The following is a 57,671-nucleotide window of genomic DNA, read 5'->3' as shown; positions in this document are numbered from 1 at the left end:
CGTCGACGAACGCCTCAACACACTGACCATGCGCGACACCGAAGACGCGGTGCGCATGGCCGAAAAATTGTTGCAATCCCAGGACCAGTCCAACCCTGAAGTGGTGCTGGAAGTGGAGGTGATGGAAGTCGCCACCCAGAGGATTCTCGACCTTGGCCTGCAATGGCCGAACACCTTCGGCGTGGTCAACAGTGATGGCTCGGCCGTGACCCTGCTTGACCAACTCAAAGGCATAAACTCCAGCCGGATCTCCATCTCGCCGTCGCCGCAGGCCAAGATCAACGCCCAGGACAACGACATCAACACCCTCGCCAGCCCGGTGATTCGCGTCAGCAACCGCGAACAGGCGCGCATCCACATTGGTCAGCGCGTGCCGATCATCAGCGCCACCTCGGTGCCTTCGACTCAAGGGCCGGTGATCACCGAAAGCGTCACCTACCTCGATGTCGGTCTTAAACTTGAAGTACAGCCGACCGTGCACCTGAACAACGAAGTGGCGATCAAAATCGCCCTGGAAGTGAGTAACGCCACGCCACTGGAGCCGACCCGCCAGGGCACGATTCCGGTTCAGGTCGACACCCGCAACGCCCAGACCACCCTGCGTCTGCATGACGGCGAAACCCAGATCCTCGCCGGCCTGATGCGCGACGACCATGGCGCCACCGGCAACAAAATCCCCGGCCTTGGCGACATTCCAGGTCTTGGCCGCTTGTTCGGCAGCAACAAGGACACGGTCGGCAAGTCGGAGCTGGTGCTGTCGATCACGCCGCGGATCGTGCGCAACCTGCCGTACCAGAGCCCGTCGGACATGGAGTTCACCACCGGTACCGAAACCAGCATGCACATCCAGGCACCAGACCGTGGGATGGACTCGACGAATCCCACAGAGACCCTCGGTACTCCGGTTGCATCCACCCGCGTTGTCGTCGAGAAGCCTTGATCATGAACGCCTCGCAACGCGGTTTTACCCTGATCGAAGTCGTGGTGACGCTGGCCTTGATCGGCCTGCTGGCTGGCATGGCTGCGCCGCTGACCGAGACCGTGGTGCGCCGGGGCAAGGAGCAGGAACTGCGCACGGCGCTGTATCAGATTCGCGATGCCATCGACGCCTACAAACGTGCGTTCGACGCTGGCTACATCGAGAAATCCCTGAACAGCAGCGGCTACCCGCCGAACCTGCAAGTGCTGGTGGACGGTGTGCGCGATGTGCGCAGCGCCAAGGGTGCCAAGTTCTTCTTTTTACGGCGCGTGCCCCATGACCCGCTGGCGCCGGTCAAGCGTAACGACGAAGGTGGCTGGGGCATGCGCTCCTACGACAGTACGGCTCAAAACCCGCGCGAAGGCGAAGACGTTTTTGACGTTTACTCCAAGGCGCGCGGCAAGGGTCTCAACGGCATCGCCTACCGGGAGTGGTGAGATTATGCGTCGGGAAAAGGGTTTTACCCTGCTGGAACTGATGGTGGTGATGGCAATCATCGCCACCCTGATGACCATCGCCTTGCCTCGCTATTTCAACAGCCTCGAGGCCTCGAAAGAGACCACGCTGCGCCAGAGCCTGTCGGCCATGCGCGAAGCACTGGATCACTACTACGGTGACACGGGGCGTTATCCCGACTCCATCGAACAGTTGGTCGAGCAGCGTTACCTGCGCAACCCGCCGATGGACCCGATCGCTGAACGCAAAGACCTCTGGGTGCTGGTGGCGCCGCCTGACGGCGTCCCGGGCGGAGTCGCCGATATCAAAAGCGGGGCCACAGGGAGGGCGCGTGATGGCAGCCTTTATTCCGAGTGGTAAGCCCTCGAACGAGGCCGGCTTCACTTACCTGGGCGTGCTGTTTCTGATCATGTTGATGGGCATGGGCCTGGCCAGCGCTGGCCAGTTGTGGTCCACCGCGTCGCGCCGTGATCGTGAGCGGCAGTTGCTCTGGGTCGGCACTCAATACGCCCAGGCCTTGCGCAGTTATTACCGCAGTTCGCCTGGCCTGGCCCAGTACCCCAAAGAGCTGGCGGACCTGATGCAGGACGAGCGTTTTCCGTCGCCCAAACACCACTTGCGCAACCTCTACCCGGACCCGATTGGTGGCGGCGAATGGACGTTGATGCGCGGGTTCGACGGACGCATCACCGGCCTCAACAGCCCCTCCACGGACACGCCGCTCAAGCAGGCGGATTTTCCCACTCAATGGTCGGACTTCACCGGCATGGCGAGCTACAAGGACTGGCAGTTCGTGGCCGAGAAGGCCTTCCTCGATGGCGCGTCCGCGCCCAAAGGCCAATCCCAAACGCCTCAGGCGTTGGGGCGCTGATGCCATGAACAGACACTGGCTAGCGGCCCTGGTCCTGATGCTGATGACGTCCTTCGTGTCGGCTGGCGAAGAAGACGAAATGATGGGTTTTATCGTCGACGACACGATCTCGCACATCGGCCACGACTTTTACTACTCGTTCAGTGAACGCCTGCGTGCCACCAGTCCGATGGACTTCAACCTGGTGGTGCGTGAACGACCTTCGGCACGCTGGGGCAGCCTGGTGACCGTGGAATATCAGCAACGATTGGTTTATCGGCGCTTCCTGCCGCCGAACACCGTGGAGTTGAAGGACGAGGCCTATGAGGCTGCCGATCTGGTCCGCGTGCAGATCGTCCAGCGCAGGCTGGAAACCTTGTTGCAGGACACCACCGACCTTGAGAGGGACGAACTATGAACACTGGAACTTTCTCGAAACGCGCGGGCATGTGGTTATTAGGGTTGAGTAGCTGCGGGCTGGTCCAGGCCACGGAGCTGGTTTACACGCCGGTCAACCCGTCGTTTGGCGGCAACCCGTTGAACGGGACCTGGTTGCTCAATAACGCCCAGGCGCAGAACGATTACGACGACCCTGACTTGAAGAACCGTACCAGCGCGGCCGGCACGTCGGCCCTGGAGCGCTTCACCAGTCAGCTGCAATCACGGCTGCTAGGGCAGTTGATGGACAACATCTCCGCGGGCAATGCCGGGAGCCTGACCACCGACGCTTTTGTTGTGAACGTTATCGACGACTCCGGTGCACTGACTATTGAAGTGAACGACCGAGCGACCGGTGAAGTTTCCGAAATCCAGGTGAATGGCCTGGCCCCTTGACGGGGACTTGGATCGATGGGGAGTCAAGGACATGAAAAAAATAATAGCGCTGGGGCTGATGTTGGCGGCATTACAAGGGTGCAGTTTGCGCGAGCCGATGGGGGCCGAGCAGGACACCGAATCACCGACCCTGACACCGCGGGCGTCGACTTATTACGACTTGCTGAACATGCCACGACCCAAGGGCCGGTTGATGGCGGTGGTGTATGGCTTCCGGGATCAGACCGGGCAGTACAAACCGACCCCGGCCAGTTCGTTTTCCACCAGCGTGACCCAGGGCGCGGCGAGCATGTTGATGGATGCATTGCAGGCCAGTGGCTGGTTTGTGGTGCTGGAGCGTGAAGGGCTGCAGAACCTGCTGACCGAGCGCAAGATCATTCGCGCCTCGCAGAAAAAGCCCAATACGCCGGTGAATATCCAGGGCGAGTTGCCACCGTTGCAGGCGGCCAATTTGATGCTTGAGGGCGGGATTATTGCCTATGACACCAACGTGCGTAGCGGCGGGGAAGGGGCGCGGTATCTGGGGATTGATATTTCCAGGGAGTATCGGGTGGATCAGGTGTCGGTGAATCTTCGTGCTGTCGATGTGCGCAGTGGGCAGGTGTTGGCCAATGTGATGACCAGCAAGACGATTTACTCTGTCGGGCGCAGTGCGGGGGTGTTCAAGTTTATCGAGTTCAAGAAGTTGCTCGAAGCCGAGGTTGGCTACACCACGAACGAGCCGGCGCAGTTGTGTGTGTTGTCGGCGATCGAGTCGGCCGTTGGGCATTTGCTGGCGCAGGGGATTGAGCGGCGGTTGTGGCAGGTGGCGGGGGATAATTCTTCGCCTGACAATAATGCGACGCTTGACCGCTATTTGACCCAGAACAAGGTTGTTCCTGAAGGTGAGGAAGAGTGAGCCGAGGCGGCCTTCGGGCCGACCTGTTCTTGCGGATATACCTGGAACCATGTGGGAGCGGGCTCGCTCGCGAAGGCGGCAGCAATTGGGTAGCGACGATCGGTGACAGACCGAGCCCTAACAGGGGGAAGAAAGCCTGTTGGATGCCGATGTTCATGCCCAGTCGCTTTGGGTGGGAAGCCTTGGCGGTGGCGGCGATAGAGGTCCGTGTGAAAGCCCCCTCGGCGACGCCCATGACCGCGCGAATCAGCAACAGCGCACCGACACCGGTCGCCAGGCCGGACAAGCCAGCCAACAACGAAAACATGATCACAGAAGGAATGATCACCTTGCGCCGCCCGATCCGGTCGGACAGCTGCCCTATGAAAATCGAGGAAATCCCCCAGGCGAGCGCCAGCACCGCAGAGATGTTGCCGAGGTCCTGATAGTTGAGGTTGAGATCACGCATCATCACCGGGAACAGCGGCAGAATGATGAAGCGATCCAGGCCGACCAGACCGAAGCCCAGCGCGAGCAGCGCGACGGCTTTCCATTCGTAAGCCGAGTCCCATTTCTTGTTATTCATGGCAGTTCTCCGCCCTTGCGGGCATGGGTGGACAGGGCGCCGACGAGCGTCGACGCACAATGGAAGGGTCAGAATAAACCAGGGCCTCTACCAGCCCGGTAATTTGCGTACGGTCGCGGCCGTTGCCGTAGATGCGGTCGTGGTCAAGGGGCTCGAACCAGTCGTAGCGAAGTTCGGGACGCAGGCTGACGTTTTTACTGACGTCCCAGCGAAAACCGACGGTCAGCGCGTTGAAATCACCCCGCGCGGTGCTGGTGCCCGTGGGGCGAGATCCGTGCGGTGGGTGCTTGTACGTCGTCGATGTTATGGTTTTCCTCGTCGCCCTCCATGAACTCATAGTCGACCCAGGTACCCATATCGGCGGTGCGCCAGCGCAGTGCCCCCATAACTGATTTGCCACTGTTGTTGTTGTTGTTGTTGTTGTTGTTGTTGTTGTTGTTGTTGTTGTTGTTGTTGTCGCGCAAATTGTTCCAGCCTTGCACCACACCCAGCTCGGCCCCGAGCAGACTGCTTTCGCCATTGAACAGACGAGTGCTGGCAAGGACGCCGGATACGGTGCTGGGCTCCGTGACCAGGCGTAGGTCTTGCTGGCGAACGGGTTGCGTGCCTCACGGATATTCGGCGGAATCTCGTAGCCGATGGCCGGACCGAAGATCCCTGCCATTACACTGATGCCAGGACCGTAGGGCATGTACATAGAGGCGAACAGGTTCGGCGTGGCGACGAATTTCTGCTTGTGGCGTTTGGCAGAGTCGGGGTCATCGTCACCGGGTGAGTTGGCATCCCAGTGCATATCCCAACCGAAGGTACGGGCGAACTGCCCATTGCGCCCATAAAGGGTTTCCATGCTGAAACCGAAGGAAAACTGCTCCGGGCTGGGTCCCGGCAGTGGTGTGACGCGGGGAATGACGTTGGCAACCAATGGTTTGTCGACAAAGCCTGTACATGCAAGGACGCGAGGGCGAGCAAACCCGCACCGAGCATTTTTTTGCCGATGGTCAAAATAACCTGCCTCTTTTTATTGTTTTTATTGCCGGTGTCGCGAAATCGTCACGCGTGTTTTTTCACGAGCGAGCGATGCCCGTGGCGGGCCGTTGCCGGCCCGCGTGAAAGCGCATGCGTTCAGATGGTGTAAAGGATTAGCGCCGGTCGAGAAGGCTCTTCAGCAGGCTTCATATGGGATTCAGCCAAGGCCTTCTTGCCTCGCTGGTAGCCGATGAAGCGCCTGGAAAACTCAAGGGCACTGCGTTAGGCATTTTCAATCTGGTCAGTGGTGTATGCATGCTGATCGCCAGCGTTCTTGCGGGCTGGCGATGGCAAAGATTGGAAGAGTTTCGATCTGTTCGAGCAGCTCACCGGTTGAACAGAGCGTGTCAGTGATGGGTAGGCTCATCATGGCGAGCTAGCAGGACTTTGCCATCCCAATTCTCATCTGCCGTCTCTGGGATTCGAGGCAGGAGTCGCCCATCCTCAAAAGCAGTAGTTAGCGTGCCCCGTGGTGCGTTCACATCCGGCTGTGTCGACGTCAACGTGACGAGGGATAGGGGATGATAGAAACGCTCCTCCACAACCGAGCCCATCCACAGCGGTGAAGTACGCCCGTTCGTGAGCTCGAAATCGACGACCCACACTCGAAGCACGAGGCGCGAACTGGTAAGTGCGCCACCACTATTCGGTCGAACGAGCGTCAGACTGGGGAGGCGACCACTGGCGAAATGTGGAATTACCGGAAGACCTGCAGGGTCTGTCTGGACGGAAAGCCAGTTCAGGGCACTAAACGGTGTCCAGTCCGCTGAGTCGCGCCACCCGTTGTTCTGCAGGACATCTTGCAACTCCTTCAGACCACCGGCCCACTGGAACGTCAGCGGCTCATTCGTCTCGCCCGTCAGATTGATACGCCGCGCCGGCAGTTGCTGCCAACCCGATGTCCACCAATCGGTGGCGGCCATGGTTGGGGTTTGTACGATGACAGCATAGCGCTCGGTGTCGGTCGCATGGCTACGATAGATATTGAGTCCTCCGGCGAGAATCAGTGCTGAACATCCGGCGGCGAGCAGGCCCATTGGCTCAATGCGTCCGGCTTGGCGCCCCAGGTAGGACAGTCCAAGCAGCGCCAGCCACGCCGACCCGAATGCCAGCCCCCCGAGCACATCGGAAAACCAATGCGCACCGAGGTAGAGGCGCGAGAATGCAATCAGAAATATCAGGGTTGCTGCGCCGAGAGCGACCACGAGGCGCCATGCCGGGCGGATCTCACGCGCGATGAGGAAGGCGAGGAAGCCGTAGAGCACGACATTGACTGTGCTATGGCCGCTGGGGAAGGAAAACGCGCTCCACCCGGAGTAGAGAAGCTCACCGGGTCGAGCTCGATGCAACGCCACTTTGATGACCGTGTTGAGCGCCGAAGCGCCGGCAATCGCCACCAGCCAATAGAAAGCTGTACGCCAGGCGCGCTTCCACATGAGCCACAGCAAGACAACAATCGTTACCGCCACCACGACCTTGGTGTCGCCAAGCTCTGTGATGGCGATCATCACCGCATTGCCTGGCGTTGTGCGAAGATCTTGGAGGGCGCGGTATATCGCGCTGTCTGCGAGCAGCAACGGGTCACCGCTGACGACGTCTTCAAGAACACCGAAGAAAAGCCAGGCTGCACCGACGAGAAGCACGGCCGACAGTGTGAGAGGCCACGCTTCGGGCCGTGAAGGATCGAGCAACCGGGTGAGACTGCGGCTCAGCCAAGTGTCGTGGGTGCCGGCCCAGCTCCGCAGCCGCTCCACTGCGACGATGAGGTAGGGGATGCCTCGACGCAACGTCCAGCGCACGAGATGCAGGCCCGCCCAGCCCGTCGCGACTAGTACGACCAGCAGGATCGCGAGCGGCTTTGCAGCCGCACCGAGAAAGCTGAACGTTGCGCCGACGAGCACACCGGGCAGGATATGCGACGGCGCCCAAGCGAGCGCCGAGACAACATTGACGGCATAGAACCGACTGACCGCCATTCCCATCATGCCGGCGAGGAGCGGAATGAAGGCGCGGACGCCCGGTACGAAGCGCGCGAGAAACACGCTCTTGGCGCCGTGACGCTCGAAAAAGGCCTCGCTGCTCTGAATCAGTTCAGGGTGGCGGTTCAATGGCCAGAAACCAAGAATCTCGCGGTGGTATCGGTGTCCGAGCCAGAACGAAAGACCATCACCCGCGATGGCACCTAACGTGGCGGCGACCAGCAACGGCCAGAGCAATAACACGCCACTCGGCACCAAGGCACTGAGCGCGAGGATCACGGCAGTGCCTGGAACGACGGCACCGATGATCGGGATTGACTCGGAAAGTGCCAGAAGAAACACCGCCAGATAGGCAACATGCGGATGCGCCGTGAGGAACTCGATGACCGATGAGACCAGGGACGTCATCATGCATGGGCTGCCTATGTAGTACCGGTGATTAAGCAATCAAGATGCGCCTCTTCTCGTGAGGTCGCACAACCGTTATGACGCAGTTGCCACGTCAGCGGGAAACTCCTCGGTGCGCTTTTCAAAACGTCCAAAATGCAACGCCAGGGTCGGCAACACCAATAAATTGAGTGCTGTCGAGGTCACTAACCCACCCAGGATAACGATAGCCATAGGCCCTTCGATTTCATTGCCAGCAGCGCCACTGGCGAGTGCCAAAGGCAGCAGCCCCAAAGCGGTCACCACGGCGGTCATCAGGATCGGTACCAGTCGTTCGGCGGCGCCCCTTCGAGCCGCTTCCGGGCCCCATGTCAAACCTTCTTCATTCACCAGGTGTGAGTAATGCGAGACGAGCATGATGGAGTTGCGCAGCGTGATCCCAAACAGCGTGACAAACCCGACAAGCGATCCCAATGACAAGTTTCCACCGCACACCAACACGGTCACTACACCGCCTACTAAGGCGAAAGGCAGGTTCACGAGGACTAAGACCAACGCACGCATACTTTTGAGAGCGAGGAACAAAAGCAGCACGATCCCAATGATGGCTGCCGCTGTGTAAACCAGTAAGTCCTGTTGTGATTGCGCACGTGCTTGTTCCTCACCAGCAAACAAAACATAGGTTCCCTTGGGGAGAGTGACCTCCTTGTTGATTAGCCGTTGAGCCTCCTGAACGAAGTCGCTCACCGCACGGCCATGTACGGCGGTCGAGACGGTTTGCAGGCGTTGACCACCGCTGTGCATGATTTGGTAACGACTGGTGGTTTGAGTGATCAAGGCCAGTTGATCAAGCGGCACCGTTGTTCCGGTTTTGTTGCGTAGCAGCAGTGACCCGACTGTCGCGATGCTGTGGTGGGCCGTCGGAGTTAACGAAACGGTGACGTCATAAGTCTGGTTCCCCTGATAGATTTGGCTAGCGGTCACTCCGTCATATGCCACTTGAATCGCCTCCATCACATCGACCGGCTCAAACCCCCAATGGGTCAACTGCTCAGGCCGCAGCCTGATGGTCAACTGCGGTACATGCTGGGCGGACTCAACTCTCAGGCCGATGGTGCCTGGGATTCGACCTATTACCTGGGCGATTTCCTGGGCTTTGCTGTCCAGCACATCCAGATCAGGGCCAAAGACATTGATAACGACCGGCGCGGTGACACCGGAGATGCTTTCGTCCACCCGTTCAGTCAGGAATGTATTCACCGACGTCGTCAGCCCTGGGAAGCTGGCCAATACGTGTTGGATACGTGCCACGGCCTGGGTTTCCTCGGCGGCGGACAAACTATTCAAATCCACCTCGAACTCACTGACATGGACGCCGGTCGGGTCGACCACTTCACTGGCTCGCCCTGCGCGTTGCGCTACCAGTCGCACGCCGGAGACTGTGCTCAGTTCCTGCGCCACACGGTCGCCCACACGCATGGATTCGGTCAAAGAGGAGCCAGGGGCCAACGCCATATGGATGAGGTAATGTCCCTCCTTCAATTCCGGTATGAAGTTACCGCCAAAAAACGGCAGCGCGGTGATCGCCACCGTGCAGAGAATGACGATCATCCAGACAATTGTCCGAGAGTGCGACTCGATGCTGGCGAGTAATTTCAGATAACGAGCCTTCAGACGCTGCACCAACTTTGGCTCGTCCGATTGGAGTGGCTTGGCGGTCAACAACATAAACGCCAGCGCTGGCGTGACCGTCAGGGCCACTACAAGGGATGCCAAGATCGCCAGGATATAGGCGAGCCCCAAGGGCGCGAACAGTTTCCCGGCGATCCCTGACAGTGCCAGTACGGGTAGGAAAATCAGCGCAACAACCAGGGTGGCATACACCACGGCACTGCGGACTTCGAATGAGGCGCGCAATACAACCAAGGCCGCTGATACGGGATGCTCCAGCGCTTGATTTTGGCGCAGTCGACGGAAGATGTTCTCCACGTCGACCACGGCATCGTCCACCACCTCTCCCAAGGCAATGGCCAGGCCGCCCAAGGTCATGGTGTTGAGGCTCACACCAAAGTGATGGAGCACGATCACCGCCGTTAACAAGGACAGCGGAATTGCCGTAGCCGAGATGATCGCAGTGCGGATATTGAGCAAGAACAGAAACAGCACCAGGACAACCAGCACGCCTCCCAATAGCAGTGCCGTCTGCAAGTGACCAATCGCGGTTTCGATAAATCTGGCTGGGCGGAAGATGTCTGGATGCAGGCTCACCTGTTCCGCTTCGAGCGCAGGTTTCAAACTGTCCAAGGCGCTTTCCACTTCACTGGAAACGCTCATCATGTCGGCGCCGTATTGGCTTTCCACCATCAGCGACACCGCTGGCTTACCCTCGATTGCCGCCGCACCCACTGCGGGAGCAGGCCCATAGGCCACCGTGGCGACATCGCCCAGGCGTACGGCGATACCCTTCTGATAGTTGAGCACCGTTTGCGCCAACTGCGCTGGTGTAACGGTTTGACCCTCGGTATTCAAGACGATGCGCTGGTTATCGGTTTCCAGAAAACCCGCGCCTCTAACCCCCGTTGCGCGCTGGGCAGCGCTCAACACGTCTTGAAGAGAGAAACCGTATTGCACCAGCTTTTTGGGATCTGCCTGAATCTGAAACTGCTTTAGATCGCCACCAAATACGATCACGTCCGCCACACCGGGCACGCGCAACAATTGCGGTTTGATCGTCCACTCTGCCAGTGTGCGCATCTCCATCAGCGAGCGGGTGTCGGAGGTGATACCCGCGACCAGGGTGACGCTGGTCGAAGATGTTAGCGGCAGTAGCGCGGGTGTTTTGACCCCGTGCGGGAGAATACCGGTGAGGGTACTGAGTCGCTCCGCAGCCAGTTGTCTGCCTCGGTAAATGTCAGCTCCATCCTTGAAGGTCAGCGTCACCATGGATAGCCCAGGCAACGATTTGGAGCGCATGCTTGCAAGCCCGAGGGTGCCACCCATTGCATTTTCGACCGGCTGGGTGACCAGCATTTCAACCTGTTCGGACGATAACCCTGGGGCTTCGGTTTGAATCACGGCCAGAGGTGGCGCGAACTCGGGGAAGACATCTTGCCGGGCCTGAGTCAGGGTGTAGATGCCATAACCTGCCAGCAGACAAGCGAGGGCGATAACGACCCCACGGAAGCGGACAGCGAAGCGGATAATTGAATTCAACATGATGTATTCGCTGCCGTCTGGTTAGTCGTCACATTCGGGGTCTTTGCAGGCCGATGCTGTGATGGGTGGACGCTGTTCTTCGGATAACAGCAGTTGCGCACCGTGCACCACGACACGATCACCGGACTCAAACCCGGTGCTGACCAGGTATCCATTGTTATAAGGACTTTGGTCTGCGACAGGACGGCGAGTGAACCGGTCTTTGGCAATTTGCACATACGCCCACGGCTGCCCACCAAACCATAGGATGGCTGCTTCAGGTATGACGAAACCGGTGCTATCTGGTGTGGGCAACGGTAAGTAGGCAACTACTTTGCTACCAACTGGCAGAGTCGCCGCTGCTCGGTAGAGGTAGGCACGGCCTTCAGTCGAAGGGTCGACTTGAGGCGAGACTGAAATAAGCTGAGCCGTTTCCCGATGATGCTCGCTGGACTCAACTGAGATCAGTTCAGGCGCGACTAAATCAACCCCGAGGGGAAGAACGATGCGCAAAAGCATTTCCTCGCGGCTCAACAACTTTTGCAGTAGAGGGGCGTCCTGCGCCCCAATCATGCTTGCCAAGGGAGCACCAAATTGTTGGCGCGCGTTGTTGTGTATCGACCGTATGCTGGCACCAGCAGCCTGTAACTTGGCCTTGTCTATATTCCAAGTGACTTGCGAGGCTTGCAGCACCTTCAAGGACACGCTCTGGTTAGCTTTGTACAGCGCGACGTTGCGCTCATATTCCTGGCCAGAAGCCGAAGCGGCAGACTGTGCTGTTGCTGAGTCTGCTTGAGCCATTGAGTAACGAGTGCTTAGATCATTAAGCCCTTGCACATCAAGTACACTGCCGTAAGCAAGATGTTCCACTTGATGCTTGGACGCAGAGATCGGCTCACTCTGGATGCCACTGATTGTCTGGGTCGTTTCATCCAGCGTGACGATGGTTAAACCTCCTTCAGTAGTGACCCGTGTAGGGGGCGCTACCGCAGTTACAGGTGCAACCTGCATGGCTTGATAGGAGAAAAACCCTATGGCGCCTAATCCGACAGCGGCTACCACAGCCAGGGCGATCCGTGAGGTTTTGTTACGAAAGGGTGTGTTCATTTTCGAATGACCGCCTCGGTTGACTGGGCGTGCAATGGGATTCCATCGAGTGGTTGCTCGATGGCATTTTCAAGTTGACTGATGGCTTGCTGGACTTGAACCACTGCATCCACATGGATCATTGCATCGACATTCACGGCACGGCGCGACCGTGATAGCGCCAGTCGGTCTATCGCGCCTAAATCAAAGGAACGTTGGTCGGCTTGAAAGGCGGCTGTTCGGGTCGCCCCCAGGGTATCGGTGAGCGCGAGGTTTTGCGTGGCCAGGCGATAGTGCAGTAGAGCGCTGTCGGTCTGATTGATCGCTTGGTCTTGAAGGGCTTCGACGTGGATGGCGGCTTCCTTGCGGCGCGCTTCGGCCTCCGCGATAGGCCCTTCATTACGGTTGAATAGGGGGAGCGTGATGCCTGCCGGTGTAACGCTGTACTTGTTCACCCCTTGGTCGAACGAGTACCCGAGCCCGAGTGACAGGTTCGGATATTGCCGTGCAACTTCCAGTTGGAGAGCGGCTTGGCTCGCTTCGTACTCGGCCAGGGCGCCCAGGATGTCAGTGCGATTCAGAATGGTTTGACGGCGGGCGGTGTTATCAGGGATCTGCGGAGTCAGGCTCTCGAATTCACTCAGGTCTAGCTTGATGGGCTCAAGAGCCCTGAGAGGAATCCCAATGGTCTGAGCGATCAGTGCTTTGGCGTCCAGCATCAGCTTTTCGTTACTAGCCAAGTCGCTACGATCACGCTCCAGAATGATCTGCTCCTGGCTCAACTCGAACGTCGAGGCCGACCCCAACGTAAGCTGCTTCTCCAGCATGGTCACTATGTTCTGCTGGATGTCGACCTGACGCTCGATAATCGCGTGGTGCTGGCTGGCAGCGTAAAGGTCAAGCAACGCGCTGCGAAGACGACTTCTGATCTGCCAGGCGGTTTGACCGATATTCAGACGGGCAGCGTCTGAGAGTTGTTGCGCTTGCGCCACTCGATACCCACGTTTACCAGCAGTTTCAATCGGGATGTCGAGGGCCAGTCCGTACGTCCACGGTTTTATCGGCTGATCGGCGTACTGCAGTGGCAACGACAAGGACGGATTGGGTCGTTGATTCGCCGTTTCTGTCGCCGCCTCACCGCTCGCAAACCTGGCGCGCACTGCGTCCAGCTCAGGACTGTAGTAGTAAGCCGCCAGCGTTAAGGTGTCCAGATTCCAGGGAGAGGTAGTGTTGGGGCGGTGTGCAGTGATAAAGCGATGAAGCGTTGGATTAGTCAGAGAGCGCTCTTCATAGGCAGCCATCATTTTCTGAGGCGCCAGTGGTTGCGGTTGATAACTTGCACAGCCGGTGAGCAGCACTACCACAGTGATAAAACAATGTTTATGCATTAGCATTTTCTTCGAAGCCAAAGTGGCGGAGCGAGCAGGATTTCGCGAATCAAGCATTGCCTCTCCCCCTACTGGTGAGCGTCGCGTCGATTGGCTGTTGGCATAACTCGTTGATATAGGCGCTCAAGAAGGTCGAGCAGACGCTCATCAAGATGTCTCCAACTCAGTAATTGCGGTAGCCACCACGCGCTTATCAACGAGACCAGCAGCGACCCGGCAATATCGAATGGAAAATGCACGCCTAAATAGACACGTGCCCAGCCGACCAATGTGCCCAGCAGCAGAATCAGCACGCCAAGCTTGCGCAGCGATGCCAGTATCAGAGCCACTGCTAAAGTGAACATCACAGTGGCGTGATCGCTGGGGAACGAGGACTCAGGAGCGTGCACTAGGAAGTTTTGTCCTAGCCCCAGCATGAAGGGACGCGGATGGAACCAAAGGCTACTGATCAGCAGATTGCATCCAAGCGCGAACACGATGCTCAGCGTGGCGGTAACTGCAGCGGTTCGGTGGTGGCGTGTGCCTCTGAGCCACAATCCGATCAGCAATAGCGGTACACCTGTGATGAGCCACTGCGCCAGAAAAGTCGCCAGTAGTCGCATTTCCGCCGAGGAGTGCACGCTGGCGTTGATAGCCAAGAACAGAGTGCGATTGAGCTCTTCCATGGGGAGACCCGTTCAGGAGACTAGGAAGCACCACATTGTGATCATGATGCGAGTGATACGCACCATAGTGGTTGCTTCCTTAAGTCCAGCTTAAGGGTGACGCTGGCAGTCTTATCGCCCTTGGAGGCCCAGTGGTCGCGGGGTTGAGTTAAGAGGTCTGATAAATCATCTATGAAATGGGCGCGATATGCGCGGAGTCAAGACTTCGGCACACTGTGTGGTACTCCAGTGAAGCGCTGACTGATGTGAGGAAAAGGGATCAGGCGATGCGAATATTACTTGCAGAAGATGACTCTATGATCGGCAGCGGCTTGCAAACAGGCCTGCGCCAGGAAGGGTACACGGTGGATTGGGTCACGGACGGCAAGGCCGCTGTCCTCGCATTGGAAACTACCCCGTATGCGTTGCTGCTACTCGACCTGGGACTTCCGCGTCAGGATGGCATGGATGTGCTCAAGGTTCTGCGTCAACACGACGAGACTTTACCGGTGATTATAATTACCGCCCGCGACTCGCTACCAGATCGGGTAGCCGGTCTTGATCACGGCGCTGATGATTACCTGGTAAAACCGTTTGCCATCGAGGAATTGGTTGCACGCATCCGTGCCGTCAGTCGCCGTCAGTCCGGGCGTGTGCAGACGGAACTCCGAGGTGGCCCGTTGCGCCTTGATCCGGTACGACACCTGCTATGGTTGCGTAACGAGCCAGTCAGCCTGTCCGCCAAAGAATATGCGCTGTTGCACGAGCTGATGAAGGAACCGGAAGCGGTGATCTCGCGCGAGCAACTAGAGGATCGCCTGTACGGTTGGGGAGATGAAGTGGGCAGCAATGCGGTGGAAGTTCACATTCATAATCTTCGTAAAAAGCTCGGGGCCGAGGTCATTCGCACTGTTCGAGGTGTCGGTTATCACATTGGAGAGGATGCATGAGTTCACTCCGCCGGCGTCTGCTGTTATGGCTGCTGCCAGCCACTTTTTTGGCTGGGCTGCTGGCAAGTGTTGGCACCTATTGGGGGGCCGTCCTTGAACTGGATGATTTGCTCAATGAGCAAATGCGTTACATCGCAGAACATATCAGTGTGGATCCTGGTGAGCACATTGCACTGACGGATACGAGGGATAAACCCAGTCCACTACGTGATGATAATGCTGACGAAGTGCTGCTTCAGGTTTGGAATGCAGGAGTTTTGAGCATTACGACCGACTCGGCACTGATGCTCCCTCCACCGATGCAAACTGGACTGAGTGATGTTCAGGTCGGGGATCAAACGTGGCACACATTCGTCAACCAGCGAGGCGACAAGGTTTTCCGCGTAGCCCAGGCGCAAAATAAACGCTGGGAAGAGCTGGCCGGTTTAGCGGTGCACTTACTGTGGCCAGTAGTGTCACTGATTCCCTTTCTGGCCCTGTTTTTGTGGTTTGGTATCAGCTACGGACTGAAACCACTGAAAACAGTGGCGACAGAACTTTCGGAGCGCAACGTGAATAGTCTGCAGCCTATCGCTTCGAAAGAATTACCTAGTGAAGTCAAACCTCTGGTCGATGCCCTTAACGACTTGCTGGAACGGCTGGCGAATGCCTTCACCATGCAAAAACACTTCATCGCTGATGCCGCGCACGAGCTACGAACACCAGTGGCGGCACTGAGCATTCAAGTAGAGCTGGCACAGCGGGCCACTCAAGATGCAGACCGGGCGGTATCGCTGTCAGAGGTACAGGTGGGTGTCACGCGTCTGACTCGTCTGACACAACAGTTGTTGACCTTGGCTCGTTTGGAGCCTGATGCGCAATCACCAGTCATGCAGAGCGTCGATTTATCCGCTCTATGTAAGTCGGTGATCAGTGATCAGGTTCGTAGGGCTGAAGCCTCTGGTATCGACCTCGGTCTGACTGAACATGCTGCATCGAGCATTTCGGGGGATCCCGAAACGCTACGTATCCTGCTCAATAACCTGGTAGACAACGCTATTCGTTACGCAGGTGCTCAGGCAAAGATTGATGTGACAGTACGCGAGACCGCCCAAGGGATCGTGCTTGAGGTTTGCGACAACGGCCCGGGAATAAATGCGGGGGAGCGTGAGCGGGTACTTGAGCGATTCTATCGAGGTAATAATCAACGCGGCTCTGGCAGTGGACTCGGGCTTTCAATTGTTAAAACGATTGCAGAGCAGCACAGAGCACAGGTCGTACTTGATGCTGCACCCAATGGCTTCGGACTGCGGGTACAGATCATTTTTCCGTCTGAATCGGGAAAATGTGCAGAGTAAAAAAGCACTCTCTAAAAGGCTCAGTGCGATGAGATAAGGAGTGCTGGAACTTTCAATTGATCCAACCTGATTGATGGCTGGCTAGCCATCGAAGCTGTAAGCCTTGATGTTTTGCATAACGAAAGACTTCATCCCAGTAACATTACACATTCGAAAAATTTCCTTGGTGGGAGTCATTCGATCAGGGACTCAAGAGGATGCGCTGCGCGTAATTGCCCAGTTGGTGAGGCTGTGAAATCCTCAGAAATCATAGCAAGGATCGCGGAGGCACTTTTTACACCTCTGGGCCGGAAGTGGGCGTTCAAAATAGTCCTTCGCGCAGACTCATCGCCGGTCAGGTCGGCTTCCAAAGACGATTGATGCGCTGCGTATCTCCGCTGTTTTCATAAAATAATGATGTCTTCATGGGAAGAGTTCGACTTGCTGGAAGTTTGTCCGCTGAAAAACATCATCGATTCGACCAGTGGATGCTCGTAGGTTGAGGACAGCACCGCACTGAGTCGATCACCCGACAGGTTCCAGGCGCGTTTTTTCTCTTCGGCATAGTCGTGATGCAGGTACTGGCGCTTCACCCGAGAGCCAGCCAGCACATGGTTTTGGCAGCAATCGATAACGTCCAGGCTAACCCCCAAGGCTTGCATCATGGTTGCGTCCGTGCGGCGCAGATCATGCGGCGTCCAGACACCATTTTGGCCGTCAGCAAGAACCAGGGTATCGTCATGACGCCGTCTTGAGGGAACCTTACGGTTTTTTGAACCGAGCTTGGCGGTCACCCACCTGTTTGCTCACCACCTTCACGTCAACATGCTGATCATCCTGCTTGTTGGGGAAGCACCACTGTGAATGTCCCGAATGCCCTCGTGTTTTTGGCCGGCGGGGAGGGCATTGTAATCGGCCGTCATTTGCTGGAAGCGGTTGTGCAGTTCCAACAACTCCGCGGGCGAAGGGATGCACTCAAGGCCTGCATCATTGTCGCGCAAGGTATTCTGTTTGGTGCGAAAAAATAACTTAAAAACAGTCGGTTAGAGAGGTTTTTGTTTTTTGTGTTCCGCGTACGACTACGGAAAGCCAGGGGCCAAGGTATGGGCTGGAGTATGGGCTGAGACTCATCTAGATTGAGTCATCATCCTTTAAATAGGAGGTGACGGATGGCATCACTGACGACAAAAACCGTAGAGAAAATAATCAGGATCGGATTGGCTGGAATGACCAATGATGGCGACGGCCTCTACTTGAAAGTCGGCCGTTCCAGTGGCGCAAGTTGGATCTTTCGCTACCTCCTGCGTAGGAAGCTCGCCTATGACCTTGAACGCATAAGTCGCCAAAGTGTTCTCCCACTGCTGAGCATGCTTAGCATTTTTCCAGCCCGCCCTGTGGGCCGCGATATAGTCGAGAGCAACGTCTTTGAAAGGGGTTGCCTTGGCTCTTGCGGTGGCCTGAGCTAAACGCTGGGCTTCTTTTTCCAGCCGTCGTCGCTCCAATTCCTCATCCCGATTGGTGAGCGGATCTACGCCTGACTTGCTCAGCTTTCTGGCCTCTGCTGCTTTCTCACGAGCTTTCGCGAGACTTACTTCGGCACTCCCGCCCAGCATTTGGACAGTCAAACCTGAAACCGCCAGCCGGTTGCGAAACCGAATCGAATTGGTCCTTGATGCAGCCAAGGCCAAAGGGCTGCGCGATGGTGAAAACCCCGCTCGATGGCGGGGGCACTTGGACAAGCTTTTGCCCCCTCGTCTAAAGGTGCGCGCGGTAAAACATCATTCGGCCATCCCATGGATCACACTCCTTGCGTTTGTGGCAACGCTTGAAAAAGCAGAGGATCTGAGCGCTAAGGCGCTGCGCTTCACCATCTTAACGGCCTGCCGAACCAGTGAAGTGCTTGACTCTACCTGGGCGGAGATTGATCTCGTGGCAGGGATATGGACCATTCCGGCGTCGCGAATGAAAGCAGGGAAAGAGCACCGGGTTCCTTTGTCGCAAGCGGCATTGGATCTACTGGTCGCTCTTCCACGCGTAAAGGGGAACAATCATCTGTTCCCTGGTGCTCGAAAAGGAAAACCGCTGAGCAACATGGCGATGTTGATGGTGTTGGGTCGAATGAAGCGCAACGATCTCACGACTCATGGATTTCGTTCGACTTTTAGGGATTGGGTGCGAGTGAGGTCACTCACTATCCTCGAGAGGTCTGCGAGCAGGCACTTGCACATGCGGTAGAGAGTGCGGTTGAGGCGGCTTATCGCAGTGGCGACCTTTTCGGCAAGCGACAAATGCTAATGGATCACTGGTCACGATATGTGTGTGGCATTCAGGAAGCACAAGACAGTGGGACGGCTACCAATTGAGGCACGGCTTCTTTCCCTGCTGATGTCGGTCGGTTGTTACTAGCGGAAGTGCTATGGGGCGAGTGTTCGAATCATTCCGTCCCAACTATATAATTCAAGGGGTTGCGAGACTTTATCTCGCGCCTCCACATTATTTTTGGTCGTTTTACCCCCCGTCAGTCAAGGGGTTCTGTAGCGAGAACGTTCTTTTTCGTTCGCTTACCTTGAAAGACAAGCGAAGCCAAGAAAGGGGACAGGCTTCTGTGCGCCTTCAATCGATTCTGAGCCTGATTATCACACTGGATCACTGACAGGCTGGCATCGGTTCCAGTTGCACCGAAGCCCTAACTTTAACCGTCACAGCGCAATGCTTGGGCCGCGTTGACGGTGTACATCAGCGGCTCGTTCGCCTGATCGTGTTGAACGCAGAGCAGGCACGCAGTCAGGCTCGCAAACGCCAGCCACTTTTTTGGCAACGATATCAATAATCTCAAAATTCCAGAGTGGTGGAGGGGATGGGTTTGGGCGAGGAGGGCAAAGCCACTGGCACCATATCGATCACGCAGGTGTGGTACGCACCGAGGCTTTCGCGATGGCCGATGCTGACCAGCGTAATGTCGGTTGCCGCCAGCGCTTCGTACAACCTTCGCTCGGCACTGTCGTCAAGGCCCGAAGTGGCTTCGTCGAGGAACAGCAATGGTGGCCGAATCAGCAAGGCGCGGGCCATGGCCAGACGCTGTTGCTCGCCGGGGCTCAAACACCGGCTCCAATCATCGGTGCTGTGCAACGGCAAGTGCTGCAACTCTGTCAGTTTGAGCACGGCTTTCAGGCGTGCTTCATCGATTTCGAGAGCACCGGTCTCGCCGGTTTGATGCAACAGTTCATGCAACGAACCATTGGGCAGATAAGGCCTCTGCGGCAGGATAAGTAGACCCTCGCGGTCCAGTTCGACGCTGCCCTGGTGCCGTGGCCACAACCCCGCAAGCGAGCGGAACAGGGTGGTTTTGCCCACGCCGGAAGGCCCACGCAGCAACAGTCGTTCGCCGGGAGCCAAGGTCAGCGTCAGCGGTTTGAACAGCGGTAAACCGTGCTCGTTCAGCGGTGCAAAGTCATGCAACCGCAGGCCGGGAGTACGACGGGTGACGGGGTCGACCGGGGCGGGCAATGCCTCGAGTTCACGCCAGAAACTGCACAAGCGAGTCTTGGTCGCACGCCATTCGGCGATTTGCGGGTAGCTGTGAATCAGAAACGACAGTGAGGACTGTATTTCGCCGAACGCCGAAGCGATCTGGGTCAGTTGCCCCAGTTGAATTTCTCGCGAGAAGAAGCGCGGTGACACCAGCAGCAGCGGCAAGGTAAAGGCGAATCGCTCATACGCCGCATTAATCCCCAGCAGGTGTTTTTTCGAGCGGACCAGTCTCGAGTAGTTGCTCAGCAGCAGACCCAACTGTCCCAACAATTGCTTGCTTTCCCAACCCTGGCCACGGGAAAGGGCGACATTTTCTGCGTCTTCGCGCAAACGCGTCAGACCGAAACGAAAATCCGCCTCACGGCGTTGTTGCATAAAATTCAGCCCGATCAGCGGTTTGCCGATCCAGTGCGCAATACCACTGCCGATCACCGCGTAAATCAACGCCAGCCACAACATGTAGCCAGGGATGGCGACGGCATGCCCGGCGACTTCGAACTCCAGCGTGCCGGAAATGCGCCACATGATCATGCTGAACAGCACCACCAGAATGATCGCCTGAAGCAAGTTCAGGCCCAGGTCCAGGGTCTGCTCGACGAAGATCTTGCAGTCTTCGGCGATACGCTGGTCGGGGTTGTCATAGGTCACGCTGTGAAAGCGGCTGCGGTAGTAGCGTTGGCTGTCGAGCCACTTGCCGAGAAAGGCCTGGGTGAGTTTTTCTCGCCAACTGATCAGCAAGCGCTGTTGCACTTGGAACTTGGCCATGGTGCAGGCGATGAAGGCGACGTCGAGTACCAGCAACTCCACGACGTGATAACCGAACGCGGCGGCGTCCAGACTTTGCAACGAGTTGTAAAAGCCCAGGCTCCACTCGTTCCAGCGCACCTGGATCGCAATGATCCCGGCCACCGCCAGCATGGCCAGGGCGAGAGTCAGCCACGCTCGACGACGGCCTTGAGCCGACCAGTAAGGTGCGGCCAGCAACTTCATATCTTGGATGAACATCGGAGCGTCCTGCCTGGCAAACTCGGGGGTTGACCCGCCGCGTTGAGTCTTCGGAATTCAAAAAACGTGGTAGGTTAACAGTTCTCAAACTCAGTTACGAAGCCTCATGACGTCTCTTCAAACCACCACCCGAATGCTCGACGAAACCCTGCTCGATCAGTTGTTTCGTTTCGATGGTGCCTTTCTACGCAGCACCTGCCGGCTGAGCAGCCACGTCGAAGGCCGTGGGTTGATTGAGTTTCGCGACCCGCAAACCTGCACTGACCTGTTGAGCCTTTACGCTCACTACTATCCCGCTGCGCCTCGGGCTGCACTGGTGTCGCAATGGTCGATGGACTTGATCTGCGTGACGCTGGCCTTACCGCTGGCTGCCGCTGCGCAGCATCTGCGTTGTATCGTGCATGATCCCCATGTGGCGCTGGAAAACGGAATGCCCGTGGCTCATGTGTTTGCTACCGGTGAGGTGCAGCCATTGAACAATCCGCTGGCCTTCGCGCAACACCTGTTGACCGAAGACATGGCGCCTCTGGTGCAGGCACTGGCCAGCGCCGGGCGGGTGGCCCAGCGCTTGCTATGGAACAACGTGGCGGCCGCCATCGATGTCGCGCTCGATTACTTCCAGATGCCGCACGCACCACAATGGCGTGACCATCTGTTCCGGGAGCGGCACTGGGCCGATGGCACTCGCAATCCGCTGTACGGCTTCCTGCAACTGGCCCCCGGTCCGAGCGGCGTGCCATTACTGATGCGCAAGGTGTGCTGCCTGCACCATCAATTAGGTGATGCGCGCCCGTACTGCGACAACTGTCCGCTAGTGCCGGGCGCTGACATCACAGCGCCTCATCAGGCATAAGCCGCGTGCGCTTCCACCTGGGTGAGACGGCCGTTCTCTACTTTCAGCACCCGGTCGGCCTGCTGGAAGTAAGCGTCATCGTGGGTGATCACGATCACGGTTTTGCCCCGGGCTTTTAGTTCCGGCAACAGCTCCATGTAGAACACCCGCTTGAAGGTCGGATCCTGGTCGGCGGCCCATTCATCGAACAAATAAAACGGCTTGTCATCCAGATACGCCGACACCAGCGCCAGCCGCTTGCGTTGACCTGTGGACAGTTCCACGGTGGAAAAACGGTCGTCGACAATGCTGACTTTGTGTCCTAACCCCAATGCTTTCACATAACGCGTCGCTTCGGCGGTGCGATATTCGGCGTCCGGTCCGTCGTCGCCCAACAAATGTTCGAACAGGTGGAAGTCAGCGAACACCGCTGCAAAGTGCTGACGGTATTGCTCGCGGTTGTCGTCGTCCACTTCCACACCGTTGAGCACCACGCAACCGGTTTCCGGTGCGTACAGCCCGAGCATCAGCATGGACAGTGTGGTCTTGCCACTGCCATTGCCACCCACCACAAACACCAGTTCACCCTGTTCCAACGTCAGGTCCACCGGGCCGAGCATGAAGGGATGATCCTCGTGCTCGCCGGGATAGCGGTGGCACACGCCGTTGAGCAACAGGCGCATCGGGCCTTCACTGGCGAACACATTGCCGAGCGGCCCAGCTATCTGGGCTTCGGTGCTCAGCTCCGCGTCCAGTTGGCGAATGCGGTTCAGGGCGATGCTGGCTTGACGCAGCGAGGGCAGGGCGATCATCAGGTCGGAGATCGGCCGTACCAGGTACAGCAAGGTCACGGTGAAACTGGTCAGCACCGTAATCGGTTGCGGTAGCCAGAACGGCACGATGAACAGCAGCACGCCGAGGTTGAGGTAAAACAACAGCGTGCCGAGGTTGGCCACCACCGAATACCCGGCCATACCGCGCAGGAAACGCACGCGAAACTCGTCGGCACCCGGACGAATGACTCGTTCGACAAACGCTTCGCCGCGGGCGTTGTTCAACTGCAGTTCCTTGCTGCCTTCGATCAGACTGCGAAAGTGCTGATACAGCACGTCCTTTTGCTGGCGCACTCGTTCCAGATGGCTCAGCGGCCCACGTTCGGCGAGGTGAAACGCCACCAGGCCGACTAGTAAAAACAACGCCAGAATCGCCAGCAACGACCACGACAGCCAGGCCAGATAAGCGAAGCACGCCAAAGTCACCACGGCGTTGACGAACAGCAGCGGCACCCATTCGAACGCCGCGGTAAACGTGTGCACGTCTTCGGTCAGGATCACCAGCAAACGGTGTTTGCCCATGCCTTGCAAGCGTTTGAGCGGGGTGGCGAGCAGCTTGCGCGACAAGTCGATACGCATCTGGAAAATCGCGCTTTGGGTCAAGTGCAGCAGCGACAGTTCCGAACAGAGTTTGCTCAGCAGCATGCCGATACACAGTCCGAAAAACCCCAGGGCCAGTTCCGGCAGTTGCTGTGGGTTGGCCAACCCACGGTTGATCAGAATCACCAGCCCCGCACTGGCCAGACCGCCCAGTGCGCCGGTGATCGAGGCCAGAGCCAGCAGGCGTGCCGATTGGCGGTAGAGATAGAGAATCAGGTTCATGCGACGGTTTCCGTCGAGGCCATGGCCAGCGACTTGTTGAGTTGTTCATGGAAGGCGGACTGCCCTAGGATCGTGTCGTGATCGGCGGCGACCTGATAATGACAGGTCCGCTGACTGATCGCGTCCCATTGCGCCGGCAGCGTCGGGTACTCGACAAGCGTCTGCTCGGCCCACCAGAGTTGCAGGGTGGCCTGCACGACGGGCACCGAATAGCCGCTGACCCAACGACGGGCGTCGGCCATCACATTCAAGGTCTGCTCGACATAAGCCAGCGGTGCATTGAGCCCTAGCCCGTTGGCGCTCGCCCATTCCAGCAGGGCGAAACGCAATTGCTCCACGCGACCCAGTTCGGCAGTCTCCGTGCGCAGCTCCGCCAGACATTGCGCGGTGAGTCGTTGGCGACTGTCGCTGCTCAATTCTTGCTGAACGATGGTCTGCAGCGCATCCCACGCCAGCGTTTCATCCTCAGCGTGGAACGTGCTGTCGAACAACCCCAGCCATTCGACTGTTTGCCCTTGCGCCTCCAGCTGCCGGGTCAGCTCCAGCGCGAGCAAGCCGCCCATCGACCAACCGGCCAAGCGATACGGACCCTGAGCCTGAATCTGGCGGATCTGCGGCAAGTATTCGCGGGCCAATGCAACGAGGTCCTGACTGCGCAGCGCCTCGGGCAGTGGGACGCCGTACACCGGCAGCTCCTTCGGCAACCCGGCGACCATCGGCATGTAATGGTGAACCCCACCTGCAGGCTGGTGCAGGCAGAACAACGGTGGATACCCGTTTTCTCCGGCCTGCAAGGCAATGACCGCCGCATGATCGAGGGGACGGGTAATCTGCTCGGCAAGGCCGATCAGCGTAGGGTGCTGGAAAATCACGCTGACCGGCACTTCAATGCCGAGCGAGGCACGCAACCTGGCGGTCATACGCACCACCAGCAGCGAATGGCCGCCCAGGGCGAAAAAGTCGTCGTGACGTCCGATCACTTCGGTCTCCAGCAACTCTTGCCATACCGCCGCGAGCACCTGCTCGATATGCCCTTCGGGCGATGCGTAAACCGCGAGACTGCGATTTGGCGCGCGGGCCAGCAAGGCCCGATGGTCGACCTTGCCGTTGGCAGTGCGCGGCAGTTGCGCCAGCCACTGGATGTCGGCGGGAATCATGTGCGCCGGTAACAGCGCCTCGAGGGAGTCGCGCACGGCACTGGCCTGAAGTTGAGTAGCCGATTCGATGAACGCACGCAAACTCGGTTCGGTCTGGGTGGTGTCCAACAAGACCACCGAACGTTTGGCGCCGCTGACGTTGCACAGCACGGTTTCAATTTCGCCCAACTCGATACGGTAACCCCGCAGTTTGATCTGTGAGTCGGTGCGCCCGAGGAACAGTAATTGTCCGTCGAGGTCCTGGCAGGCGAAATCGCCGGTGCGATACAGACGTTGGCCTTCGAGTGATGGATGACTGACCTGGATGAATTTCTCGGCGGTCATCTGCGGCAGGCCCAAATAACCTTCGGACAGGCCCGGCCCGGCAATGTGGATTTCACCTTTGAATCCTCGGGCCACGGGGGCGCCGTTGCTGTCGAGCAAGTACACCTGAGTGTGGGCAATTGCGCGGCCGATGGGTACGGACCCCTGGTGCTGATTGGACCGGCAGAGGGCGACGGTGCTCCAGACCGAAGCCTCAGTCGGACCGTATTCGTTGTACAACTGCGCGTCGGGTTGACGGCGATAGTGGTTGTCGATCAGCGCTGGCGGGCAGCTTTCACCCGCGACAATCGCGGTATTCAACGGACTCGGGACATCGCCCAACTCGTCCAGGATCAAGGCGTACAACGAAGGCAGGGCCAGCAGGTGCGACACACCGTGACTACTGATCAATCGGGCCAGTTGCAACGGATCTTTCTGTTCGGTTTCGCTGGCCAGGTGCAGGCAACCGCCCTGGGCCAGGCTCCAGAACAGCCCGGCGATGGAACTGTCGAAGGCGAACGACGACAGCAGCAGAAAGCGTTGCACCGGCTGCGGATACCCCGCCAGCCGCGCCGCCAGCGAATGCAGGGCGTTGGCATGGCTGATGACCACGCCTTTGGGCTGACCGGTACTGCCCGAGGTGTAAATCAGGTAGGCCGGCTGGTCTCGCGAGACGGTCGGCTCCTCCCGTAACGGCACCACCGGCATTGCTTGATCAATCGCCATCGCGCTCGGTTGCCAGTCCGCCGGCAGGTCTTGCACGCGAGCGTGATGGGTCAGCACCCGCCGTGCCTGGCTGTCGCGCAGAATATGTTCGATGCGCTCGGTGGGATAGGCCGGATCGATCGGGACGTAGCAGGCGCCGGCGCGCAATATGGCGACCAGCGCCACCACTGCATCGATGTCGCGCGGCAGGAAGTGCGCGATCCGCGCACCGGGTTCAAGGCCCAGGGCAAGCAACTGCTGAGTGAGGGCCGTGATCCGTTGATCCAGCTCGGTATGGCTCAAGGTGCCGCTCGGACCGGTGACCGCCGGGCGCTGGGAGCTGCTAGTCGAGCCCTGTGCAAAACAGGCGGCCAGATTAGGCAGGGCGAAAGTGGCGGCATAGAGCTGTTCTTGCGCCAGGCTCAACGTCGGCGAAGTGGCCAATGCCCCCGTCACTCTTAGTTGCTCGGCGGTGCTGCAGGTTACCAGTAGGCTCAGGCTGGCGGCCGGTTCACGCAAACTGTGTTCGATCACGCACAGCAACTGCTCGGCGAGGAGTTCGACATGTGCAGAGGTGTAGAGCGCAGCGTCAAAATGCAGCGACAAGCCACTGACCGAGCGCGGCTGATACTGCAACAGTAACGCACAGCCGGCGCTGACACTGTCAGCCTGTTCGATCTGCCAAACGGCATCGTTCAGCGCACTGTGCGGTACGACCGCGAGTTCGCGATAACCCACGCCGGACAATGATGGCACATTGCTCAAGTGGCTCGGGTAGCTGTCCCGGGCATCGTTGAGCAGGCCAACGCGCTCGGTCAGTTGCTGGCATAACGCGGCAAACGACAGCTCAGGCGCGGTGTCGAGCGTCAATGGTAACGGCTCGGAGAACAGGCCGAGGGCATCACCCAACACGTCCGGACGCGTCTGGTTTTCGTAGGCCAGCGTTAGGCGTTCGGCTTCGCAGTAGCGTTGCCACAAGGTGACCCAGGCGGCGAGCACGATCGTGCCGGTGCTGACGCCGAGTCTGGCCGCTTGCTGATCGAGGCGTTGCAGGGTGGAGTCGTCGAACGACAGTTGCATCCGCGCCATTTCGACAATTCCGGTGGCCGGATTCTGGCGCTGCCATGGTAAAGGCACGTCGGTAACCATCGCATTGAACTGCTCATCCCAGAACTGTCGGCCCTGGTCGTCCACCGACTCCAGGCGCCACGCCGAATAGTCGGCGTATTGCAGCGGCGGTTCTTGAGGCGCTGCTTGCAAATAGCCCAGCGCCCATTCTTCGCCGAGGTAGCCCAGGCTGGTGCTGTCCAGATGCAAGGCCGGCAGGTGCAACGTTGCCGACCGGGCGTCCACTTGCAGTTCTATGCCCGACGTCTGCCAATCAGCGGTTGAATCGTCGATCACCTGCATCGGCAACGACAGCCCCGGCAGTTGTTGATAACGGGTACGCAGGATCTCGTGGCGTTGCATCAAGGCCAGCAAACTGCTTTTCAGCCGTGCGCTGTCCAGCGGTTGTTCGCTGCGAATGCGCAGCGTGGCCCGCTGGGCGGTCGCCAGACGGTTTTGTTGCAGGCGCCACAGGTGCGACTGTTGTGGCGACAGCTCGAAGCCTTCGACTGGCGTGTCTTCGTGAGTCTGAGTCATGCTGAGACCTGTACAAAAAAGTGGGACATGAGCGTCGATTGGCCGATGACCATCATTGTTCGGCATCCTTCACAACACTGCGGCGACGAGCCTGGCCTAGAGTGCTTTGACGCGCGCTGCCGGCTTCACGCAGCGCAGCTTGAGCCAGCTCGCGGCGGGTCTGTTGAAGTTGATTGAGTGGCAGCAGCAACTGGGCGACGCTGGTGTCAGCGTTCAACACGAGTTGCTCCAGCAGGCAAACAAACAGGTTGTCGAAGAGTTCGATGTAGGCACTGGCGTAACGCCCGGTGTCGTAGTCGTACACCACCAGCAGACCTTCGCCGTCATCCACGACGTTGATCAGCAGGTCCACGTCCGACGCTTGCGGCTCAAGTTCCCGCTCGCTGATCGCAAGACCCGGCAAATGGAGGTCCTGCTGACGGGTGTTCTGCACCACCAGTTTGACCTGGAAGAACGGCGTGTAACGCGCATCCCGCTGTGGCAGCAGGTCGGCCACCAAGGCGTCGAACGGAAAATCCTGATGGGCAAAGGCATCCAGCGCCACGCGGCGGGCGTCGCTCAGCAACTGGTCGAAAGTCTGCTGCGGCGCGACGCGGCAACGCAGCACCAACTGGTTGACGAAGAAGCCGACCATGTCTTCGGTCTGTTGCTGATGACGGTTGGCGATATCGGTGCCGACCAGCAGGTCTTCGCGTCCGGTCTGCTGATGCAGCAACACGTTCAGCGCGCTGTGCAACACCATGAACGGCGAAGCCTCGCGAGCCGTGGCCAACTCGCCGATGGCCTGAGCCAATGACGCGGGCAAGCGACGGCGATGACGCGCGCACTTGCCGTGATCGCGAGTTTGAGCGCCCGGCAACAACAGCGGCGCCGGGCTGGCTCGCAACTGCTGGCGCCAGTAGGCCAGTTGTTGCTGCCAGACCGGGCCCGGCAGGTGCGTGCGTTGCCACACGGCGAAGTCGGCGTATTGCAGGGCCGGGGTTTCGATCCGGGCAGCCGTGGTGCCGAAACCGATGTAGTCCGTGGCCAGTTGATCTACCAGTTGCGCAATGGACCAGGCGTCCACCGCAATGTGGTGCATGGCAATGGCCAACACATGAGTCTGCGCGTCCAGTTTCAGCAACCGCGCGCGAATCAATGGCGCCTGCGTCAGGTCGAACGGTTGGCCGAAGACCTCGGCCAATTGCGCCTGGATGGCCGGCTCCTGTTCCAGCGCCGAGACCGCTTGCAGTTCGGTGACCGGCAAGGCAAACGCCTGCGCCGCTTCAATCCGCTGCCAGGGTTCACCGTGATCGCTGTGCACGGTGCTGCGCAATACTTCATGGCGGGCGATTAATTGTTCGAACGCCATGCGCAAGGCTTCGACATTCAGCGCCCCGGTCAAGGTCAAGGCGAACGGAATGTTGAAACCGCTGGAGCCAGGGTTCAGCTGCTCAAGGAACCACAGCCGCTGTTGAGCAAACGACAACGGCAGCGGTTGCGAACGGTCTGTCGCGATGATCGCGGGCAGGGTGAAAGGCGCGGACTGCAAACGGGCCCTGTCGATGGCGCGGGCCAGATTTTCCAGAACCGGGTGATCAAAGACTGCTCGCAGTGGCAGGTCCACCGCGAGTTGGCTGCGAATCCGCGAGACAACCAGCGTCGCCAGCAACGAGTGTCCGCCGAGGGCGAAGAAATTGTCGTCGGCACCGATCGCCGTCTCATTGAGAATCTGCGCCCATATCGCGCCCAGTTGCTGTTCGGTGCCGCTGCGCAGCGGCCGTTGCTCGCTCAGGTCGTTGCTGTCCAGCGCACGTGCAGTCAACCCTTTACGGTCGACCTTGCCGTTGGTGTTCTGCGGCAGCGCGTCCAGTTGTTGCCAATGCGCCGGCACCATGTACGACGGCAAGCGTTGGCTCAGCCATTCGCGCAGCACCGCCACCGGCGTGTCATCGCCGGTCCAGTAGGCGACCAGTTGCAAGTCGCCACGTTGGTCGGCGTTGACGATCACGGCCACGGCTTGCACGGTGGGATGACGTCCCAGATGATCTTCGATTTCCCCCAGTTCGATGCGGTGACCGCGGATTTTCACCTGCTGATCACGGCGACCGAGGAACTCGATCACTCCGTCAGCACGCCAGCGTCCCAGGTCACCGGTGCGGTAGAAGCGCGCGCCGGGTTCGAATGGATGTGCGACGAACGCAGCCTGGGTTTTCTCCGGATCGTTCAGGTAACCACGACCGACGCCGACGCCACCGACGCAGATTTCCCCCGGTACGCCCACCGGCACCGGACGCAGTGCTGCGTCCAGCAGGTACAGATGGTTATTGGCGGTCGGCCGGCCAATCGGCATGGCGTTGCCGCCTTCGCTCGGCACGCTGGTTAGCGGGTGGAACGCCACGTCGTCCGAGCACTCCGCCGGGCCATAGGCATTCATCAACGGCACATGGGCAAAGCGGCTCAACCAGGCCTGGGCCAGCGCCGGTGGCAGGGCTTCGCCTGTCGGCAGTAACCAGCGCAGTGCCGACAGTTGCGTATCGGTGCGAGCGAGGTCAAGCAGGGCGCGGATCATTGTCGGCACGGCTTCGAGTACCGACAGTTGTTCGTTTTCCAGCGCCTCTAGCAGCCGCTCGGGGTCGTGGGCAATCACGTCAGGCAGGATGTGCACGGTGGCACCGAGGATTGGTGCGGCTAGGAACTGCCAGACCGAAATGTCGAATGCCGGGGAGGCGGTCTGTGCAATCCGGTCCGCGCTCGACAGGCCCAGGGTCGGCACCTTGCCGAAGATGTTGTTGAGCATGCCCCGTTGCTCGACCATTGCACCTTTAGGCGTGCCGGTGGAGCCCGAGGTGAAGATCACGTAGGCCAGATCATCAGGGCTGCCGGTGACGTTCAGTGGCGTTGCATCGCCCGCCAGCCATAGGGCTTCGGTGCGCAGGCGGCGCGGGGTCGCGGTGCTCGCGGCCAGTGCCGGGTCGATGACCGAGTCGGCACTGTCACTAGTCAACAGAATCGTCGCCCCGGACAGTTCGAGAATTTCGCTCAGACGCTGAGGCGGATGCTTGATGTCCAGCGGCAGGTAGGCCGCGCCAGCCTTGAGCACGGCGATCATCATGCTCAGCAATGGCAGCCCGCGTTCAGCGGCCAGCGCCACCAGCGTGTCGCGACCTGCACCGGTTTCGATCAGCGCACGAGCCAGGCGGTTCGAGCGCTGATCCAGCTCGGCGTAGCTCAAGCTGTTGGCACCACACACGGCAGCAGTGCGCTGCGGATGCTCCGCCACTTGTCGGGCGAACAGTTCGGGGTAGGTTTGATCCAGCGGGAAGTCGATTTCGCTGCGGTTCCAGTCCACCAGCACGGTCTGGCGCTCGTCCGGCGTCAACAACGACAGTGAGGCCAGTGGCGCGTCAGGCTGGGCAACCATTTGCGTGAGCAACTGACGCAAATGGCCGAGCATGCGCTGTACGGTGTCGGTATCGAAACGTGCGGCGTCGTAAGTCAGGCGAATGCCCAGACGATCACCAGGGTAGAGCACCACGGTCATTGGGTAATTGGTGTGCACGCGGTCTTCGTAGATGTCGACGTTGAAGTCGACCCGACGGTCCGACAGACCAGCGTCGAACGGTGCGTTTTCAAACACCACCAGGCTGTCGAACAGCGAGAGACCGTGCTCGATTTCACTCCAGCGCTGAATGTCCACCAGCGGTGCATGTTCGTAGGCGCGTAGCTCGTAGTTGTGCGCGAACAACGCTTGTAGCCACGGCACCACGGTCTGCGAGTCGTCAACCTTGACCCGCAGCGGCAGGCTGTTAATGAACAACCCAACGATGTCTTCCACGCCCGGCAAATCGGTCGGACGTCCCGACACCGTAACGCCGAACAGCACGTCATCGCTGCCGCTATAGCGGGACAACAGCAAGGCCCAGGCGCCCTGAATCCAGGTGTTGGGCGTGAGCTGGTGCTGTTGGCACAACGCTGTCAAGGCGCGGGTGTCGGCAATCGACAGGGTCGCGTCAAGGTTGGCCACCGCTTCGACCGCCTGCTCGGTCACGGCCGGACGATCCACCACCAACGGCGTCGGCGCGCTGAAACCAGCCAGTTCGCGGGTCCAGAATTGTTCGGTGATGGACGTGTCCTGACATTGCAGCCAATGTATGTAATTGCTGAACGACGGCAGCAACGGGCGCGCCACAGGCTGGCCGAGTACGCGGGCCTGGTAATGGGCGAACAGATCGGCCATCAACAGGCCAAAGCACCAGGCATCGGTCAGGATGTGGTGGAAGCTGCGCACGATCAGGAATTCCTGATCGGCCACCTGGAACACCCGAAGGAAGGTCAGCGGCGGGCGACGCATGTCGAAACCCTGCCGACATTCGGCGTCCAGCACGGCGTCCAGTTGACGCTGGCGGCTCGCTTCGTCGAGGTGCCGCCAGTCGTACCAGGCGAAGGCCGGGTCGGTGTCGTGGTAGACACATTGCAGCGCTGCCTTGCCGTCCTGCCACCAGAAACCGGTGCGCAGCATCGGGTGCCGGGCCAGTTGCTGCGCCCAGGCGAATTCGATGGCGCTGCGGTCCAGTTCGCCGTCCCAGCGATAACGTTGCTGCATCAGGTAGATGCCGCTGTTGGGACGTAGCAGGGTGTGCAGCAACATGCCTTCCTGCATCGGCGACAGGGGCAGCAAGTCGTCGATGCCGGCCCAGTCGAAGTTTGCACCGAGGGCTGTGAGGTCGTGACCGGCGGCGCGGCACAACGGGAACGCGTGGGCACCCGGGATGGCTTGCTCGGCGTCGGTAGCCAGCAGGGCCAGACGCTGCTCCAGCGCCTTGGCCCAGTGTTCTGCGCCTGGGCCACGGCAATCGATTTGCAGTTGACCGTGTTGCAGGCTGACGGATAGGGTCAGCCCGGCGCCATCGATTGGCGCGCTGGCGGCGATGACCTCGCCCAACGGCCCTTCATGGGCCAGCCATTCGCCAGCCATGACAATATGCACGGTTGGCTGCGGCAGGCTCAGCAGCGGTTCGCGCAAGTAGTCGTTATCGGCCAGGTAACGCAGCACGCCATATTCGTCACCGGTGTGCGGGGCGGCAGCCAGTTGCGCGTCGACCTGTGCAAGCAATTGCGCGGCGTTGGCGCCGGGTGTCACGTTCAGACGCAGCGGAACCGCGTGGCTCAGCGCGCCGATCACCGTGGCCGGGTTAAAGTCGGTACGGCTCAGGGCACTGCTGAGCGGCAGACGTGCCCGCTCGCAGCGACCGCGATCCAGGCTCAGCCAGACGTCTTGTTCGGCACTTTGCTGCGCCAGTTCTGCCGCGACAGCGGTGGCCACCAGCGATGCCCAAGGCGCGTGGCTGCGGCGTTGCAGCAGGTTCAGACGAGCGCTGAGTGGCGCCGAAATCTGTACGCGGCTGTCAGTGGTCAGGTCATCCGGTTGTGGAACGGACGGCAGGGTTTCTCCGGCGTATTGCAGCCAGTATTCCCAGGCCGATTCCAGCCCGTCTTCATCGCTGGCGTAGTTTTTCTGATGCTCGGCCCATTCATCGAGATTGCCGCCGTGACGCGGCAATTCGATTGCACGATCGTATTGCGCTTGAGCCACGGCCAGTGCCAGGTCCGTCATCAACAACGCCCAGGATGCAGCATCCAGGCGCAGTGCATGGATGACCAGCAGCACCGCGTCGCCCTGTTCCGACAGGCACGCGTGCCAGCCTTCACCTGATGCGTGATCCAGTGTGGCAAGGACGTTTTCGGCCAGTGCGTTCAGGTTGTCAGTGTCGAACGGCTGACGGCTGGCGCTGACCGGTTTTGGCGTACTCGGCAGGGTTTGCGCCCAACTGCCGTCCGCCTGTTGGGTCAGGCCCAGTTGCAGTGCACGGTGTTGCTGTTGCAGAGCCAACACGGCGCGGTTCAGCACCTCGAGGCTGATCGGCGTATTCAGCGCCACGCAGCGCCAGTCTGCCGCCAGCGGGCCGGCTTCGAGACGGGCGTGTTGACCCGCGGTCAGCGGAACATTGCGTGCAACACTGCGGGTGTTGCGGCTGTAGTTCGCGCCTTGGCTGATCACCGCAGAAATTTCAGCGATGGTGCGGTTTTCGAACAACTGCTTGGGCGTCAGCTTCATGCCACGCTGATGGGCGCGGGCGATGATTTGCAGGTTGAGAATCGAATCGCCGCCCAGGGCGAAGAAGTTGTCGTGAATCCCCACGCGCTCGACCCGCAACACATCCTGCCAGATCTCGGCGAAGTCGATTTCCACCGCGTCACGCGGGGCTTCGTAATTGTCCTGACTGGTCGGTGCATCGGGCAATGGCAGGCGGGCGATGTCCGGTTTGCCGTTAGCGTTCAGCGGGATGGCGTCCAGGGCGATGAAGTCGGCCGGCACCATGTAATCCGGTACGCGCAGGGCCAGGTCATAACGCAGTTTGTCCGCCGACATTGAGGTGCTGGCCACCAGCCAGGCAATCAGGCGCGGCGTCTCGTTGGCCGGTTGCACGACACGGACCAGCACTTGCTGGATATTGCTCGACAGGCGTTTGATTTGCGCTTCGACTTCGCCCAGCTCAATGCGGTAGCCGCGCAATTTGACCTGGTTGTCGACGCGCCCGAGGAACGCCAGTTCACCGGATTCCAGCCAGCGCACACGGTCGCCGGTGCGGTAGGCACGGGGCAAATCGGCAACGGCGGTGAAGCGCGCGGCGGTTTGCACCGCATCACCCAAATAGTCGATGGCCAGGCCTTCGCCGCCGACCCACAATTCACCCGCCACACCGACTGGCATAGCGTGGCCGTGGCTGTCGAGTACCCGCAGGTGCCGATTTGGTTGCGGATGGCCCAGCGGTTGTATGCCGACCAATGGCTGGTCGATGCGCGACAGGCAAATGCCGACGGCGCTTTCGGTCGGGCCGTAGTGGTTGTAGACCGCAAGTTCCGGGCGCAGTGCACGGACAGTGTCCAGCAGCGAGCCGTGCAGCGCTTCGCCACCGAGCAACAAGGCGCAACGCGGTAGCAGGCGCACGTCAGGATGCGCGACGAGCAGACCGTGCAGATGGTTGGGCGTGAGCTTGACCAGGTCCGGAGTAAAGTCGGCAAAGCACTGGGCCAGGGCGTTCGGGTCGGCGCGGGTGTCGTCGTCCACCAGCAGCAAGCTGCCACCGCTGACCAGCGCACCGAACAACTGGGTGTAACCGAGGTCCGCCGCGAAGGTCGATAGCAGCGCATGGCGCCACGGTTGTTCAGCCTCGGCGCAACCCAGTTCGGCCAGAATGCCGCTGACATAAGCGACGATGGCGCGATGGGACAGGCGCACACCTTTCGGCGTCCCGGTGGAGCCTGAGGTGTAGATCACATAGGCACAGGCCTGTTGATCCACTGCGGGCAGGTCAATCCCGGTGGCGCGGGCCGAGGCTTCGATCACCTGCGCAGAGGCGGTGTCGAAGGTCGGCGTGCCAATGATGAAATCCACATCGGCACTGGCCATCAGCGCACCCAGGCGCGAGGCCGGTTGGCCCAGGTCCAGCGGCAGGAAGCTAGCGCCCGCCTGCATTACCGCCAGCAGCGAGATCACTGCGTCGTTGCAACGGGGCAGGGCCAGCGCGACACGGTCACCGTGTTGCACGCCCCGCTGCCGCAACGCGTTGGCCAGTCCGGTCGAGGCTTCAAGCAGCTCGCCGTAGCTCAACGCGCCATGGGCGTCGCGCACGGCTTCACGCTCGGGATGGCGGCGGGCCTGAGCGGCGATCAGTTCATGCAGCGGAGCATCCGGCACCGCAAGGGTCGCGCCGTTGCCCCAGGTGCGAGTCAGGTTCAGTTCCTGCATCGGGCACAACGGCACTTCGGCCAGTGGCCGGTTGGCGTCACGGCTCAGCTCGTCTAGCAGCGTTACCAACTGCGCCATCAGGCGAGTGCCGGCCGCATCGGACAAGCGTTTGCGCTGGTGCACCAAATGCAGGTGCAAGCTGTCGCTTTCCATCGAAGCGATCAGCGACATCGGGTAGTTGTTGCGCCCGCCGGTGTGGCGCAATGGCGCGGTGTGTTCGGCATCCGGCAGCCCGACGAGGCCCTCGTCAATCTGATCCAGCTCCCGGGGGAACGGGAAGTTTTCGAACACCATGATCGCTTCGAATAACTCACCACCGGGCGGCAGCGCGGTCAAAGCCCGCAGACTGGCGAGCGGTGTGTGTTCATGCTCGCGCATCTCGGCGTTCCAGTCCTGGATGCCCGCCAGCCATTGGCCAACGGTCAGCGCCTCGTCCCAGCGCACCCGCAGCGGCAAGGTGTTGATAAACAGACCGACCATGCGCTCGACACCGCTCAGGCGCTGTGGACGCCCGGCGACGGTGACACCGATCAAGGCTTCGTCGCTGCCGTTATGGCGCCCCAGCAAATAAGCGTACGCCGCTTGCAGCAGGGTGTTGACGGTCAGGTTGTTGTCACGGGCGAAGCTACTCAGGCGCGCAGTCGTTGCAGCATCCAGCACGCGCTGGTGTTCGGTGCAGGGCAGGTGCGCGTTCACGTTAGCGGCGAGCAGGCCACGCGGGTCCGACTCGGGCACGCGGGTGGTGTTGGCGAAATCCGCCAGGCGACTGCGCCAGAACTCATCAGCGGATGGGCGTTCGCTGAGGTAGGCCACGTAATCCTGGAACGGTCGCACCGCTTCCAATGCCGCGTTTTGCCCGCGACGAGCCGCGCGATACAGATCGCGCCAGTCCGCCAGCAGCGAACCGACGCTCCAGCCGTCGAGCAACAGGTGATGGTGCGTCCACACCAGCGACCACTGCGCTTGTCCGTTGACATCGTCCAGACGCGCCAGGGTCAAGCGCATCAGCGGCGCGGCACCCAGTTCGAATGCTTGTGCGTGATCTTCCGCCACCAGGGCCGCCAGCCCTTGCGGGTTGCCGCGCAAGTCGACTTCGCGCAACGGCAGATCGACTTCCTTGAGGACGACCTGATAAGCGTCGTCCAGTTCTTCCCAGAGAAACGCCGTGCGCAACACCGCGTGGCGCTGCATCAGCGCAATCCAGGCTTGGCGGAACGCATCGAGGTCGAGTTCACCGGCCAGACCGATGCTCATTTGCTGGTAGTAGACCCGCGACTCGGGCGCATAGGCCTCGTGGTACAGCAGGCCTTTTTGCAGTGGTGTGAGCGAATAGATGTTTTCGATTTGGTCATGCATGGCAGCAGTGTTCAATCCAGAAAATCGTAGAGGCACGTGCGCCGCGAGCGGCGCACTCCGAAGTCAAGGTCAGTTCGAGGTCGGGGCTCACTTCTTCGGCCCCAGGCGTTTGAGCAGGGTGTCGAGGGTCGCCTGGTTCATGCCTTTGGCCAGTGGGAAGTCCGACGGCATCAGCGTCCCGGCCTGCGGGTCGAGGCAATGCCCGACCAGTGCTTGCAGGTGTTCCAGCAGGCGAGCGGGCAAGCGGCTGTCGGCGGCCGGGGTGACGCTGTGCCATTCGACACGCAGCACACCGTCTTCCAGCCAGGCCACCACCTCACGGTCGTGGGTCACTCGGTTGGCCAATGCCACGTCCGGCGGTGGGGCCAAGGTGCTGGCACGCAACCAGCCCTGTGGCGTTTGCTCATGCCCCAGGTAGTTGAACAACACATCGCCACGGCCCGACGGCAACTCGCCGCGCTGGCGCAGCAGTCCGTGACCCAGGCCCTGACCCGGCACGGCGCGCAATGCTTCCTTGGCGTTGCGCACCCGATCGCCGGGGGCTCCGCTGGAATTCACCCGTAACGGAAACAGGGTGGTAAACCAACCGACGGTGCGGCTGACATCCAGGCCTTCGAACGGTGCATCGCGACCATGGCGCTCCAGGTCGACCACGATGTCGGCGCGTCTTTCGGCTTCTGCCAGGGTGGCGGCGAGGGCGGCGATCAGCAGTTCTTCCGGCTGTGTGCGGTAGGCGGCATGGGACTCGGTCAGCCATTGATGAGTGCGTGCGGTGTCCCAACGGGCGGACAGTGTCTGCCGCTCGGCAACCGTGGCCACCGGCGCACTGTTCGCTGTGGTCTGGGCGTTCCAGTAGCGCTGTTCGGCGCTGACCTTAGCGGCATGGGCGTGCAGGTGCTCGGCCCATTGCCGGTAGGACGTGGTTTTCGCCGGCAGACGCGGGTTCTCGCCACGTTCCAGCCCTTGATACAGCTGCTGGAAATCTTCCAGTAACGGCGTCCATGACACCGCGTCCACCACAAGGTGATGCGCGACCAGATACAAACGTTGCGGCTCGCCTTCGAGCAACGCAGCGGCGAACAGCGGGCCGTGTTGCAGGTCCAGGCTTTTCGCGACCTGCGGGAGATGCTCCAGGCGTTCGCAGCACGTCAATTGTGCAGGCTCAACCGGCGCGATCTGCGCCTGCCATTGCCCGTCAACCTCAGTGAAACGCAAGCGCAATGCATCGTGGTGGGCGACCAGACGGTCAAGGGTCGCCTGCACGAGGTCTGGCTGTAGACGCCGGTCGCTGTCGGCCAGCACCGATTGGTTCCAGTGCGCGGCCTGCGGCTGTTGTTGGTCAAAGAACCACTGATGCAACGGCATCAGCGGCATCGCACCGGTCACATCGCCTTGTTCGGCCAGCGTCAGCAACGGACTGGCCACTTGAGCCAATACCGCCGGGGTCGGCGAGCGGAACAGGTCTTTTGGCGTGAGCGAATAACCCTGTTCACGCAGTCGCGAGATCAGTTTCAGACCGAGAATCGAGTCACCGCCCAGGGCGAAGAAACTGTCCGAAGTCCCGACTTCACGGCCACCGGTCAAGGCTTCGCCAAGCAGTTCACCGAACAACTGGCAGAGCAGGGCTTCCAGTTCGTTGCGCGGTGCGACGTGGCCTTCCTGAGTCTGCGGCAGTGGCCGGTTGGCCAAGGCCTTGCGGTCGATCTTGCCGTTGGTGGTCAGGGGCAGGGCCGGTACTTCGACCCACACCGCCGGCACCATGTGCGCCGGCAACTCGGCGGTGAGCAGCGCGCCCAGCTCCGATTGCGCGGCGCTGCTGCTGTAGAACGCCACCAAGCGGTTATCGATCACCAGGGTGCAGGCACCGGTGATACCAGGCTGGTTCAACAGCGCCGCATCGATTTCCCCCAGTTCGATCCGCTGACCGCGCAGCTTCACCTGATGGTCGAGACGGCCGAGGTATTCGATATTGCCATCGGCGAGGAAACGGCAACGGTCGCCGGTGCGGTACAGGCGATCACCGTCGAGGAACGGGCTGGCAAGGAAACGTTCCTCGGTCAGGTCCGCTCGTTTCAGGTAGCCGCGAGCCACGCCGACGCCGCCGATGTACAACTCGCCGATGCTGCCGATGGGCAGTGGCTGCATGGATTCGTCGAGGATGTACAGGCGCAGGTTGGCGATCGGCTTGCCGATTGGCACGATCAGATCGTCCACCGAGCAACGCCATACCGAGACATCAATCGCCGCCTCGGTCGGGCCGTAGAGGTTGACCAGTGCCGCCGGGTGTTGGCTCATGAAGCGGCGCACCAGATCCGCCGGCAGGGCTTCACCGCTGGCAAATACCTGACGCAGACTGCGGCAGTTGACCAGGCTTGGCTCGTCGACAAAGGCGCGTAACATCGACGGTACGAAGTGCAGGGTGGTGACCTGCTCTTGCCGGATCAATTGGCTGAGGTACGCCGGGTCACGATGGCCGTCTGGACGGGCGACCACCAGGGTGGCGCCAGTGATCAATGGCCAGAAGAATTCCCACACCGACACGTCAAAGCTGTACGGGGTTTTCTGCAAGACGCGGTCGTTCGGGCCAATCGGGAAGGCGTCCTGCATCCAGTGCAGACGGTTCATCAAGGCGCCGTGTTCGTTCATCACGCCTTTCGGTTGGCCGGTGGAACCGGAGGTGTAGAGCACGTAGGCCAGGTCGCTCGGGCTGACGCTGATCGGTTCACCGGCAGGCGCCGGTGGCAAGGCGTCGAGGGTCCAGGCGTTGTGCCCGGTCGGCAACTTCGCCAGCCACTGCGGTTGGGTCAGGGTGACTTGCGCACCGGCGTCTTCAACGAGGAACGCCAGGCGCGCGGCCGGCAACTCAGGGTCCAGCGGCAACCACGCCGCGCCGGCATGCACGATGCCGAGCAAAGCGACGACCATTTCCACGGAGCGCTCCATGCACACCGGGACGATGGCGCCGCTGCCGATACCGGCAGCGCGCAAGGCGCGGGCGAGTTGCTGGGCACGTTGATCCAGCTCGGCGTAACTCAGGCGCTGGCCTTCGAACACCAGCGCTGGAGCGTTGGGGCTGAGGGCCGCTTGCTGGGTCAGGGCCGTGTGCAGATTGGTCGGGCCGCTGTAATGACGTTCGGTCGCGTTCCAGCGATCCAGCTGTTGCTGATCCTGTTCTTGCGGGAACAACTCGACCAACCTCCTGGCCGGCGTCGCCACCAGCGCGTCCAGCAGTTCACACCATTGCGCGCTCCAACGCTGCATCGTCAATTCGTCAAACAGCGCCGCCTGGTATTCCAGCGCGAGGATCATGTCGCTGCCATCGTCCTGGACTTCCCAGCTCAGTTCGAACTTGGCGTCGATCACCGGCAGCGCCTGCTCTTCGATGCTCAGCCCCGGCCATTGACTGCTGTCCATGCGGCCGTGATTGAGGGAGAACATCACCTGGAACAGCGGCGTGCGGTTCAGGTCGCGACGCTGGGCCACGGCACCGACCAATGTGGCGAACGGCAGGTCGGCGTGGGCCTGGGCGGCGCGCAGATCGGCTTCAAGGCCGGCCAGTAACTGCTCGGCCGGGGCCTGTTGATCAACTTCACTGCGAATCACCAACGTATTCACCAGACACGCCAGCAGTGCCTGGGTTTGCGGCTGATCGCGCTGATCGGCCGGGGTGCCGAAGCGAATTTCACGCTGACCGCTATAGCGCGCAAGCAAAGCACTCAAGGCCGTGGCCAGTACGACATAGGGGGTGCTGCCGCGTTGACGGGCGAACTGACGGATCGCTTCCGCTCGGTGAGCGCCGAGTCTGACGGTCAGCAGTTGGGCGCGACGATCCGCTTCGGCTCCGCGTGGATGGTCCAGGGGCAGATCGAGTTGGTAGTCGTCCTGGCCGAGGTGATTTTTCCAGTAATCCAGGCTGTCATTGCGTCGAGCCTGGGTGTCTGGATACTGCTGCCACAGGGCGAAGTCGACATAGTCGACGTCCAGCGCGGTCCTGGCAGGCGATTTCCCGTTCAGGCCGGCGCTGTAGGCCTGGGCCAGTTCGTCGATCAGCAACTGCATCGCCCAACCGTCGGTGGCGCTGTGGTGCAGGCACACCAGCAACAGGCTTTCGTCGCTGCCCTGACGTTGCAACAGGTGTGCCCGCCAAGGTGCGGCGGTGGCCAGGTCGAACGGTGCCATCAGCTCGTTCTGAGCATCGGCGAACGCCGTCGCCCAGTCTTGTGTGGTGACCGACGTGACCGCGAGCGCCGGGCCCTGATAGTCGATCAGCAACTGCGGCTCGCCTTCAACTTCGACAATGCGGCTGCGCAGTACCAGATGGCGCTCGCTGACTTGCTCGAATGCCTCGCGCAAGGCCTGAACCTGAAGCTCGCCATGCAGAGTCAGGGCGAACGGCATGTGATATTCGCGCGAATCCGGCACCAGACGGCTCAGCATCCAGAACCGCTGCTGCGCCAGGCCCAACGGCAACTTTGCCGGACGCGGTTGTGCGGTGATCAGTTCCCCCGGCATTGCTGCGCGCAGATGACCGGCCAACGCCGCCACCGTCGGCTGAGCGAACACCAACGCCAGCGCCAGACTAGCGCCGAGGCGTTCACGAACCCGGGCGACCAGTCGCGTGGCCAGCAAGGAATGGCCGCCGAGGTGGAAGAAATGATCGTCGATCCCCACCAACGGGCATTCCAGCACTTCGCTGAACAACTCGCACAACACGGTTTCAGTGATGTTGCGCGGCGCTCTGCGTGGCTGGTCGCTTTTGGTTTCCGGCAATGACAGCGCGGCGAGCGCCTTGCGATCGAGTTTGCCGTTGCTGTTGAGCGGCAAGCTGTCGAGTTGCACCAACCGGGTTGGCAGCATGTGCGACGGCAAGTTGTCGCTCAATGCCGCACGCAGCGAAGCTTCTTCGGCGTCACCGCACCAGAAGCTCACCAGACGCTGATCAAGCAGCAACGTGGCAGCGTCGCGAACGTCGGCCTGCACCAGCAGTTCAGCATCGATTTCCCCCAGTTCGATCCGCTGACCGCGCAGCTTCACCTGATGGTCGAGACGGCCGAGGTATTCGATATTGCCATCGGCGAGGAAACGGCAACGGTCGCCGGTGCGGTACAGGCGATCACCGTCGAGGAACGGGCTGGCAAGGAAACGTTCTTCGGTCAGGTCCGCTCGTTTCAGGTAGCCGCGAGCCACGCCGACGCCTCCGATGTACAACTCGCCGATGCTGCCGATGGGCAGTGGCTGCATGGCTTCGTCGAGGATGTACAGGCGCAGGTTGGCGATCGGCTTGCCGATTGGCACGATCAGATCGTCCACCGAGCAACGCCATACCGAGACATCAATCGCCGCCTCGGTCGGGCCGTAGAGGTTGACCAGTGCCGCCGGGTGTTGGCTCATGAAGCGGCGCACCAGATCCGCCGGCAGGGCTTCACCGCTGGCAAATACCTGACGCAGACTGCGGCAGTTGACCAGGCTTGGCTCGTCGACAAAGGCGCGCAACATCGACGGTACGAAGTGCAGGGTGGTGACCTGCTCTTGCTGGATCAATTGGCTGAGGTACGCCGGGTCACGATGGCCGTCTGGACGGGCGACCACCAGGGTGGCGCCAGTGATCAATGGCCAGAAAAATTCCCACACCGACACGTCAAAGCTGTACGGGGTTTTCTGCAAGACACGGTCGTTCGGGCCAATCGGGAAGGCGTCCTGCATCCAGTGCAGACGGTTCATCAAGGCGCCGTGTTCGTTCATCACGCCTTTCGGTTGGCCGGTGGAACCGGAGGTGTAGAGCACGTAGGCCAGGTCGCTCGGGCTGACGCTGATCGGTTCACCGGCAGGCGCCGGTGGCAAGGCGTCGAGGGTCCAGGCGTTGTGCCCGGTCGGCAACTTCGCCAGCCACTGCGGTTGGGTCAGGGTGACTTGCGCATCGGCGTCTTCAACGAGGAACGCCAAACGCGCGGCCGGCAACTCAGGGTCCAGCGGCAACCACGCCGCGCCGGCATGCACGATGCCGAGCAAAGCGACGACCATTTCCACGGAGCGCTCCATGCACACCGGGATGATGGCGCCGCTGCCAATACCGGCAGCGCGCAAGGCTTTGGCCACGGTTTGCGCACGTTGATCCAGCTCGGCGTAACTCAGGCGCTGGCCTTCGAACACCAGCGCGGGGGCGTTGGGGCTGAGGGCCGCTTGTTGGGTCAGGGCCGTGTGCAGATTGGTCGGGCCGCTGTAATGACGTTCGGTCGCGTTCCACTCGACCAGTTGTCGGTGACGCTCCGGCACCGTCAATGGTGACCACTCACCAAGGCGGGCCTGGGGAGCATCGAGCATTGTTTCGAGCAATTGTTGCCATTGCGTCAACCAACGGCGGGCCGTGGTTTCGCTGAACAGCGCAGTACGGTATTCGAGCAACACCGACAGCACCTCGCCGTCATGCACTTCCCAGCTCAGATCGAACTTGGTCGCCTGAGCGGTTACCGCTCGTTCGCGGACCTGCAATTGTGGCCAGTGACTGGCCGAAGAGTCGGCGTTTTGCATCACGAACAACACCTGGAACAACGGTGTCTGAGCGAGGCTGCGTTCCGGCGCCAAGTGCTCAACGACCTGATCGAACGGCACGTCCTGATGCTGCTGGGCGTCCAGCACGTTATTGCGCACCTGGCTCAACAACCCTTCGAAGTTCAGCGCTGGGTCGAGGTCGGCGCGCATCACCAGAGTGTTAACGAAGCAACCGATCAGCGGCTGCAGTTCGGCCAGTGGACGCTGGCCGACCGGGCTGCCGAACCGCACGTCGCGCTGATTGGCGTAGCGCCCCAACAACAGTTGTGCGGCACTGAGCATCAACATGTACAGGGTGGCGCCATGTTGTTGGGCAAACTGCCGCAATTGTCCCACCAGTTCTGGCGGCAGTTGCAGTTGTACCGCGCCGGCGATCGGGTCTAGCTGGTTTGGACGTCCCTGTGCGGTCGGCAGGTCCAACAGGTAATTGCCGTCTTCCAGTCGCGTGCGCCAGTATTCGAGTTGACTGCGGAACAACGCCTGCTGCCCTGGCTCACGCTGCCATAGCGCGTAATCCGGGTATTGCAGCGCTAGGTTCGGCAGTGTGGCGACGGAGCCTTGGCATTGCGCGGCGTAGAACTGTGCCAATTCATCTAGCAGGTTCTGGCTGGAGGCATCGTCGGTGGCGCAGTGATGCACGGTCAGTAACAGCAACGCTTGGGCGTGGCTGCTGCGTTGGATCAGCGTGGTACGGATTGGTACTTGAGTGGCAAGGTCGAAGCAGTGTCCGGTTTCGGCGTGAATCGCCTCGTCAGTCAGATGTTGCCAGCTGTCGTCGGTGGCCGCGTCCAGTGCTACCAAGCGCAAGGTGAGGTTCACCTGTGGTTCGATGATCAGCGCCAACTCGCCATTGGTCTCACGCACAATGCGGCTGCGCAGGATTTCGTGGCGCTGAACCACGCTGTTCAAGGCGGATTGCAAGGCCTGGGTGTTCAGCTCGCCGTCGAACTGCACGGCGCTGACCACGTTGTATTCGCCACCGCCAGCACTCAATTGTTCGAGGAACCACAAGCGTTGTTGTTCGAACGACAACGGTAAACGGACGGGACGTGCCACCGGAACGAAGGTCGCTGCTGGCGCTTGCAGCGGCTCACCCAACAGGGCGGCCAGTGCATCGAGGGTTGGGTGTTCAAACACCGCACGCAGCGGCGGCACCGTGACGAACTGTTGACGCAATCGGGCAAACAGCACCGCTGCCAGCAGCGAATGACCGCCGAGGTAGAAGAAGTGACTGTCGCGGCCGATCTGGGTCAGCGGCACGTTCAGCAGCTCGGACCACAGGATGGCGAGCTGCTGTTCGGCGACAGTGCGCGGTGGATCCTGGGCATCGGGTTCAGCCTGGATATCCGGGGCAGGCAGGGCTTTGCGGTTGAGTTTGCCGTTGTCGGTCAGCGGCAACTCATCGAGCAGCACAAACGCTGACGGCACCATGTAGTCGGGCAGGGCGGCGCCGATGGTTTTGCGCCAGGTGTTGATGTCCGCTTGCTGGTCGCAGGTGACGTACGCCACCAGACGTTTGTCGCCGGGAACGTCTTCACGGGCCAGTACTACCGCCTGACGGACACCCGGCTGGGCGCCGATCAAGGCCTCGATTTCACCGAGCTCGACGCGGAAGCCACGGATTTTCACCTGATGGTCCATGCGCCCAAGGTATTCGAGCTGGCCGTCGGGCAACCAGCGCACCAAGTCGCCGGACTTGTACATCCGCGCCCCCGCCAGCGGCGAGAACGGGTCCTCGATGAACACCTTCGCGGTCTGTTCGGCACGGTTGAGGTAGCCCAGAGTCACGCCGGCACCGCCGATGTGCAGCTCCCCTGGCACGCCGACGGGCATCGGGTTGAGGAACGCATCGAGCACGTACGTGCGCACGTTGGCGATTGGTCGCCCGATGATCGGACGCTGCGGGAAGTCATCGACGGCGCAACCAGTCGCATCCACCGTGCATTCGGTCGGACCGTAGGTGTTGAAGAAGCGGCTGCCGGCAATCGATGGCAGACGCTGCCAAAGCTGCGCATCCACCGCATCGCCACCAAACAGAACGAAGCGCGGCAAATACACTTCGCCACGACGCACGCCGTCACTTTCGAGCAGGGCCTTGAGCTGCGCCGGAGTGCATTCGAAGGCTTCCAGGCGGGTTTCGCGGAAAAACTGCGCCAGGGCCTCGGGGTCGTAGCGCACGTCTTCCGGAGTCAGGTACAGGCTATGGCCGTCGAGCAGCAAGATGAGCTCGGCCACCGAACTGTCGAAGGCAAACGAGTAGTTGAAACTGGTGCGCATCGGCTGATCGGTATAGCGGCGATACAAGCCATGGATGCGCGCCCAGGCCAGGTTGACCACCGAGCCGTTTGTAACCAGCGTGCCCTTGGGCTTACCGGTGGAGCCGGAGGTGTACATGATGTAGGCCAGATCATCGGGACCGGCCAGTGGCGTGAGGTTGCTGTCCGGTTGATCGACGAACAAGGCAGCGTCACTGTCCAGCCGCAGACGCGGCAGTTCGGCGCCCAACTGTTCCATCAAGCCTTGCTGGCCGAGGAACAACGCCGGTTGCGCGTCTTCGAGCATGTACGCCAGACGATCCACCGGGTAGGTCGGGTCCAGCGGAACATAGGCGCCACCTGCTTTGAGAATGCCCAGCAAACCGATCAACAACTCCAGCGAACGCTCGACACACAGCGCCACCGGACGATTGGCGACCACACCGCGACTGCGCAGGTAATGCGCCACCTGGTTGGCCCGGCGGTTCAGTTCGGCGTAGCTCAGGCTGCGACCTTCGAAACACAGCGCGTCGCGCTCCGGGGTGCGCTCGGCCTGCTGTTCAAACAGCTGGGCGAAGGTCAGGTGCTGTGGCACCTTCATCTCGGTGCGGTTCCACTCGACCACCGTGCGCTGCCATTCCGCGGCCATCAGCAGTGGCAGGGCAGCCACCGGGCGTTGCGGCTCGGCGAGCATTTGCTCGAGCAAGTGCTCCAGGCGGGCGAGGGTCTGGCGAGCGCTGTCGGCTGCGAACAGGTCCAGGGCAAACATCAACTCCAGTTGAATCGGCGCATTGGCCGGGCACAGCACGTGCAAATCCAGATCGCATTCGGAATGCTTGAGCGGTGTGTCGAGGGCTTCGAATTCCAATCCCGGGAAGTGCAAGCGCGATTCCATGGCCAATTGTTGCGCGACCATCACTTGATACAGCGGCGCATGGCTGAGGCTGCGGGGCAGTTGCAGGCTGTCGACCAATTGCTCGAATGGCAGGTCTTGATGCTGCAAGCCTTCGCGCAAGCGCTTGGCCACCTGACCCACCAGCGCGGTGAAATCCGCTTGTGGTTCAAAGTCGGCACGGATCGCCAGGTTGTTCAGCAAAATGCCGAGCAGGCCTTCGGTGCCCGGTTGTTCGCGGTGGGTGACCGGGGTGCCGATCAGCACCGTGGCCTCACCACTCAAACGGTGCATCAGTACCGCGAAGCCGGCGAACAACACGGTGAACGGCGTGGTGCCCAGGCGACTGGCGAAGGCTTGCACCCGGCCACTGAGGTCGGCACTGAGTTCACGCTGTACGATCCCTGCACGGTAAGTTTGCATCGACGGCCGTGGATGGTCGGTCGGCAGGGCCAGCAACGGACTGCCTTCGCTGTTGCGACGATCCAGCGTGGTGCACCAGTAATCGAGCTGGCGTTTGAGCTCGGCACCTTGCAGGTGTTCGCGCTGCCACAGGGCGAAGTCGGCGTACTGCACCGGCAAGGCCGGCAGTTGGGCGGGGGCGCCGTTGCAACGGGCTTCGTAACCCAGGGCCAGCTCGCGCAGGGCGATGGTCGCCGACCACGCGTCCGAGACCAGGTGATGCAAGGCGATGGCCAGCACGTGTTCACCCGGCGCCACACGTAGCAGGCGCGCCCGCAGCAGCGGCGGTGACGTCAGGTCGAACGGTTGCTCAAAGGTTTCTTGCAGGGCATTGAACTGCGCACCTTCACGAGCCGTCGCGCCCAAGGCCGACAAATCATCGAACGGCAATGCAATGCTCAGCGATTCACTGATGTGCTGGCTGGGTACGCCATCGGTGCTGCGGATGCCGGTACGCAGGATTTCATGACGCACCAGCAAGTCATTCAAACTCGCATGCAGCGCCGCGACGTTGAGTTCACCTTTGAGGTGCAGGGCGAAGGGGATGTTGAACAGCGTCGTGCCCGGCGTCAGTTGCTCGATGAACCACAGGCGTTGTTGCGAGAATGACAAAGGCAGCAGCGCTGGACGGACCTGGGCCTTTGGCACGCTGATCGCAGTAGCTTGTGGTGCGACGTCAGCCTGGCGCGCGGCGATGGCGACGGCCAGCAACGCTACCGTCGGTTGTTCGAATAGCACCCGCAACGGCAGGTCGAGTTTGAAATGGCTGCGCAGACGCGCGACGATCTGAGTGGCCAGCAGCGAGTGGCCACCGAGGGTGAAGAAGTTGTCTTCGACGCCAACGGTGTCGCGACCCAACACCTCCGCCCAGATTTTCGCCACGGCGGATTCCAGCTCGTTGCGTGGCGCAATGCTTTCCAGGGTGTCGGCCTGCCAGCTCAGTTCCTGGGCGGCCAGGGCCTTGCGATCGACCTTGCCGTTGTTGTTCAGCGGCAGGCGCTCCAGGCACACGAACGCGGCCGGCACCATGTATAGCGGCAATTGGGCGCGCAGGTGTTCGGTTAGCCCGTCGTTGCCCAACGTATCGTCATGGGCCGACCAGTAGGCCACCAGCCAGGCTTCGCCAACGCTGTTTTCGCGCAGCAACACAGCGGCTTCGCGAACATTCGGGTGCTGGGCCAGCCGGTGTTCGATTTCGGTCAATTCGATCCGGTGGCCACGCAATTTCACTTGCTGGTCGCGGCGGCCGAGGTATTCGATCACGCCATCGGCACGCCAGCGCCCGAGGTCGCCGGTGCGGTACAGGCGACCTTCTAGCTCAGGATGGTCGATGAATGCATCAGCGGTGCGCTGCGGATCGTGCAGGTAGCCGCGACCGACACCGACGCCCCCTACACAGATTTCCCCTGCCACACCAATTGGCACCGGCCGCAACGCTTCATCCAGCACGTACAAGCGGTTGTTAGCAGTCGGCTGGCCGATGGGCATATGGCTGATGTTAGCGTCCGGTGCTTCGACGATCGGCTGGAAGGCTACGTCATCGGCGCACTCGGCCGGGCCGTAGGCGTTCATCAGCGCGATGTCTGGGAAACGTCCAAACCAATCCCGGGCCACCGTTGGCGGCAGGGCTTCACCGGTAGGTAGCACCCAGCGCAGGTCAGGCAATTGCAGGTCGCAGGGGCACAGCGCAAGCAGTGTGCGCATCAGGCTTGGAACGATTTCCAGCACACTGAGGCGTTCGCTGGCGATCACTTGCAGCAGGCGTTGTGGGTCATGTGCCACGTCGTCCGGCAGGATGTGCACCGTGGCGCCCAGTACTGGCGCGGCGAGGAACTGCCACACGGAAATGTCGAACGCCACCGAAGCGGTCTGTGGAATCCGGTCTTCGGCGCTCAAGCCCAGCGCCGGCACTTTGCCGAAGATGTTGTTGAGCGTGCCCCGTTGTTCGATCATCACGCCTTTGGGCGTACCGGTCGAACCCGAGGTGAACAGCACGTAGGCCAGGCTGTCCGGTCCGCCCGCCAATGGCAGCGGCGTATCGTTGCCATCGGTCCAGCAGGCTTCGGCGAACAGGGCCTTTGGCGCCTGATCGAGGCCGCTGAGCAACTGATCGATCAGCGCGCTGCACCCTTCACTGGCCAGCAGGAACGGTGCACGGGACAGGCTGAGGATTTCCCGCAGGCGTTCCGGCGGGTGATTGACTTCAAGCGGCAGCATCGCAGCGCCAGCCTTGAACACGGCAATCATCATGGTCAACAGCGCCAGACCACGCGGGGCGACCAGCGCGATCAGTTGATCTTCACCGGCACCGGCACCGGCACCGGCTTCGCGCAAGGCGTGGGCCAGGCGAGTGGATCGCTGATCCAGTTCGGCATAGGTCAGGGACTCACCGTCGCAGATCGCGGCAATCTGCTCGCCGCGTTGGGCGACTTGGACGGCAAACAGTTCGGCGTAACTTTGCTCCAGTGGGAAGTCGTGGGGATTGACCGCCCACTCACCCAGCAGTTGCTGACGCTCATCGGCAGCCAGCAGTTCGAAACTGCCCAGTAGCGCCTCCGGTGCGGCAAGCATGCTGCGCACCAGGCTGGCGATATGGCCAAGCAAGCGCTGCACGGTCGGTGCCTCGAAACGCTCGCGGTCGTAAGACACCCGAATGCCTAGCTGCTCGCCGGGCAGGATCACCACGGTCAAGCCGTAGTGGGTGTGCACGCTGTGGTCCATGCCTTCGAGGCTGAACTGGAAACCGCCTTCCAGAATTTGCTCGTGGATCGGGGCGTTTTCGAACACCAGAATGCTGTCGAACAGGGTTTCCCCCCGGGGGAAATCGCTCCAGCCTTGAATGTCGGTCAGGGGCGTGTGCTCAAAGTCGCGCATGTCGACGTTCAGCCCTTGCAGCGCGCTCAGCCAACTGCCCAACGGTGCGTGCGGGTCCACTGACACCCGCAGCGGCAAGGTATTGATGAACAGGCCGATCATTTCTGCGACGCCGGTCAGCTCTGCCGGACGACCCGCTACGGTGACGCCGAACAGCACGTCCCGTTGACCGCTGTAACGTGACAACAACAGTGACCAGACACCTTGGAAGAAGGTGTTCGGCGTGATCCGGCGGCGACGGCAGAATGCCGCCAGAGCCTGGGTTTCTGGTTCGGTCAGGTGAATCAGTTGATCGTCCACCAGCACCGCGTCGGTGTAGCGGTCGCGGGCCACGCCGTTGTCCACGGTCAGTGGGGTTGGTGCATTCAGCCCTTGCAGCTGACCCCGCCAAAACTGCTCGGCCTTGCCTGCGTCCTGGCGTTGCAGCCACTGGATGTAATCGCGGAACGGGCGCGGGCTCTTGAGCTCCGGCGTGCGGTCATTGCACAGCGCTTCGTAGACTTTGAGGAAGTCCACGGTCACCAGGGAAATGCACCAGGCGTCCATCAGGATGTGGTGGAAACTGCGAATGAATTCGTAGGACTCATCGGCCAATCGCACCAGGCGAAAACGAATCAGCGGCGGCTTCGACAGGTTGAAACCGACTTTCTGCTCCTCTTCCAGCAACGTGCGGATCCGCGCTTCCTGTTCATGCGGGGCGAGCCCACGCAGATCGAGGGTGTCCAGGGGAACCTTGACCTCGCGATGGATCACCTGCACCGGTTGCTTCTGGGTTTTCCACTGGAAACTGGCGCGCAGGGAAGGATGCAGCGCCACCACCTGTCGCCAGGATTCAAGGAACGCCACTTCATCAATGGCACCGCCGATTCGGTAGCGATCCTGCATCAGGTACACGCCGGAATCTTCGTGCAGCAGGGAGTGGAACAGCATCCCTTGCTGCAACGGCGACAGCGGGTAGATATCTTCAATCGGATTGGCGGTCGATTTTTCGGTGGTCATTGAAAGCGTCCTGCAAAAAAAGGGGCAACGGCGATGGCACGTTCGCGCGAGAACTCGGTCACAGGTCGGCCTCGTTCAGTTCGGCCATCAGCGCTTGCATTTCGTCATCAGACATACCCGAAGCGCTGAACTCGGTGCTGTCGGGTTGCGGCTCAGTGGTCATGACGACCAGCGGTTGCGCGACCTCGGCCATTGCGGCAATGGTCTGGCGCTCGAACACATGTTTGGCGGAAAGCGCGATACCTTGCTCGTGGGCCTGGGCCACTACTTGCAGGCTCAGGATCGAGTCACCGCCGATGGCAAAGAAGTTCTCGGTGACGCTCACGGTCGACAGCTTCAAGACCTTGGCGATGATGGTTTGCAGGGCGGCTTCCAGTGCATTGCGCGGTTCCACGTGGGCGCCTTCGTCGAACTGATCCGGGTCGGGTAACTGGCGAGTGTCGAGCTTGCCGTTTGGCGTGCGCGGGAAGGTCGACAGGGTCAGCACTCGGGCCGGCACCATATACGACGGCAGGCGTTCACCGAGAAAGCGCTTGATCGCTTCCGAGTCCGGCGCGTAGCCATGAGCGGCCAGGATGTAGGCCTGCAGACGCTTGCCGGCGGCGTGCTCCTGCACGATCACCGCGGCTTCGCGCACGTCGCTGTGGCTGCACAGTTGACGCTCGATTTCCCCGAGCTCGATGCGGTAGCCGCGCAACTTGACCTGATGGTCCTTGCGGCCGAGGAACGCCAGGCGTCCATCCGCCAGCCAGCAGGCCAGGTCGCCGGTGCGGTAGGCGCGGGTGCCATCGGCCAAGGTGACAAAGGCTTTGGCGGTTTCTTCGGGTTTGTTCCGATAGCCACGCGCCAGGGTCGGGCCTGCGAGCACTATTTCTCCCGGCTCGCCGATGCCGCTGGTGATGCCGTGTTCGTTCAGCACCCGCAGATCCATCCCGGCAATCGGCCGGCCAATGGTCAAGGCGCGACTCGGGTCCAGCACTTCATAAGTGGCCCAGACCGTGGCTTCGGTTGGGCCGTATTCATTCACCAGTTGCGCGTGCGGCAAGGTCTTGCTGTGCTGGGCGATCAACGATGGCGGGCAGGCTTCACCGGCGACAATCCAGCACTCAAGGCTGTCGGCCGCCCCGGCACGCTGTAACTGATCGAGCAAGGCCTGATACAGCGACGGCAGCGACAGACCATGGCTGACCCGATGCTGGGCAATCAACTGCGCCAGACGGGCCATCTCAAGCTCCTCGCCCGTCGCTGGCAGCACCAGACGCCCGCCCTGGGCCAGGGTCCAGAATATCCCGGCGACCGAGCTGTCGAAGGCAAATGAAGACAACAGCAGGTAGGCGCGTACAGGCGCTTCATAAGCGGCCATGCGCACCTGCGTGGAGAAACTCAGTGCACCGTGGCAGATTTCCACGGCTTTTGGTGCGCCGGTGGAACCGGAGGTGTAAATCAGGTACGCCAGGTCATCCGCGTCGGGCATGGGCAGTGGCGGCAGGTCGTTGGTGTTGGAGGTCGTCAGGTCATCCAGCACGAAGCGTTGCAGGCTGGCGGGCACGCTGTCGGCCAGCTCGGCGCTGACCACGATGTGTGCAATGGCACTGTCGGCGAGCATGTAGGCGCGGCGATCCGCCGGGTAGGTCGGATCAACCGGCACGTAAGCGCCACCGGCCTTCAACACCGCAAGCATGGCGACGATGGCGGCGTTGCTGCGGGCGAACAGAATGCCGACGGGCACGCCTGGGCCGATGCCGGCCGCCGCCAGTTGATGGGCCAGATAATTCGCGCAGGCATCGAGCTGGGCGTAGCTCAGGTCGCCGTCCTTATCGCTGAGCGCGATAGCGTTTGGCTGCTGCTGGACCTGACGGGCAATCAGCTCGACCAGGGTCACCGGCTCAATCGACGGCAAGCTCGGTTGGGCACCGATAATCTGTGCCTGAAGCGGTCCGTTCAGTGGCAGACGAGCCCAGGCTTGCTGCGGTTCGGCCAGCGCGCCCAGCAGCAGTTGCAGCCATTGTTCGGCGAGACAGGCCGCCGCTTCACTGCTTAACGTGTGGCGGTCGTAAACCACTTGAGCGCGCAGGCTGTCGGGCAATTGACGGACGTCCAGGCAAGCCTTTACCGGGCTCATTACGGCGCTGGCATGACGCTCTTGGGTATCACCCGAGCGCCAGGCGAAAGCGTAACCGCCCGTCAGGCTTTGGGTGTAATGGTCCTGCCAGCCAGCCGTGCGTTCGATCATCGCGCCGACGTGCTGACTTTGCTCCAGCAGGGTCGTCTGAGCATCCATATCGATGCGCACCGGCAGGCACTGCTCGAACAAACCAAGGGCGTTTTCCAGTTCCGGGCCACGGCTTTCGTGGATCAATGTGATCGGGACCTGCTGCTGGCCGGCGAGTCGCCCGAGTACTGCGGCCCAGGCTGTCAACATCAGGTTTGAGGTCAGGGACGGATGGCGGGTGAGATCGCTGGGCACTGCGATCTCCATGTGTGCCGGCGAAAATCCGCTGCCGATGGCGGATTCAAGCGATAGCTGCAAGGTCGGCTGTTCGGTTTCGCTCAATGGCTTCCAGAAGTTCACGCCCGGATGGTCCGGCTCGTCTTCTGTCAGGCTCCAGCGCCACTCGGCGTAATCGGCGTATTGCAGCGATTCGGACAGGTCGGGTTGGGTGTCTTGCAGCAATATGCCCGCCAGCAGTTTCAGGCTGGCGAGGTCGAAGTGGCTGCTGGCGGCGGCCAGATCCAGCACCGATTGTTCGTTCGGCAGTTGCACCAGCGTCACGGCGAGCGGATTCGTCCAGTCGCGGGCCTGCGCGGCAAGGCGGGTCAGCTCGATTTCCTGTTCGGCGCAGCTGTGCTGACGCAAGTCCTGAACGGTCACGGCCAGTGCGCAGTTGTCGTGAATCACTTGCACCGGGTGGCGCAAGCCCGGCACCGGCGTCAGGCGCGTGCGCAGGATTTCACTGTCGGTCAACAATGTCAGTAGACGGCTGTTCAGTGCATCGACGTCCACCGGCCGGGATAACGACCACTGCAAATGGCAACTGAATGAGTGTTCGACCGCGTCGTTGATGTGCGGGTACACCGATGCCTGTTGCGGCGAAATACGAAAACCTTGAAGTCCGCTCATGTTCAACTCGACTAAAAATGGGGCTTGAAACTGGGCCACGACAGCGGCGCCGAGGCTCGCCGGACAGATGTCAGGCAAGCCCCGGGCGAGCAGCTGGTGTACCCGTTGAAAGTCAGACGGCAACGTCACTCTGCAGCATGGCTTCAGCCATGCCGGTCATGATTGCGCGCTTGCCGGTGAAGGGTTCACGACCGTGTACCGCGAGCATGTTGTCGATGAACAACACATCGCCCTGTTGCCAACTGAACCGCACCAGCGAGTCGAGGTAGGCTGCTCGCAGGGACTCCAGTACTTGCGGTTCGATCGGTTCGCCGTCGCCATAAAAGGTGTTGGTGGGCAGGTCGAGGTCGTTGAAGTTGCTTTGCAGCGAATCGCGGATCGCCGGGGGCAGGGTGCTGATGTGGAAGAAGGTCGCGTGGTTGAACCAGACTTCTTCGCCGGTACGCGGGTGACGCACCAACGCCGGCCCACGCTGGCGGGTGCGCAAGCGGTTGTTTTCTTTCCATTCCACTTCGATGCCAACGCTGGCGCAGTAGGCTTCCACTTCGCTGCGGTCTTCGGACTGGAACACGGTCTGCCACGGCAGGCCGAAACCGTCGCCATAGTTGCGCACGTAAAGCACACCTTTTTCACGGAAACGTGCTTCGATCTCGGGGCTGATGCTCGCCTTCACGGCACGCGTCGAGCCGATCGGCGTTTCGCCGCCGGTTTCGGACGGGATATGGCAGTAGAAGAACAACCGCAGCGGAAAGCGTGGCGAATAGGAATGTTCGTTGTGCGGGAAAATCATCTGGTCGGCCGGGTAATCGGTCGAGGTGTAGATGTTGCCGCCAACCCGGGTGCGCGGCGAGGCGCGGAACATGTATTCCAGCGCGCCGGGGGAGAGGGCGGCGATCACCTGATCGAATTGCTCCACGGACAATACGGAGAAACCGCGAAACAACAGGGCGCCGTATTGTAGCAGTTTCTTCTCCAGGCTTTCACGTTCCCGGGTTGCCCAGGCAACCAGATCGACGCCGCTAACCGCCGGCTCGATCACCAGCGGCAAGGCGTGGTCGGGGCTGAGCAAACGCTCGCTGACCAGTTGCTGTTCCGAGACGTTCATGGCTTTGCGGCGCACAGCGCCGAGGGCGCGAGACGATGGGGGCACGATAGACATAAAGGCATCCAACTCGGTTAAAGGGTCAAGGAGCGACGTTTGGTTTGCATCAGCTGGCTGCGCCCGGCCAGGGCTTGGGACTGTTGGCGTTCGCGCTGGAACGTTTGATCCCATGCGTCGAGACGTTCGGCCAGTGCCGGCAGCGGCTTGTCCAGTAGGTTGCGGGTTTCGTCCAACAGACGTGTCCACAGATGTTGCAGGCGCAAGGCGCGATCCTGATCGAAGCAGTCGCCGCGGTATTTGAGGGTTGCGTCGATGCCTTCAGTGCCGTGCACCAGATCAAGCACCAGGTGGAAATCGCCCGGTGCCTGCGCCACGTCCAGCGTGGTCATGTGCGCACCAGCGATATCGGTCGGTGTTACCCGCGACGGTTGATAGTTGAGCTTGACCTGGAACAGCGGCGAGTGACCGGGGCGGCGCTCCGGTGCCAGTGCCGACACCACCAGATCGAAAGGCAGGCCCTGATGGGCGTAGGCCTGCCGCGCGCCATCGCGGACCCGCTCAAGAAAACCGGCCAGGGTCGGCTCGCCGCGCAGGTCGCAGCGCAGGGTCAACTGGTTGACAAAGAAACCGATGACGTCGTTGTGTTCCGCCAACGGCCGGCCGCTGACATCGGTACCCAGCAGAAATTGCTCCTGGCCACCCAATTGCTTGAGCACCAGTTGATAGCTGGTCAGCAACAGCATGAATAGCGTCATGCCGTGTTCGCGGGCCATGGCTGCGAGGTGTTCGCAGGTGGCCTGAGGCACGGTGAAGTTCAGATTGTGCTCGCCTTGAGTCTGGCCGCTGCCACCCAGGTCGAGGGTTTGAGGCACATGCGCCAGATGCTCACGCCAGAAATCCTGTTCGGCAGCAATCCGTTGTGCGCTCCAGTGCCCGGCTTCCCAGTGGGCGAAATCCAGGTACTGCACCGGCACTTCGGTGTTGGTGACGCCGGCCAGTTCCGCCAGCAACACTTGCGCCGAGCGGCCGTCGAACGCGATGTGATGCAGGGTCAGCAGCAGGTCGTGTCGCTCGTCGTTGCGGCTGAGCAGTTGCGCGCGCAGCAGCGGGCCGCTTTCCAGTTCAACCGGAGTGGCGTGTTCATTGGCCAGACAATCGTGGAGTGCTTGCTGTTGCTGCGGCTCGCTCTGGTTACGCAGGTCGTGCCAGGTCAGTGGCACGGCGCTGGCCGACAACACCTGTTGCTGCGGGCCATTGACCCCGTCGCGATACACCGTACGCAATACGCTGTGACGGTTGACCAGTGTGTTCAGCCGTAGCGCCAAGGTTTCGACGTTGATCGGACCTTGCAGACTCAGGCGCAACACCAGGTTGTGTCGGGTGTCGTCCGGGTTCAGTTGACGCAAGAACCACAGGCGGCTTTGGGCGAAAGATTGGCGACTTTGGCTGACGTTTGCATGGGTGGTCGAGGCGCTGGGCGCCGGGGCCGACTCGCTCAGGTATACCTGCAAGGCCAGCGCCCATTCGGCCAGGGTTTGTTCACCGAACAGGCTTTGAATATCGAGGTTCCAGCCCAGATCCTTGTGCAGGCGGGCGGCGAAGTCGGCCACGCTGATGGAGTCCAGGCCCAGGCCGATCAAGCTCAGTTCGAAGTCTGCCGCAAGGTACGGATTGACCTCGCGCAAGGTTTGCTCAAGCCATTGGCGGCAAGCAGTCTGCGCGCGTTGCGGCGTGCCCACGAGGTGCTTCAGTTGATTGAGGGCAATGGTTTCACTGTTTGGTGCGGTCTGCCCACCGCTCTGGGCGATGATGCTCAAGGTGCCGGCGGCCAGTTGTTTGCACGCGCCTTGACGGGCGATCTTGCCGCTGGTGGTCATCGGGATGGTGCCGGCTTCCACCAGCACGATCTGATCGATGCCGCAGTCGGCGGCTTCGCGCACGGCGTTTTGCATCGACGCAAACAGCGCCGGGTGATGCGCCGGGTCGACGAACTTGCGTTGCGGCTCGGCGACGATCACCAGTTTCTCGCGGCCCAGCACCGGGTCCATTTGCGAGAACGCAGCGATACGTCCGGTGCGAATGCCCGGCTCGAAATCGGTAATGGCGAATTCGATGTCGTGGGGGTACAGGTTGCGCCCGTTGAGAATCAGCAAGTCCTTGAGCCGCCCGCAGATCACCACCTGACCTTCGTGCATGAAGCCCAGATCGCCGGAACGCAGGTAATGGCCCGGCTCGCCGACAATGCGTGCTTCAAAGGCTTCGCGACTGGCTTCTGGATTTTTCCAATAGGCTTCGGCGTTGCTCGGGCCCCTCAGCCAGACTTCGCCAACGCGGTCGTCGGCGCAGCGCTCGTGACTCTGAGGATCGGCAATGGCAATGTCATGCAAGGCCTGCGGGTAACCGCAGGCGACGAATTCCACGGCGGCGGCATCGGTGGCCGCCAGAGCAACACGACCGGTTTCCAGCACTGCTTTATCCAAGCGAAGCACCACCGGCAGCGCGTCGGCTGGCGTTGCGCTGACGCACAGCGTGGCTTCGGCCTGGCCATAACCGGGGCTGATCGCCAATGGGTTGAGGCCGCAAGCGGCAAAGCGCTGGGCAAAGGCTTCAAGGGTGCCGGGGTGGATCGGCTCGGCTCCGTTGATTGCGTGTTGCCAGGCACTCAAGTCGAGCTGGGCAATCAGGTTGTCGCTGACTACCCGATTGCACAGGGCGTAGGCGAAATTGGGGGCAAAACTGGCGGTGGCGCGGTAGCGGCTCAACGCCTGAAGCCAGGTCGAGGGCGCATTGACGAACGTTTGCGACGCCATCAGGTAGCAAGGCATGCCGCTATATAGCGGTGCCAGCATGCCACCAATCAAACCCATGTCGTGGTACAGCGGCA

26 protein-coding genes and 4 pseudogenes (2 of these 30 cut by a window edge) are annotated in these 57,671 nt (G+C 60.8%); 13 read left to right on the top strand and 17 right to left on the bottom strand.

The annotated features are described in order from the left end of the window. The 7 genes in view from FQ187_RS10995 to FQ187_RS10965 are tightly spaced (at most 31 nt apart) and all read left to right on the top strand, a layout consistent with a single transcriptional unit that may run on beyond the window. Window positions 1-940, top strand: the 3' portion of a protein-coding gene (locus FQ187_RS10995) for a secretin N-terminal domain-containing protein (protein WP_149629472.1). Its footprint begins 890 nt before the window's first position; only the last 940 of its 1,830 coding nucleotides appear in the window; its start codon lies off the left edge, out of view; it ends in the stop codon at window positions 938-940. A 2-nt stretch (window positions 941-942) separates the two neighbouring features. Next, window positions 943-1,416 carry a type II secretion system protein gene (locus FQ187_RS10990; RefSeq protein WP_149629471.1) on the top strand — a complete coding sequence of 158 codons (474 nt, stop codon included), beginning with the start codon at window positions 943-945 and terminating at the stop codon, window positions 1,414-1,416. Window positions 1,417-1,420: 4 nt separating this feature from the next. After that, window positions 1,421-1,795: a type II secretion system protein gene (locus tag FQ187_RS10985; RefSeq protein ID WP_129443236.1), complete on the top strand. Its 375-nt coding sequence runs from the start codon at window positions 1,421-1,423 to the stop codon at window positions 1,793-1,795. Further along, window positions 1,770-2,306 (top strand): type II secretion system protein, encoded by a 537-nt coding sequence (locus tag FQ187_RS10980; RefSeq protein ID WP_149629470.1) that lies wholly within the window; start codon window positions 1,770-1,772, stop codon window positions 2,304-2,306. The genes FQ187_RS10985 and FQ187_RS10980 overlap by 26 nt, the downstream gene beginning before the upstream one ends. Before the next feature lie 4 nt (window positions 2,307-2,310). Beyond that, window positions 2,311-2,703, top strand: a complete 393-nt coding sequence (gene csgE, locus FQ187_RS10975; protein ID WP_149629469.1) for a curli production assembly/transport protein CsgE — start codon at window positions 2,311-2,313, stop codon at window positions 2,701-2,703. After that, a complete protein-coding gene (locus FQ187_RS10970) occupies window positions 2,700-3,119 on the top strand; it encodes a curli assembly protein CsgF (RefSeq protein WP_149629468.1) in 420 nt (139 codons plus the stop codon). The genes csgE and FQ187_RS10970 overlap by 4 nt, the downstream gene beginning before the upstream one ends. Window positions 3,120-3,150: 31 nt before the next feature. Then, window positions 3,151-4,017 (top strand): CsgG/HfaB family protein, encoded by an 867-nt coding sequence (locus FQ187_RS10965; protein WP_149629467.1) that lies wholly within the window; start codon window positions 3,151-3,153, stop codon window positions 4,015-4,017. 79 nt (window positions 4,018-4,096) lie between these two features. Here the strand turns inward: FQ187_RS10965 and FQ187_RS10960 are convergent. Beyond that, window positions 4,097-4,582: pseudogene (locus FQ187_RS10960) on the bottom strand (MFS transporter); the annotation flags it as partial. Between the two features lie 73 nt (window positions 4,583-4,655). Beyond that, a pseudogene (locus tag FQ187_RS30870) lies at window positions 4,656-5,519 on the bottom strand (outer membrane beta-barrel protein); the annotation flags it as partial. A gap of 8 nt (window positions 5,520-5,527) precedes the next feature. Between FQ187_RS30870 and FQ187_RS29940 the strand changes: the two are divergent. Together FQ187_RS29940 and FQ187_RS30320 are read left to right on the top strand one after the other, a co-directional pair. After that, window positions 5,528-5,692 (top strand): hypothetical protein, encoded by a 165-nt coding sequence (locus FQ187_RS29940; RefSeq protein ID WP_178122701.1) that lies wholly within the window; start codon window positions 5,528-5,530, stop codon window positions 5,690-5,692. Between the two features lie 60 nt (window positions 5,693-5,752). Further along, window positions 5,753-5,902, top strand: a pseudogene (locus FQ187_RS30320) (MFS transporter); the annotation flags it as partial. 53 nt (window positions 5,903-5,955) lie between these two features. Here the strand turns inward: FQ187_RS30320 and FQ187_RS10945 are convergent. The 5 genes from FQ187_RS10945 to FQ187_RS10925 all read right to left on the bottom strand — a co-directional run bounded on the left by FQ187_RS10945 (window position 5,956) and on the right by FQ187_RS10925 (window position 14,308). Further along, the gene (locus tag FQ187_RS10945; RefSeq protein ID WP_256667296.1) at window positions 5,956-7,998 is read right to left on the bottom strand and encodes a bifunctional DedA family/phosphatase PAP2 family protein; all 2,043 of its coding nucleotides are present in this window, start codon (window positions 7,996-7,998) and stop codon (window positions 5,956-5,958) included. Window positions 7,999-8,070: 72 nt separating this feature from the next. Beyond that, complete coding sequence (locus tag FQ187_RS10940; RefSeq protein ID WP_149629466.1) at window positions 8,071-11,190, bottom strand: efflux RND transporter permease subunit; 3,120 nt, start codon at window positions 11,188-11,190, stop codon at window positions 8,071-8,073. Between the two features lie 21 nt (window positions 11,191-11,211). Further along, entirely contained in the window at window positions 11,212-12,276 is a 1,065-nt protein-coding gene (locus FQ187_RS10935; RefSeq protein ID WP_149629465.1) for an efflux RND transporter periplasmic adaptor subunit, read from the bottom strand. After that, a complete protein-coding gene (locus FQ187_RS10930) occupies window positions 12,273-13,700 on the bottom strand; it encodes a TolC family protein (protein ID WP_149629464.1) in 1,428 nt (475 codons plus the stop codon). Before FQ187_RS10930 ends, FQ187_RS10935 begins: the two co-directional genes overlap by 4 nt. Before the next feature lie 11 nt (window positions 13,701-13,711). Next, window positions 13,712-14,308: an undecaprenyl-diphosphatase gene (locus FQ187_RS10925; protein WP_149629463.1), complete on the bottom strand. Its 597-nt coding sequence runs from the start codon at window positions 14,306-14,308 to the stop codon at window positions 13,712-13,714. 266 nt (window positions 14,309-14,574) lie between these two features. Here FQ187_RS10925 and FQ187_RS10920 point away from each other — a divergent pair, with 266 nt between their 5' ends. Next, window positions 14,575-15,237, top strand: a complete 663-nt coding sequence (locus FQ187_RS10920) for a response regulator (RefSeq protein WP_149629462.1) — start codon at window positions 14,575-14,577, stop codon at window positions 15,235-15,237. Beyond that, on the top strand, window positions 15,234-16,574 hold the full coding sequence (locus tag FQ187_RS10915; RefSeq protein WP_149629461.1) for an ATP-binding protein: 1,341 nt from the start codon (window positions 15,234-15,236) through the stop codon (window positions 16,572-16,574). Before FQ187_RS10920 ends, FQ187_RS10915 begins: the two co-directional genes overlap by 4 nt. Before the next feature lie 383 nt (window positions 16,575-16,957). Here FQ187_RS10915 and FQ187_RS10910 read toward each other — a convergent pair. Both FQ187_RS10910 and FQ187_RS29935 read right to left on the bottom strand, forming a co-directional pair. After that, window positions 16,958-17,548: pseudogene (locus FQ187_RS10910) on the bottom strand (hypothetical protein); the annotation flags it as partial. Window positions 17,549-17,728: 180 nt separating this feature from the next. Beyond that, window positions 17,729-18,241 carry an integrase arm-type DNA-binding domain-containing protein gene (locus FQ187_RS29935; RefSeq protein WP_178122703.1) on the bottom strand — a complete coding sequence of 171 codons (513 nt, stop codon included), beginning with the start codon at window positions 18,239-18,241 and terminating at the stop codon, window positions 17,729-17,731. Here FQ187_RS29935 and FQ187_RS10900 point away from each other — a divergent pair. Beyond that, window positions 18,198-18,788 carry a tyrosine-type recombinase/integrase gene (locus FQ187_RS10900; protein WP_371925533.1) on the top strand — a complete coding sequence of 197 codons (591 nt, stop codon included), beginning with the start codon at window positions 18,198-18,200 and terminating at the stop codon, window positions 18,786-18,788. The genes FQ187_RS29935 and FQ187_RS10900 overlap by 44 nt on opposite strands. Before the next feature lie 597 nt (window positions 18,789-19,385). Here FQ187_RS10900 and FQ187_RS10895 read toward each other — a convergent pair. Further along, on the bottom strand, window positions 19,386-21,089 hold the full coding sequence (locus FQ187_RS10895) for an ABC transporter ATP-binding protein/permease (RefSeq protein WP_149629460.1): 1,704 nt from the start codon (window positions 21,087-21,089) through the stop codon (window positions 19,386-19,388). A 106-nt stretch (window positions 21,090-21,195) separates the two neighbouring features. Here FQ187_RS10895 and fhuF point away from each other — a divergent pair, with 106 nt between their 5' ends. Beyond that, complete coding sequence (gene fhuF / locus FQ187_RS10890) at window positions 21,196-21,942, top strand: siderophore-iron reductase FhuF (RefSeq protein WP_256667294.1); 747 nt, start codon at window positions 21,196-21,198, stop codon at window positions 21,940-21,942. On the opposite strand, the gene FQ187_RS10885 is transcribed toward fhuF, so the two are convergent. From FQ187_RS10885 to FQ187_RS10855, 7 genes are all read right to left on the bottom strand, one after another. Further along, window positions 21,933-23,576, bottom strand: coding sequence for a cyclic peptide export ABC transporter (locus FQ187_RS10885; protein ID WP_149629459.1), 1,644 nt, complete (start codon window positions 23,574-23,576; stop codon window positions 21,933-21,935). The two genes, fhuF and FQ187_RS10885, sit on opposite strands and share 10 nt — an antisense overlap. Then, window positions 23,573-27,385 carry an amino acid adenylation domain-containing protein gene (locus tag FQ187_RS10880; RefSeq protein ID WP_149629458.1) on the bottom strand — a complete coding sequence of 1,271 codons (3,813 nt, stop codon included), beginning with the start codon at window positions 27,383-27,385 and terminating at the stop codon, window positions 23,573-23,575. Before FQ187_RS10880 ends, FQ187_RS10885 begins: the two co-directional genes overlap by 4 nt. A gap of 52 nt (window positions 27,386-27,437) precedes the next feature. Continuing rightward, window positions 27,438-36,533 (bottom strand): non-ribosomal peptide synthetase, encoded by a 9,096-nt coding sequence (locus tag FQ187_RS10875; protein WP_149629457.1) that lies wholly within the window; start codon window positions 36,531-36,533, stop codon window positions 27,438-27,440. An 87-nt stretch (window positions 36,534-36,620) separates the two neighbouring features. Beyond that, a complete protein-coding gene (locus FQ187_RS10870) occupies window positions 36,621-50,564 on the bottom strand; it encodes a non-ribosomal peptide synthase/polyketide synthase (RefSeq protein ID WP_149629456.1) in 13,944 nt (4,647 codons plus the stop codon). A 58-nt stretch (window positions 50,565-50,622) separates the two neighbouring features. Next, window positions 50,623-53,685: an amino acid adenylation domain-containing protein gene (locus FQ187_RS10865; RefSeq protein ID WP_149629455.1), complete on the bottom strand. Its 3,063-nt coding sequence runs from the start codon at window positions 53,683-53,685 to the stop codon at window positions 50,623-50,625. A 112-nt stretch (window positions 53,686-53,797) separates the two neighbouring features. Further along, window positions 53,798-54,844 carry a TauD/TfdA family dioxygenase gene (locus tag FQ187_RS10860; protein WP_149629454.1) on the bottom strand — a complete coding sequence of 349 codons (1,047 nt, stop codon included), beginning with the start codon at window positions 54,842-54,844 and terminating at the stop codon, window positions 53,798-53,800. Between the two features lie 17 nt (window positions 54,845-54,861). Beyond that, window positions 54,862-57,671 carry the 3' portion of a condensation domain-containing protein gene (locus FQ187_RS10855; protein WP_149629453.1) on the bottom strand. Its footprint extends 616 nt past the window's final position, so only the last 2,810 of its 3,426 coding nucleotides appear in the window; its start codon lies off the right edge, out of view — the gene reads right to left on this strand; it ends in the stop codon at window positions 54,862-54,864.

It is taken from the genome of Pseudomonas sp. ANT_J28, assembly GCF_008370005.1.
GTDB lineage: Bacteria > Pseudomonadota > Gammaproteobacteria > Pseudomonadales > Pseudomonadaceae > Aquipseudomonas > Aquipseudomonas frigoris.
This window is presented reverse-complemented; position numbering and strand designations above follow the sequence as displayed.

Bases quoted from the DNA above. Each gene is read 5' to 3' on its own strand.
- FQ187_RS10985 (WP_129443236.1), top strand. From the start codon at position 1,421: ATGCGTCGGGAAAAGGGTTTTACCCTGCTGGAACTGATGGTGGTGATG.
- csgE (WP_149629469.1), top strand. From the start codon at position 2,311: ATGAACAGACACTGGCTAGCGGCCCTGGTCCTGATGCTGATGACGTCC.
- FQ187_RS10875 (WP_149629457.1), bottom strand. From the start codon at position 36,533: ATGCATGACCAAATCGAAAACATCTATTCGCTCACACCACTGCAAAAA.
- FQ187_RS10920 (WP_149629462.1), top strand. From the start codon at position 14,575: ATGCGAATATTACTTGCAGAAGATGACTCTATGATCGGCAGCGGCTTG.
- FQ187_RS10940 (WP_149629466.1), bottom strand. From the start codon at position 11,190: ATGTTGAATTCAATTATCCGCTTCGCTGTCCGCTTCCGTGGGGTCGTT.
- FQ187_RS10930 (WP_149629464.1), bottom strand. From the start codon at position 13,700: ATGCTTGATTCGCGAAATCCTGCTCGCTCCGCCACTTTGGCTTCGAAG.
- FQ187_RS29940 (WP_178122701.1), top strand. From the start codon at position 5,528: ATGCAAGGACGCGAGGGCGAGCAAACCCGCACCGAGCATTTTTTTGCC.
- FQ187_RS10915 (WP_149629461.1), top strand. From the start codon at position 15,234: ATGAGTTCACTCCGCCGGCGTCTGCTGTTATGGCTGCTGCCAGCCACT.
- FQ187_RS10895 (WP_149629460.1), bottom strand. From the start codon at position 21,089: ATGTTCATCCAAGATATGAAGTTGCTGGCCGCACCTTACTGGTCGGCT.
- FQ187_RS10870 (WP_149629456.1), bottom strand. From the start codon at position 50,564: ATGACCACCGAAAAATCGACCGCCAATCCGATTGAAGATATCTACCCG.
- FQ187_RS10990 (WP_149629471.1), top strand. From the start codon at position 943: ATGAACGCCTCGCAACGCGGTTTTACCCTGATCGAAGTCGTGGTGACG.
- FQ187_RS10865 (WP_149629455.1), bottom strand. From the start codon at position 53,685: ATGAGCGGACTTCAAGGTTTTCGTATTTCGCCGCAACAGGCATCGGTG.
- FQ187_RS10860 (WP_149629454.1), bottom strand. From the start codon at position 54,844: ATGTCTATCGTGCCCCCATCGTCTCGCGCCCTCGGCGCTGTGCGCCGC.
- FQ187_RS10945 (WP_256667296.1), bottom strand. From the start codon at position 7,998: ATGATGACGTCCCTGGTCTCATCGGTCATCGAGTTCCTCACGGCGCAT.
- FQ187_RS10980 (WP_149629470.1), top strand. From the start codon at position 1,770: ATGGCAGCCTTTATTCCGAGTGGTAAGCCCTCGAACGAGGCCGGCTTC.
- FQ187_RS10925 (WP_149629463.1), bottom strand. From the start codon at position 14,308: ATGGAAGAGCTCAATCGCACTCTGTTCTTGGCTATCAACGCCAGCGTG.
- FQ187_RS10880 (WP_149629458.1), bottom strand. From the start codon at position 27,385: ATGACTCAGACTCACGAAGACACGCCAGTCGAAGGCTTCGAGCTGTCG.
- FQ187_RS10965 (WP_149629467.1), top strand. From the start codon at position 3,151: ATGAAAAAAATAATAGCGCTGGGGCTGATGTTGGCGGCATTACAAGGG.
- FQ187_RS10935 (WP_149629465.1), bottom strand. From the start codon at position 12,276: ATGAACACACCCTTTCGTAACAAAACCTCACGGATCGCCCTGGCTGTG.
- FQ187_RS10885 (WP_149629459.1), bottom strand. From the start codon at position 23,576: ATGAACCTGATTCTCTATCTCTACCGCCAATCGGCACGCCTGCTGGCT.
- FQ187_RS10970 (WP_149629468.1), top strand. From the start codon at position 2,700: ATGAACACTGGAACTTTCTCGAAACGCGCGGGCATGTGGTTATTAGGG.
- fhuF (WP_256667294.1), top strand. From the start codon at position 21,196: ATGACGTCTCTTCAAACCACCACCCGAATGCTCGACGAAACCCTGCTC.